At 59.6% G+C, this 47,607-nt stretch carries 48 protein-coding genes and 1 pseudogene (1 of these 49 only partly in view); 25 read left to right on the top strand and 24 right to left on the bottom strand.

The genetic code is table 11. The annotated features are described in order from the left end of the window. Positions 1 to 144: 144 nt before the first annotated feature. A complete protein-coding gene (locus tag PseAD21_RS13565) occupies positions 145 to 513 on the top strand; it encodes an endonuclease domain-containing protein (protein ID WP_102356127.1) in 369 nt (122 codons plus the stop codon). Positions 514 to 900: 387 nt separating this feature from the next. Here the strand turns inward: PseAD21_RS13565 and PseAD21_RS13560 are convergent, their stop codons facing one another. Together PseAD21_RS13560 and PseAD21_RS13555 are read right to left on the bottom strand one after the other, a co-directional pair. After that, positions 901 to 1,308 carry an HPF/RaiA family ribosome-associated protein gene (locus PseAD21_RS13560; protein ID WP_025109399.1) on the bottom strand — a complete coding sequence of 136 codons (408 nt, stop codon included), beginning with the start codon at positions 1,306 to 1,308 and terminating at the stop codon, positions 901 to 903. A 200-nt stretch (positions 1,309 to 1,508) separates the two neighbouring features. Continuing rightward, the gene (locus tag PseAD21_RS13555; protein WP_025109400.1) at positions 1,509 to 2,456 is read right to left on the bottom strand and encodes a LysR substrate-binding domain-containing protein; all 948 of its coding nucleotides are present in this window, start codon (positions 2,454 to 2,456) and stop codon (positions 1,509 to 1,511) included. Positions 2,457 to 2,591: 135 nt separating this feature from the next. Between PseAD21_RS13555 and PseAD21_RS13550 the strand changes: the two genes are divergently transcribed. The 3 genes from PseAD21_RS13550 (at position 2,592) to PseAD21_RS13540 (ending at position 5,971) form a co-directional block, all read left to right on the top strand. Next, positions 2,592 to 3,968, top strand: a complete 1,377-nt coding sequence (locus tag PseAD21_RS13550; protein ID WP_102356126.1) for an L-serine ammonia-lyase — start codon at positions 2,592 to 2,594, stop codon at positions 3,966 to 3,968. 86 nt (positions 3,969 to 4,054) lie between these two features. Next, positions 4,055 to 5,356 carry a serine/threonine transporter gene (locus PseAD21_RS13545; protein ID WP_102356125.1) on the top strand — a complete coding sequence of 434 codons (1,302 nt, stop codon included), beginning with the start codon at positions 4,055 to 4,057 and terminating at the stop codon, positions 5,354 to 5,356. Positions 5,357 to 5,653: 297 nt separating this feature from the next. Further along, complete coding sequence (locus PseAD21_RS13540; protein ID WP_102356124.1) at positions 5,654 to 5,971, top strand: DUF3509 domain-containing protein; 318 nt, start codon at positions 5,654 to 5,656, stop codon at positions 5,969 to 5,971. Here the strand turns inward: PseAD21_RS13540 and PseAD21_RS13535 are convergent. Beyond that, on the bottom strand, positions 5,968 to 6,468 hold the full coding sequence (locus PseAD21_RS13535; RefSeq protein ID WP_003221775.1) for a phosphate-starvation-inducible protein PsiE: 501 nt from the start codon (positions 6,466 to 6,468) through the stop codon (positions 5,968 to 5,970). The genes PseAD21_RS13540 and PseAD21_RS13535 overlap by 4 nt on opposite strands. A 329-nt stretch (positions 6,469 to 6,797) precedes the next feature. Further along, a complete protein-coding gene (locus PseAD21_RS13530) occupies positions 6,798 to 7,517 on the bottom strand; it encodes an autoinducer binding domain-containing protein (RefSeq protein WP_102356123.1) in 720 nt (239 codons plus the stop codon). 155 nt (positions 7,518 to 7,672) lie between these two features. Between PseAD21_RS13530 and PseAD21_RS13525 the strand changes: the two genes are divergently transcribed. The 5 genes and pseudogenes from PseAD21_RS13525 to PseAD21_RS13505 form a co-directional block, all read left to right on the top strand. Further along, positions 7,673 to 8,227: an acyl-homoserine-lactone synthase gene (locus tag PseAD21_RS13525; protein WP_102356122.1), complete on the top strand. Its 555-nt coding sequence runs from the start codon at positions 7,673 to 7,675 to the stop codon at positions 8,225 to 8,227. 140 nt (positions 8,228 to 8,367) lie between these two features. Beyond that, positions 8,368 to 9,612: an AfsA-related hotdog domain-containing protein gene (locus PseAD21_RS13520; RefSeq protein WP_102356121.1), complete on the top strand. Its 1,245-nt coding sequence runs from the start codon at positions 8,368 to 8,370 to the stop codon at positions 9,610 to 9,612. Next, the gene (locus PseAD21_RS13515; RefSeq protein WP_256588144.1) at positions 9,612 to 10,757 is read left to right on the top strand and encodes an NADH:flavin oxidoreductase; all 1,146 of its coding nucleotides are present in this window, start codon (positions 9,612 to 9,614) and stop codon (positions 10,755 to 10,757) included. The genes PseAD21_RS13520 and PseAD21_RS13515 overlap by 1 nt, the downstream gene beginning before the upstream one ends. Before the next feature lie 13 nt (positions 10,758 to 10,770). Further along, on the top strand, positions 10,771 to 11,541 hold the full coding sequence (locus PseAD21_RS13510; RefSeq protein WP_102356119.1) for an SDR family NAD(P)-dependent oxidoreductase: 771 nt from the start codon (positions 10,771 to 10,773) through the stop codon (positions 11,539 to 11,541). Between the two features lie 189 nt (positions 11,542 to 11,730). Next, a pseudogene (locus PseAD21_RS13505) lies at positions 11,731 to 11,985 on the top strand (YebG family protein); the annotation flags it as partial. A 154-nt stretch (positions 11,986 to 12,139) separates the two neighbouring features. Here PseAD21_RS13505 and PseAD21_RS13500 read toward each other — a convergent pair. Continuing rightward, positions 12,140 to 13,159, bottom strand: a complete 1,020-nt coding sequence (locus tag PseAD21_RS13500) for a Glu/Leu/Phe/Val dehydrogenase dimerization domain-containing protein (protein ID WP_025109410.1) — start codon at positions 13,157 to 13,159, stop codon at positions 12,140 to 12,142. 172 nt (positions 13,160 to 13,331) lie between these two features. Between PseAD21_RS13500 and PseAD21_RS13495 the strand changes: the two genes are divergently transcribed. Further along, positions 13,332 to 14,135, top strand: a complete 804-nt coding sequence (locus tag PseAD21_RS13495) for a SirB1 family protein (RefSeq protein WP_102356117.1) — start codon at positions 13,332 to 13,334, stop codon at positions 14,133 to 14,135. 55 nt (positions 14,136 to 14,190) lie between these two features. On the opposite strand, the gene PseAD21_RS13490 is transcribed toward PseAD21_RS13495, so the two are convergent. From PseAD21_RS13490 to hmgA, 4 genes are all read right to left on the bottom strand, one after another. Continuing rightward, positions 14,191 to 15,561, bottom strand: coding sequence for an aromatic acid/H+ symport family MFS transporter (locus tag PseAD21_RS13490; RefSeq protein ID WP_102356116.1), 1,371 nt, complete (start codon positions 15,559 to 15,561; stop codon positions 14,191 to 14,193). Positions 15,562 to 15,717: 156 nt separating this feature from the next. After that, on the bottom strand, positions 15,718 to 16,353 hold the full coding sequence (gene maiA / locus PseAD21_RS13485; RefSeq protein WP_102356115.1) for a maleylacetoacetate isomerase: 636 nt from the start codon (positions 16,351 to 16,353) through the stop codon (positions 15,718 to 15,720). Positions 16,354 to 16,365: 12 nt separating this feature from the next. Next, positions 16,366 to 17,670: a fumarylacetoacetase gene (fahA, locus tag PseAD21_RS13480; RefSeq protein ID WP_102356114.1), complete on the bottom strand. Its 1,305-nt coding sequence runs from the start codon at positions 17,668 to 17,670 to the stop codon at positions 16,366 to 16,368. Positions 17,671 to 17,673: 3 nt separating this feature from the next. Beyond that, positions 17,674 to 18,978 (bottom strand): homogentisate 1,2-dioxygenase, encoded by a 1,305-nt coding sequence (gene hmgA / locus PseAD21_RS13475; RefSeq protein WP_102356113.1) that lies wholly within the window; start codon positions 18,976 to 18,978, stop codon positions 17,674 to 17,676. Positions 18,979 to 19,143: 165 nt separating this feature from the next. On the opposite strand from hmgA, the gene PseAD21_RS13470 reads away from it, so the two are divergent. Further along, positions 19,144 to 19,929, top strand: a complete 786-nt coding sequence (locus PseAD21_RS13470) for an IclR family transcriptional regulator (protein WP_102356112.1) — start codon at positions 19,144 to 19,146, stop codon at positions 19,927 to 19,929. A gap of 5 nt (positions 19,930 to 19,934) precedes the next feature. Here the strand turns inward: PseAD21_RS13470 and PseAD21_RS13465 are convergent, their stop codons facing one another. From PseAD21_RS13465 to PseAD21_RS13440, 6 genes are all read right to left on the bottom strand, one after another. Next, a complete protein-coding gene (locus tag PseAD21_RS13465) occupies positions 19,935 to 23,354 on the bottom strand; it encodes a DUF6543 domain-containing protein (RefSeq protein WP_102356111.1) in 3,420 nt (1,139 codons plus the stop codon). Positions 23,355 to 23,946: 592 nt separating this feature from the next. Continuing rightward, positions 23,947 to 24,858: an SDR family oxidoreductase gene (locus tag PseAD21_RS13460; protein ID WP_102356110.1), complete on the bottom strand. Its 912-nt coding sequence runs from the start codon at positions 24,856 to 24,858 to the stop codon at positions 23,947 to 23,949. A 145-nt stretch (positions 24,859 to 25,003) separates the two neighbouring features. After that, positions 25,004 to 25,906 (bottom strand): alpha/beta fold hydrolase, encoded by a 903-nt coding sequence (locus PseAD21_RS13455; RefSeq protein WP_102356109.1) that lies wholly within the window; start codon positions 25,904 to 25,906, stop codon positions 25,004 to 25,006. Continuing rightward, on the bottom strand, positions 25,906 to 26,688 hold the full coding sequence (locus PseAD21_RS13450) for a class II aldolase/adducin family protein (RefSeq protein WP_102356108.1): 783 nt from the start codon (positions 26,686 to 26,688) through the stop codon (positions 25,906 to 25,908). Before PseAD21_RS13450 ends, PseAD21_RS13455 begins: the two co-directional genes overlap by 1 nt. Before the next feature lie 131 nt (positions 26,689 to 26,819). Next, a complete protein-coding gene (locus PseAD21_RS13445) occupies positions 26,820 to 27,506 on the bottom strand; it encodes an LrgB family protein (protein ID WP_102356107.1) in 687 nt (228 codons plus the stop codon). Beyond that, positions 27,496 to 27,882: a CidA/LrgA family protein gene (locus tag PseAD21_RS13440; RefSeq protein WP_102356106.1), complete on the bottom strand. Its 387-nt coding sequence runs from the start codon at positions 27,880 to 27,882 to the stop codon at positions 27,496 to 27,498. The genes PseAD21_RS13445 and PseAD21_RS13440 overlap by 11 nt, the downstream gene beginning before the upstream one ends. 96 nt (positions 27,883 to 27,978) lie before the next feature. On the opposite strand from PseAD21_RS13440, the gene PseAD21_RS13435 reads away from it, so the two are divergent. Further along, positions 27,979 to 28,866 (top strand): LysR family transcriptional regulator, encoded by an 888-nt coding sequence (locus tag PseAD21_RS13435; RefSeq protein WP_102356105.1) that lies wholly within the window; start codon positions 27,979 to 27,981, stop codon positions 28,864 to 28,866. Here PseAD21_RS13435 and PseAD21_RS13430 read toward each other — a convergent pair. Next, positions 28,856 to 29,311: a flavodoxin gene (locus PseAD21_RS13430; RefSeq protein WP_102356104.1), complete on the bottom strand. Its 456-nt coding sequence runs from the start codon at positions 29,309 to 29,311 to the stop codon at positions 28,856 to 28,858. The two genes, PseAD21_RS13435 and PseAD21_RS13430, sit on opposite strands and share 11 nt — an antisense overlap. Positions 29,312 to 29,464: 153 nt before the next feature. Between PseAD21_RS13430 and PseAD21_RS13425 the strand changes: the two genes are divergently transcribed. Together PseAD21_RS13425 and PseAD21_RS13420 are read left to right on the top strand one after the other, a co-directional pair. Then, positions 29,465 to 29,941, top strand: coding sequence for a PAS domain-containing protein (locus PseAD21_RS13425; protein WP_102356103.1), 477 nt, complete (start codon positions 29,465 to 29,467; stop codon positions 29,939 to 29,941). A gap of 55 nt (positions 29,942 to 29,996) precedes the next feature. Beyond that, positions 29,997 to 30,602, top strand: coding sequence for a hypothetical protein (locus PseAD21_RS13420; RefSeq protein ID WP_102356102.1), 606 nt, complete (start codon positions 29,997 to 29,999; stop codon positions 30,600 to 30,602). A 3-nt stretch (positions 30,603 to 30,605) separates the two neighbouring features. Here the strand turns inward: PseAD21_RS13420 and PseAD21_RS13415 are convergent, their stop codons facing one another. After that, the gene (locus PseAD21_RS13415; protein ID WP_102356101.1) at positions 30,606 to 31,565 is read right to left on the bottom strand and encodes a MerR family transcriptional regulator; all 960 of its coding nucleotides are present in this window, start codon (positions 31,563 to 31,565) and stop codon (positions 30,606 to 30,608) included. Positions 31,566 to 31,777: 212 nt separating this feature from the next. Between PseAD21_RS13415 and PseAD21_RS13410 the strand changes: the two genes are divergently transcribed. The 6 genes from PseAD21_RS13410 to PseAD21_RS13380 all read left to right on the top strand — a co-directional run bounded on the left by PseAD21_RS13410 (position 31,778) and on the right by PseAD21_RS13380 (position 34,915). Continuing rightward, positions 31,778 to 32,347, top strand: a complete 570-nt coding sequence (locus PseAD21_RS13410) for an antibiotic biosynthesis monooxygenase (protein WP_102356100.1) — start codon at positions 31,778 to 31,780, stop codon at positions 32,345 to 32,347. 175 nt (positions 32,348 to 32,522) lie between these two features. Continuing rightward, positions 32,523 to 33,233 carry a dihydromonapterin reductase gene (folM, locus tag PseAD21_RS13400; RefSeq protein WP_102356099.1) on the top strand — a complete coding sequence of 237 codons (711 nt, stop codon included), beginning with the start codon at positions 32,523 to 32,525 and terminating at the stop codon, positions 33,231 to 33,233. Positions 33,234 to 33,254: 21 nt separating this feature from the next. Further along, positions 33,255 to 33,815, top strand: a complete 561-nt coding sequence (folE, locus tag PseAD21_RS13395) for a GTP cyclohydrolase I FolE (RefSeq protein ID WP_102356098.1) — start codon at positions 33,255 to 33,257, stop codon at positions 33,813 to 33,815. Continuing rightward, positions 33,816 to 34,187 carry a dihydroneopterin triphosphate 2'-epimerase gene (gene folX, locus PseAD21_RS13390; RefSeq protein ID WP_047597813.1) on the top strand — a complete coding sequence of 124 codons (372 nt, stop codon included), beginning with the start codon at positions 33,816 to 33,818 and terminating at the stop codon, positions 34,185 to 34,187. It abuts the gene before it with no gap. Between the two features lie 100 nt (positions 34,188 to 34,287). After that, on the top strand, positions 34,288 to 34,584 hold the full coding sequence (locus PseAD21_RS13385) for a DUF1244 domain-containing protein (RefSeq protein ID WP_102356097.1): 297 nt from the start codon (positions 34,288 to 34,290) through the stop codon (positions 34,582 to 34,584). After that, positions 34,577 to 34,915 (top strand): HopJ type III effector protein, encoded by a 339-nt coding sequence (locus PseAD21_RS13380; RefSeq protein ID WP_102356096.1) that lies wholly within the window; start codon positions 34,577 to 34,579, stop codon positions 34,913 to 34,915. The genes PseAD21_RS13385 and PseAD21_RS13380 overlap by 8 nt, the downstream gene beginning before the upstream one ends. 185 nt (positions 34,916 to 35,100) lie before the next feature. Here PseAD21_RS13380 and trxB read toward each other — a convergent pair whose 3' ends face one another. Next, positions 35,101 to 36,063: a thioredoxin-disulfide reductase gene (trxB, locus tag PseAD21_RS13375; RefSeq protein WP_003221727.1), complete on the bottom strand. Its 963-nt coding sequence runs from the start codon at positions 36,061 to 36,063 to the stop codon at positions 35,101 to 35,103. 311 nt (positions 36,064 to 36,374) lie between these two features. On the opposite strand from trxB, the gene cysZ reads away from it, so the two are divergent. Beyond that, positions 36,375 to 37,127: a sulfate transporter CysZ gene (gene cysZ, locus PseAD21_RS13365; RefSeq protein WP_102356095.1), complete on the top strand. Its 753-nt coding sequence runs from the start codon at positions 36,375 to 36,377 to the stop codon at positions 37,125 to 37,127. A gap of 55 nt (positions 37,128 to 37,182) precedes the next feature. Next, on the top strand, positions 37,183 to 38,382 hold the full coding sequence (locus PseAD21_RS13360) for a glycosyltransferase family 1 protein (protein ID WP_102356094.1): 1,200 nt from the start codon (positions 37,183 to 37,185) through the stop codon (positions 38,380 to 38,382). A 108-nt stretch (positions 38,383 to 38,490) separates the two neighbouring features. Here the strand turns inward: PseAD21_RS13360 and PseAD21_RS13355 are convergent, their stop codons facing one another. The 3 genes from PseAD21_RS13355 to PseAD21_RS13345 form a co-directional block, all read right to left on the bottom strand. Further along, a complete protein-coding gene (locus tag PseAD21_RS13355) occupies positions 38,491 to 39,594 on the bottom strand; it encodes an NADH:flavin oxidoreductase (RefSeq protein ID WP_102356093.1) in 1,104 nt (367 codons plus the stop codon). Between the two features lie 157 nt (positions 39,595 to 39,751). Then, positions 39,752 to 40,234: a glutathione peroxidase gene (locus PseAD21_RS13350; protein ID WP_102356092.1), complete on the bottom strand. Its 483-nt coding sequence runs from the start codon at positions 40,232 to 40,234 to the stop codon at positions 39,752 to 39,754. A 123-nt stretch (positions 40,235 to 40,357) separates the two neighbouring features. Then, complete coding sequence (locus PseAD21_RS13345; RefSeq protein ID WP_025109439.1) at positions 40,358 to 40,843, bottom strand: peptidylprolyl isomerase; 486 nt, start codon at positions 40,841 to 40,843, stop codon at positions 40,358 to 40,360. Here PseAD21_RS13345 and PseAD21_RS13340 point away from each other — a divergent pair. The 3 genes from PseAD21_RS13340 to PseAD21_RS13330 all read left to right on the top strand — a co-directional run bounded on the left by PseAD21_RS13340 (position 40,812) and on the right by PseAD21_RS13330 (position 44,205). After that, the gene (locus PseAD21_RS13340; RefSeq protein ID WP_102356130.1) at positions 40,812 to 41,138 is read left to right on the top strand and encodes a DUF3565 domain-containing protein; all 327 of its coding nucleotides are present in this window, start codon (positions 40,812 to 40,814) and stop codon (positions 41,136 to 41,138) included. The two genes, PseAD21_RS13345 and PseAD21_RS13340, sit on opposite strands and share 32 nt — an antisense overlap. A gap of 61 nt (positions 41,139 to 41,199) precedes the next feature. Then, positions 41,200 to 43,299 carry a phosphate acetyltransferase gene (pta, locus tag PseAD21_RS13335; protein WP_102356091.1) on the top strand — a complete coding sequence of 700 codons (2,100 nt, stop codon included), beginning with the start codon at positions 41,200 to 41,202 and terminating at the stop codon, positions 43,297 to 43,299. Next, a complete protein-coding gene (locus PseAD21_RS13330; RefSeq protein ID WP_102356090.1) occupies positions 43,300 to 44,205 on the top strand; it encodes an acyltransferase in 906 nt (301 codons plus the stop codon). 216 nt (positions 44,206 to 44,421) lie between these two features. Here PseAD21_RS13330 and cysN read toward each other — a convergent pair whose 3' ends face one another. The 3 genes from cysN to PseAD21_RS13305 all read right to left on the bottom strand — a co-directional run. After that, positions 44,422 to 46,320 (bottom strand): sulfate adenylyltransferase subunit CysN, encoded by a 1,899-nt coding sequence (cysN, locus tag PseAD21_RS13320; RefSeq protein ID WP_102356088.1) that lies wholly within the window; start codon positions 46,318 to 46,320, stop codon positions 44,422 to 44,424. A 9-nt stretch (positions 46,321 to 46,329) separates the two neighbouring features. Beyond that, positions 46,330 to 47,247, bottom strand: a complete 918-nt coding sequence (gene cysD, locus PseAD21_RS13315) for a sulfate adenylyltransferase subunit CysD (protein WP_008085033.1) — start codon at positions 47,245 to 47,247, stop codon at positions 46,330 to 46,332. Between the two features lie 243 nt (positions 47,248 to 47,490). Beyond that, on the bottom strand, positions 47,491 to 47,607 hold the 3' portion of the coding sequence (locus tag PseAD21_RS13305) for a Nif3-like dinuclear metal center hexameric protein (protein ID WP_102356087.1). The gene runs 642 nt beyond the window's last position; only the last 117 of its 759 coding nucleotides appear in the window; the start codon falls outside the window, past its right edge; the stop codon is at positions 47,491 to 47,493.

The raw sequence follows: 47,607 nt of genomic DNA, 5'->3' as shown, positions 1-47,607 counted from the left end.
TCGATGTACAACGCCAGACACCTCGGTCGGCCCCCTCTCCCTCCGGGAGGGCTGGGGTGAGGGTCAGCGGGTCAGCGGGTCAGCGGGTCAGCGGGTCATGGTCTACAGTAAAACTTCAAACCAACTTCACAAGGATCGTGAAGCATGCAAACCCGCCCCACCCTCGCCCAATTCGCCCGCCAGTTACGCGTCAACCAAACCGACTGCGAACACCTGCTCTGGCAAAAGCTTCGCTCCCGCCAGATCGCCAATCTGAAATTTCGTCGGCAGTTTCCCTGTCCGCCTTACGTGCTGGATTTTTACTGTGCTGAGCTGAAGTTGGCGATTGAACTGGATGGCGGTCAGCACTTTGAAACGCAGGAACTGATTCATGACCAACGCCGGACGCACTATCTGAATCAAAAGGGCATTGAAGTCGCGCGTTTCAGTAATCTCGAGGTGATCCAGCAGATGGACGATGTGCTGGAGCAGATCATAGGAATTGCGGCGAATCGAAAAATGCCCTCACCCTAACCCTCTCCCAGAGGGAGAGGAGACTGACCGGGGGATGCTTGCGAGCTACGCCGACCTGATTCTGCTTTACCGAATCCATAATCGACTCGGTTTTTCAGGTCGACGTACCTCTTCAGACACCTCGGTCGGACCTCTCCCAGAGAGAGGGGGACTGATTGCGGGATGCTTCAGAAATACATCGACCTGAAACCGTTTTGCCGAATCCATAATCACTCGGTCTTTCAGGTCGACGTACCTCTTCAGACACCTCGGTCGGCCCCCTCTCCCGGAGGGAGAGGGCTGGGGTGAGGGGCCGCTTTCTTATGCCCTGCGCAAAAACCGCCACAAACAAAAACGGGCCTGCATTCGCAGGCCCGTTCTCATTGGGTGGCTTATGAAATCAGCGTATCAACTGTTGATCGCTGCCTGTTCATTCTCGTCAAACTCTTCCGCCAACAGCTTGTCGTTGGCCTTACCGGTGAATGGAACCACAGCGGCACGTGGTTTTCCTCGCAGTTTGCCAAACAGGTGCTCAAGCGCGTGTTCCAGTTTTTCGGCTGCACCATCGATCGCCTGTTCCAGCGAATCGGCTTTATGGGTGACGGAAATCGGTTGATGGCCTTTTGGCCGCGCTTCCAGTTGGCAGCGCAAGTCATGGGGACCTGGTTTGTCACCGTTCTCGTCGCTCAGGTGGACTTCGACACGGGTCAGGTCTTCTTCATAACGGTCGAGCGTGCTCTCAATGGTTGTACGTACCCACTCCTCCAGTCGTTTACTGCTTTGAATATGGTTATCGCTATTGACTTGGATTTGCATAGTTCATCCCTTATTTCAGCTAGCTCGCAAGAGGCCTTGAACAGGATTTCGTGACCCCTTGATTACAACAATCGGCCCGACTGACGAACATTTCAACCCCTGAAAAAAGATAAATATTCATACGCAAAAAAAGCCGGACAACCGAGCAAGTCGCTGGTAAGGTCGGGAGTTGGGTCGCCTCGCAACCCTGCAAAAATTGCTCACAATTGCCCGTCGTTCAACGGGTGCAAGCTGCGGAAAATCCCCGCCTCCTCCACCAGCCAGTCATGCACTGCGCGCACGCCCGGATGGCTCAACGCCCCCGGCGCATACAGCAACACGTAACGTTTATGGTTGGGCACCGACAGCCCGAACGGCACAATCAAGGTGCCGCGTTCCAGCTCATCGTTGAGCAACGTACGCCGGGCAATCGCCACGCCCATGCCGGCGATCGCCGCTTCGATGGTCAGGTGATTGCGATTGAAGGTGTGGCCGCGCCGAACGTCGGCGCCTTCGAAGCCGATCGCGTTCAGATAAAACTCCCATTCCGCGTATTCATAGCTGCCGCGCCAGGCGGTGATGTCGTGCAGCAGCGGGAAATGCACCAGATCCGCCGGCCCATGCAGCGGCGGGCGTCCACGCAGCAGACTCGGTGCACACACCGGGAAAATCTGCTCATCGAGCAAGGCTGTGGATAACAGCCCCGGGTAGCTTCCGTCGTTCAGGTCAATCGCCAGATCAAAGTCGCCCTCGTGCAACGGTACGCTGCTGTCCTCGGCGACCAGGCGCAACTGGATGTCCGGAAAACGTTGTTGCAGGCGCGGCAGACGCGGGGTCAGCCACTTGCTGAGGAACGACGGAATCGAGCGCACGCGCAGAATCCCGCTGATCATCCCGGCATCCAGTCGGCGCAATTCGGCATCGATGCTGCCGTAGGCTTCATTGACCGTAATCGCCAGCCGCTGTCCTTCGGCGCTCAACTCCACGCCCCGCGCACGACGGTGAAACAGGCGAAACCCAAGGCGCTCTTCCAGTTGACGGATCTGCTGGCTGACCGCTCCAGGGGTGATGTGCAGCTCTTCGGCGCAGCGGGTGAACGACAGGTGCCGCGCGGCACAGGAAAACACCTGCAGCCAGACGTAGGTCTGGGCATGCAATTGACGACTCATCGTTTAGTCCTGCTAAAGGCTTTCTTAGGAAGTTTCGTTGGTCACGTAAGACCGAGGTAGGCAGTATCGCCGACATTGCGCTTGTCCTACAAAAAATGGCGGCGATTCCTACTCCATTGCTTGTAAGGCTTTAGCATGGCTATCAGTGTTTTCGATTTATTCAAGGTCGGCATCGGTCCGTCCAGTTCCCACACCGTCGGCCCGATGCGCGCCGCCGCGACCTTCGCCCAGGCGCTGATCGACCAACGGTTGCTGAACGACGTGCGTCGGGTGGAAATCCGTTTGTACGGCTCGCTGTCGGCCACCGGTGTCGGCCACGCCACCGACCGTGCCACGGTCATGGGCCTGATGGGCGAGTGGCCGGACAGCATCGATCCGGCGACCATCGACCCACGCATCCAGCAACTGTGCGAAAGCGGTCTTCTGCCCCTCGCCGGTCAGAGAGAAATTGCCTTCAACTGGCAACACGATCTCCTGCTGCTGGATGAAAGCCTGCCCTACCACCCCAACGCCATGTCGCTGACAGCCTTTGGCGAAAGCGCCGAGCTATTCACACAAACGTACTACTCGATCGGCGGCGGTTTCATCATCGAAGCAGCGGAAGCCGAGTCCGGTGTGGCGCCGGCCGGTGACGTGGTGCTGCCGTACGACTTTTCCAGTGCCGCCGAACTGCTGAGCCTGTGCAAGCAGCACGGCCTGCGGGTCTCGGAACTGATGATGGCCAACGAACGGGCCTGGCGCAGCGAGGATGAAATCCGCAAGGGCCTGCTGCACATCTGGTCGGTGATGCGCGAGTGCGTCGAACAGGGCCTGCGCCACGAAGGCATCCTGCCCGGCGGTCTGAATGTGCCGCGCCGGGCGGCGAAACTGCACCGCAGCCTGTTGGAAATCGGCAAACCGAATGTGATCAGTTCAACGCTGTCGGCAATGGAATGGGTCAACCTGTTCGCCCTCGCCGTCAACGAAGAGAACGCCGCTGGCGGGCGCATGGTGACGGCACCGACCAACGGTGCGGCCGGGATCATTCCGGCGGTGCTGCACTACTACATGAAATTCAATCCGGACGCGTCCGACGATGACGTGGTCGCGTTCTTCATGGGCGCCGCCGCCGTCGGCATTTTGTGTAAGAAAAATGCCTCGATCTCCGGCGCCGAAGTCGGCTGCCAGGGCGAAGTCGGTTCAGCCTGCGCCATGGCGGCTGCGGGCCTGGCCGAAGTGCTCGGCGCGACCCCGGAGCAACTGGAAAACGCCGCCGAAATCGGTCTGGAACATAACCTCGGCCTGACCTGCGACCCGGTCGGCGGCCTCGTGCAAGTGCCGTGCATCGAGCGCAATGCCATCGCCGCGGTGAAAGCGATCAACGCCACGCAAATGGCCCTGCGTGGCGACGGCAAACATTTCATTTCCCTCGACCGGGTGATCCGCACCATGCGCGATACCGGCGCCGACATGCACGACAAATACAAAGAGACTTCACGGGGTGGCCTGGCCGTGAGCTGGGTGGAGTGCTGACGCGCATTCCCTGACCGCCCCGGCAGGCCGCAACTTGCGGCCTGCCAACCGTGAGCCCGAGCAAAAATAATAACGAGGCAAAAACGATGACCGATGTACGTACACCTGCTGCCGAAAATCCCGCTGTAGATCTCACTCGCAACACAGAAACGGCCCACAAGGGCTGGAGCAAATCTGACACTACCTGGATGCTCGGCCTTTACGGAACTGCGATTGGCGCCGGTACCTTGTTCCTGCCGATCAATGCCGGTGTCGGCGGTTTCTGGCCGTTGCTGATGCTGGCGCTGCTGGCGTTCCCGATGACCTTCTTCGCTCACCGGGGCCTGACCCGCTTCGTGCTGTCCGGGCATTCGGGCGACATCACCGAAGTCGTCGAAGAACACTTCGGCATCGGTGCCGGCAAGCTGATCACCCTCCTGTATTTCTTCGCGATCTTCCCGATCCTGCTGGTGTACAGCGTCGCGCTGACCAACACCCTGAGCAGTTTCCTCGAACACCAGTTGCACATCGCCCCGCCACCCCGGGCGATTCTGTCGCTGGCGCTGATCCTCGGCCTGATGGTCATCGTGCGTTGCGGCCAGAACGTGATCGTCAAAGCCATGAGCGTGCTGGTCTATCCGTTCGTCGCCGCCCTTTTGCTGCTCGGCCTGAGCCTGATCCCCAACTGGAACGGCGCGTTCTTCGCCAGCGCTCAGGAGGCGATGCCGCTGTCGGTGTTCCTCAAGACCTTGTGGCTGGCTATCCCGGTGATGGTGTTCTCGTTCAACCATTCGCCGATCATCTCCGCGTTCGCGGTTGACCAGAAGCAGCGCTATGGCGCCCAGGCCGAGCGCAAGAGCAGCGGCATCCTCGCCATCGCCCACGGCATGATGGTAGTGACGGTGATGTTCTTCTGCTTCAGTTGCGTGCTGGCGCTGTCGCCGGCGGATCTGGCAGCAGCGAAGGCGCAGAACATTTCGATCCTGTCGTACCTGGCGAACCATTTCCAGACGCCGGTCATCGCTTACGCCGCACCGCTGATTGCGCTGGTGGCGATCACCAAATCCTTCCTCGGCCACTACATCGGCGCGAGCGAAGGTTTTCAAGGCATGATCGTCAAGAGCCTGCGCGGCCGTGGCAAGGTGATGTCGGCGAGCTGGCTGAACCGTGCGACCGCACTGTTCATGATCCTCAGTTGCTGGGCCGTAGCGACCTTCAACCCGAGCATCCTGGGCATGATCGAAAACCTCGGCGGACCGGTGATTGCCTGCCTGTTGTTCCTGATGCCGATGTACGCCATCCGCCGCGTGCCGGCCTTGCGCCAGTACTCGGGTCAGGTGTCCAACGTATTCGTGGTGCTGATCGGCCTGATTGCACTGTCGGCGATCATCTACTCGGTTCTGCCCTGAAACGGGCCACAAATGATAAAGGCGAGCCAGGTGCTCGCCTTTTTTCTGCCGTATCCATTGTGCGAAAACGTTCCCGGCATAGCCCTTGCTACATCCCTGCAAGCACTGCCGCAGGCCGCGATTTCTGGCTCTTGATGACCCGCGTCAACGCACCGAAGAGCAAAAGACCGCAGCCTGCTACAGCACTTACAGAAGCACTTGGCGAAATGGCCACGGAATGGCCGATGGTCCGGTATGGCGAACCAACCTGATCACGGCCGGTCAACAACTGCACGTTCAATCAGGCGGTGACGCATCATGGACAACCCTTTTCAGATCATTACCGATGCCTTCGCGCCGGACTATCAGATCAACCTGAGCATTCAGGGGCTGGACGGCAGCATCATGCTGACCCTGTCCAACAACGGCCGGGTCGTGGCCAAACGCATGATCAGCGCCGAACAGCGCAATGACCCCAAGCGCCTCAGACGCCTGGTGCAAAGCATTCAATTCGGCATTGCCATCGAACAAGGGCACAGCGCGATGGCGATCCTCGAAGCAATGACCAACGGCGACGGGCTGACCCCGCCGCCGCCACGGATCAACGGCCCGTCCCGTCAGGCTGCCGGGATTTAAAGCTCGCCCTTCTCGATCTCGGGGTGTTCACCGGAACCGGCGCCGAGCTTGCGTTGCGGTTTCTCGATCTTCACCGAGGGAAATTGCGACGAGGCGTAACGCACCACCAGGATCGAGAACGCCAGCAGCAGAATCCCGCCGCACAGGTAGATGATGCCCATGTCGGGCGGGTTGTGGTGCGAGACGTTGGAGATCAGCAATCGCGTCAGCGCGGTAATCGCCACGTAGATCAGGAAGCGCACCGGCATGTGGTTGGTCTTGAAGTAAATCCCGACCATCGCCCCCAGTTCGAGATAGATGAACAACAACAGAATGTCATCAATCTTGATGTGGCCTTCCTCGAGCATGCCGAGGAACTCCATCACCGCGGCCCACGCGGTCACCGCACCAATGGCGAACAGCGCCAGATAGTGAAAGGTCTCGACGAACAGGTTGCCCAGTGACTCGGCCAGTTGATGCACGTTTTGCCGCAGTTTCTCGGCCCAGTTTATTTTCACGATGATGTTCCTTAGCCCGATGCGAGCGGATGATGCCGGTTGGACGTGACGGTTTTCTGTATGCGCTTTGTGCCATGCAGAAACAAGGCCACGCATCATGGCGAGCCGGTATAAAACCTGCGCCGTGGCGTTTGGTCGCACCGCAGAACAACTACCGTCAGCAGAATTGATTGTGACGGTATAACTGAAATTTCTTGATGAATTAATTACGTTCGAAAAGGTATTGGCTTATAAGCGAAATATGACTGACCGGCTAAATATGTGAACTTGCTCACATTCACCCCGGTTATTGACCAGGCAGCCAGTCATTCAATAAATTATTGTTGTAATTATTTCCAGAGCAGCCCCATCAAAGAAGCTTTAACCGCAGCAGCAATCTTGTTTTGGCAACCAAGCTTCTTCAGGCAATGATTTATATGGAAGTTCACCGTCCTTTTGCTGATGCCGAGGATCACCGAAACATCGTCCGATGACTTTCCGTCAGCCGTCCATTGGAGGATTTCCTTTTCTCGCTGCGACAACTCGATCGGCACTGGCAGAACAGAATCCGCCCCGCGCATTTGTAATCGGGTGAGGCCCAAATGGGTAATCTGGGCCAGCCAGGACAACTCCGCCTGTTTGGTCTCGAGTTCCAGCGCGGTGATCGTCTCGCCGCCCCGGGCAAATGTCACCAGCCCTTGAGTTTCGCTGTTGAGCAGCGTTTGCCCCCAGCCCTCCGAGAGTCCGTGAGACTGCGCCTCCTGCCAGAACTCGGGCGCCTGAGTCTTGAGTTCGGCGTCCCACAGCACCGGTTTCACACTGCGCATTGCGCGCATGACGTAAGGGTCGATTTCCAGGTAACGATTGGCGGAATAGGCAGCTTGCCAGGCGGGAGAGTAGTTATTGGCGAGAAACAGGCAAGGTTTGGTGATAGGAAAAAGCCTGCGTGAACCATAGGCCACATAATCAAACTCCAACTGCCTGGCAACGGTCTTGATATTGTCGAACAATAATTCGACATCCGTTGCAGACATGGCGTTTTCCAACAGTTCAGCCTGCCAGTACGACATAGAGATTCCTTTCTCACCGTTATTGCTGTCGGCCTCTTGCCAACATGCCTAGCATATTTCCAAATGTTTCCGCTAGCTGTCAAGGGTGACAGGTAGTATGCGATCGCAGTGTGCACTTTAATCGCCGCCTAACCAATCACTAAACGGAATCTGTGATGGATTACTTGTCAGGACGTTATGACCAGTTGACGACAGTAAAGCGTCAACGCTTGGCTCAATATCGCTATCAGGTCTTTGTCGAACGCCTCGGCTGGCAATTATCAACACCGGACGATTTCGAGTTCGACCAGTTCGACCACAGTGGCACCCATTACATCGTCGCTGAAGAGGACGACGGCAACATCAAAGGTTGCGCGCGCCTGCTGCCGACCACCCAACCGTACCTGCTGAGTGAGGTGTTCACCTCGCTGCTCGGCGACACGCCTGCCCCGTGCGGCGACGACATCTGGGAGCTTTCGCGCTTCACCTCTCTGGACCTCGATGCCGAGGGCGGAAAAAACGAACAGGTGATGTCCGACGAAAACACCGTCGGACTGTTCATGGCCACCCTGGAATACGCCAGGACCTGCGGCGTCTCGCACCTGGTGTCGGTTTCACCGGTGGCGATCGGACGCCTGTTGAAGCGCGGTGGCATCGACTACAAATGGCTGGCTCCGCCGCAGGTGCTGGACAACCGCACCCTGGGCGCGTGCTACATCACGGTGCAGTAACCCTTCCCGGCATTCGATAACACATGCGCACATCCAGTGAAGCTGCTGACAGCCGTCGAGCAGCTCACATCGGTGTGGGTCGATTTCACGACATGGATAGCAACCGCAGCACAACCAACGTTCAACACAGAGGGATGATCATGATCGACATGCAAAGGAAAGTTGCCAAAGATATCGTCCACAAGGGCCATGATGACGATGTACTGATTTACGACGCCCACCACTTGCTGCCAGCCTGGCTGCCTGCCGCCATTGTGCAGCAGGCCAACCTTGATCCGACGGATCTGGAAATCATCAATCAGGCCTATCGACTGGACAGCGATCGCCTGGTGCTGCGTTCGCTGCCAACGATCATCGACCTCGACGAGCTCGAACAGGCAGGCCTGTCGGATTGTCTGCCGGAGCTGCTGACCCACTACGAAAAAGCCACCGACCACCTGATTCTCAGTGGTGTCTGGGTGCTGGAAAGCACCGAGGCCAAACTGGCCCAACTGCCTGGCCAGCCCCCTTTGCTCGATCTCGGCCAGCGCCGATGCGTACACGAAATCCTGAAGCAGATCGACGGTTGCCCGCAACAGGGCCTGCTCTACTTCACCCTGTTCAACGACACCGCCAACTACTTCTTCTACCGCAAACACCATGAGCACGTTCCCGGCCTGATGCTGATCGAAGCGGCACGCCAGGCAATGTACGCGCAGTTCTACGAACACAGCGGCTACGCCCGAGGTGAAGTGTCGATTTCCATCGTTGACCTGTTATCGAGCTTCCCGCGTTACACCGAGTCGTCGTTTCAGGTCGACGTACTCGTCGGCGATTACGAAGGCATGGCGCAACCACGGGGGCGCAAGGTCGACAAGCGTGCGCGTTTCTTCCAGCGCGGCGAGTTGGTGGCCGACATCCGCCTGCACGGTGAAGTGATCAAGATGCCGGTGTTCAAACGCATGCGTAACATCAGCATCGACCCGGCCTGCTGGTTCCGTCCGCTCAAGGGCATCCGCCATGAAGTGCTGGTGCGCCTGGATTCCGGTCGCCATCTGTCGGCGCGCCTGGAGTTGTTGTCGATGGCCGGCTTGCAAGTGCAGTGCGACAGCCCGCTCGACGCATCCGAGCGCGGCCACGTCTATCTATATCTGGAAAGCGAAGGAATGCTCAGCCTGCCACTGCAGTCACTGCACGTCAGCGATGCGGGCAAGGCCGGCACGCTCAGGCTGCAATTGGCCGAACTGGATTCATCGCTGCGCTTCAAATGGCGCGAAGTGCTCAAACAGTTCGCCTACTTCTCTCACGAAGAAATCACTCCGGCGCCAGTGGTCGCCCTCGAGCAGACACTGTGGATGACGTTCGACCAGGCCTCGGCAATGCCCGAGCAAAGGAAGGAGGCATGATGTCGCGCTATCCCCACGTGCTTGAACCTCTGCGCCTTGCCGGCGGACTGGAATTGCGCAATCGGCTGTTCTTCGCCTCGATGGGCGTGGATCTGGCCGATCACAGCGGGTGTGTGACGCCCGCCATGATCGAGTTCTATCAGGGCATCATGGAGGGCGGCTGTTCCATGGCGTTTCTGTGCAACGCCACGGTCTCGCCGCAGTCACGCCTGCAAAGTACCGGCCTGGGTCTGTTCGAGGCGCATCAGGGCGAATCACTCAAGGCCATGTTCGCCATGGCCAGTCGCGTCAACACCCCGGTGGGTGTGCAGTTGCAGCATTACGGCGGTCAGGGCACCACCACGCACACCGGAGTTGCCGTGCTGACACCCAGTGGCGTGCCCTGCCCGCGCGTGTCGAAACTCGACCCGGACTATCGGGTGCGGATCATGGACGAAACCGATATCGCCCTGGTGATCGAGCAGTTCGCCCATTCCGCCTGGCTGGCCTGGACCAACGGCGCGCAACTGGTGCAATTGCAAGCGTCCAATGGCTACTTGCTGAGCAGTTTTCTCTCGCCGCACACCAACCATCGCACGGACCGTTACGGCGGTAGCGAAGAGAATCGCGCGCGTCTGTTGCTTGAAGTGGTCAAGGCCATTCGCGAGCGCACCGAGGGCCAGTTGATCGTCACTATCCGGCTCGGCATCGATGATCGCCTGGGTGATGCAGGACTGCAGTATCCCGACATCAAGGAAACCGTTCAGGCCCTCTGCCAGGCAGGTGTCGCCGCGCTGGAATGTTCGATGTGCATGGGCGCGACATTCGGCCAGTTGATCATGCACTCCGAGACCATGGACGAGTACCTGCAAGCCGGCGTCCGGGCGATCAAGGCCGTGTCGACGGTGCCGGTGGGCTATGCCGGCTTCATCGATGGCCTGGACAAGGCCGAACAGTTACTGGCCGATGGCGTGTGCGACTGGGTGGGAATGTCGCGGGCGCTGTTTGCCGACAACGACCTGATCAACAAAACCCTGCAGGGCCGTTCCGCCGACATCCATAAATGCCGATGGGACAGCCAGTGCTTCAGCGACAAAAGCAACCCACGTCTGGACCGAGTGTATTGCTGCGTGAACCCGAAATATTTACGCCCCGCGTTGGCATAAGGAGATGCGACACATGTACGATTTTCTGGGAAAAGTGTGCCTGGTCACCGGCGGCACCGCTGGCATTGGCGAGACCGTCAGCGAGCGTTTGATCAGGGCTGGAGCCGAGGTGATCGTATTCGGCAGAGACGAGGAAAAGGGCGCGGCCCTGGCCGATCGGCTGGGCGAACACTGCCGGTTCATCGCCTGCGATGTCGGTGATCCGGCGCAGGTCGAGCAGGCCTTCGCGACCATTCGCTCGGTCTACGGCAAACTCGATTGCGCGTTCAATAATGCCGGCGTCACCGCACGTTACGGCGCGCTGGCGGACTCGTGCCCGGAAGACTGGATGAAGGTGATGAACATCAACGTCAATGGCACCTACCACTGCATGCGCCATGAGCTGCAACTCATGCTCACTCGCGGCATTGGCGCCATCGTTAACACCTCGTCCTGCGCCGGCGTCGTGCCGATTGGCGGCCAGGTGGCGTACGTCGCCAGCAAACAGGCAATCAACGGCATGACCCAGGTCGCATCGATTGAAAACGCCCGGCTCGAAGAGGGCGGCTGCATTCGCGTCAACGCGGTCGCGCCGGGTCCGATACTCGGCGGGATGAACAGCGAGGCGCGTCTCAAGGCAGCGCCGGAAAACACCCAGCGCAAAATCAACGTGACCTCGATGAAACGCTTCGGTACGGCGGATGAAGTGGCCAACGCTGTACTCTGGCTGCTCAGCGAACAGGCGGCGTACGTCACCGGGGTGATCATGCCCATCGATGGTGGCTACGCCAGCGGCAAGTTCTGACAACAAATAAAACCCGAACGACCCGCCATGCGCGGGTCGTTTTGTTCGGCGCCGGAATCAGAAAAAACGCCAAATCCGGTCTACATTGAAAAGCCACTACCCAAAGCGCAGGGATTCGCTTATCCTTTCGCTGTATATAAATACAGTAGTCGCTAAGACAACTAAATGTGAAGGCATGTGAGGTGGTGAATGGCCGTCGAAGTGGTATACCGCAGCAGCCGAGATCTGGAGCGCTTGTTCATGGATAAAGCCGAAGCTGACCGTCATGACAAAATGCTCGAACTGGCCGAAATGCTGTCCGAAGTGTTGCAAAAAGCCGTTCCGTCGCTGAACGAGCAACAGGTTGAAGAAGTCGGGATCTACATGGCGAAGAACCGCGATGTGTTCGCCAAGGCCTTCAAGAGCCAGCCTGATGCCCTGTCGGAGCTGATCAACGCACCGGCCGAGCCGGTGGCAGAAGAAGTGGCTGAACCGGCAGAGTCTGCCGAAGCACCGGTCAAACCGGCAAAAACTGCGAAAGCTGCCAAATAATCGTTACCTGAATTGAACAGGCCCCGAGTCATATGGCTCGGGGCCTTTTTCATGCTCGCTGAACAGCTCAGCGGTACAACACTTTCTCCGCCAACTCATCTGCCACCCGTGCAGGCGAGCGCTTCTCGGCCTGCGCATGGGCGAACACTTCGGTCAGGCGCGAGCAGATTTTCGACAGGTGCGCGGTAATCGTCCCCAGCTCTTCGCCGCGATGCTTGAGCGAGACGTAGATCAGGCCACCAGCATTGATCACGTAGTCCGGCGCATAGAGGATGCCGCGCCGCTCCAGCTGATCGGCCACGTCCAGATGCGTCAGCTGATTGTTGGCCGAGCCCGCCACCGCCGAGCAACGCAATTGCGTCACCGTGTGGCTGTTGAGCACGCCACCGAGGCCACACGGCGCGAGGATGTCGCAAGGCGTACTGAGCAACGCGTCGTTGGCGATCGGGTGGGCATTGAGCTGCTCCATGGCCAGTTGCACCTTGCCGTGATCGATGTCGCTGACCAGCAATTCAGCCCCCGCCGCGTGCAGCTGCTCGGCCAGTGCGTAACCGACGTTGCCCAAGCCCTGAATCGCCACGCGCAGGCCCTCGAGATTGTCACTGCCCAGCCGCGCCATCGCCGTAGCGCGAATCCCGGTGAACACGCCCATCGCCGCATGCGGTGCCGGATCGCCAGCCGAGGTGGTGCTGGTGACATGCTGGGTCTGCTGGGCGATGCAATCCATGTCCGCCACCGAAGTGCCGCTGTCGATGGCGGTGATGTAGCGACCGTCGAGCTGATTGATGCAGCGACCAAACGCTTCGAACAATGCTGCGCGGTTTTCCACATGCGCCGGGCGCACAATCACCGCTACGCCGCCGCCCTGGGCAAGACCGGCCAGCGCCGCCTTGTAGCTCATGCCTTGCGCCAGGCGAATGGCATCCTCGACTGCGGACTCGTCGTTGGGATAGGCAAGATAACGACAACCGCCCAGGGCGGGCCCGAGGCGACTGTTATGAATGGCAATGACCGCCTTCAACCCGGTGACCGGGTCAACGCTGAGGTGCAGCGATTCCAGGCGAGTGCTTTGCATGAGAGCGAACATCGGCAGGCTCCCGAATCACTTCTGGTAGACGCCAGTATAGGCTTGCGCCCAAAAATTGCTGAAGCGCACCGGAATAAGCACCCGCCTCGACGGTGACTTTGCGGCATAACCTGGTCGGTACTGGACGAATGGCACGGACGGGGCTAAAACGAGGCATTCCCCGGAGATTCCGATGAGCCCGCGCCAACGTTTTTTCGAGAGTCTGCACCGTTCACCGCCCGCGCTGTTCGAAGCTGCGCTGTGGATGGCCGCCGAGCACGAAAAAGGCCTCGATGTCGAAGCATTGCAGCAAGACTTCAAGGAGTTGCAACAGCGCGTCAGCTACGGTTTGCCGATGTTGCCGGTCAGCGAGCTGGCACAGCCGTTGTTGCGGCGGATGAATGATCTGGGGTTTGCCCAGGACGACTTTCTGCCGCTGCGCCCGCAGGCGGCCTTGCTGCATAAAGTGTTGCAGACCCGACGTGGCCAGCCGTTGGCCCTGGCACTGATTGCACTGGAGTTGGCGCGCGGTCTGGAGATCCCCTTGGTCGGGGTGAACTTCCCCGGGCATTTTCTGCTGCGGGTACCCGGTGCCGACCATTTGCTCGACCCCTGCGGCGGGCGGCGTCTGTACCCCAACGATTGCCGCGATTTGCTGCAGCGCCAGTACGGCGCGCACCTCAAGCTCAACGCCGACCATCTCGCCACCGCTACCCCGTTGCAGATGCTCCAGCGCCTGTCACGCAACCTGCGACAGTTGCATCTGGCGCATGAGGACTACATCGCCGCGTTGATCGATGCCGAACGCGTGCTGGAACTGGGCAGTGCCAGCGCAGCCGATTACCTGGCCCGCGCCAGCCTGTACCAACGCCTCGACTGCCCGAACGCCGAGCGCTTCGATCTGGAACATGCGCTGCTGCTCAGTGACGACCCGATCCAGCGCCTGCGCCTGACGGAACGCCTCGGCCACCTGCCCCCGAACTCCGTCGTCCACTAAACGCCTTTTTGTAGGCGTGAGCCTGCTCGCGAAGCAGGCGTCGCCGATTTTCCTGTCAGACCGCGTTATCGTTCTTCGCCAGCAGGCTGGCTCCCACATTGGGCGGGGTGGACTCGGAGGGCGAGCGCACCTGGATGATCAACAGCGCTGCGATGACCGCCGGAATCGCGCAGAAGAAGAAAATCTGCGCCACCGGAATGTGCATCGCCAGCAGCATGCTGCCGAACAGCGGCCCGAGGATCGAACCAAACCGCCCTACTCCCAACGCCCAGCCAGTGCCTGTGGCCCGCACATGGGCCGGGTAGAAGTTACTGGCGAAGGCGTTCAGCGTCAGTTGTCCACCGATGATGCAGAAGCCGGCCGCAAACACGCAGGCCACCAGATAACGCGGGTTGTCGTGGTTCAAACCCAACAGAATGGTGCACACAGCCGCCCCGGCCAATACCGCGCAAAGCAGGCGCACCTTGCGTTTCAAGCGGTCGGCAAACCACGCCATGCACACGGCGCCCAAGGTGCCGGCGAACAGGAACATCGATGTCACCAGATTGGCTTCATTGAGTTTCAGACCGCTTTCGAGCAATAGCGTCGGCAGCCAGCTGATCATGAAATACAGCAGAATCAGGCTGACAAAAAACGTCGCCCAGATCAGCAGGGTCGGCCGTGCGTAGCCGTTTCGGAACAACTCGACCACCGTCAGTTTGCTGCCCTGTTCGCGCTCGTTCTGTTCGGCCGAGGCGACCGGTGGTTGCCAGTCTGGCAGCATCCGCGCGGTGACTTTGCGCAGGCGCGCATAGGGCGGTGCATCGCGTAGCAAACGCGGCAGGGATTCCGGCAGCATCCACCACAAAAACGGAAACAGCAGCAGCGGCGTGACGCCGCCGGCGAGGAACACTGCTTGCCAGCCAAAGCGATCAATGAAACCCGCCGCGACAAACCCGCCCGCCGCACCACCAAAGGAAAACCCACAGGCCGCCAATGTCACCATCAACGTGCGCAGACGCGGCGGTGAGTATTCCGACATCAAGGCCATGGCACTGGGCATCGCCCCGCCCATGCCGATGCCGCAGATGAAGCGCGCGATCATCAAGGTATTCAGCGAATCGGCGAACACCATCAGCACCGTAAGGCTGGCGTAAATCAACACGCACGCGAGCAGGATTCGCCGCACACCGAAGCGGTCGGCCAGTGGTGTCACGGCGAGCGAACCGAGCGTGAGGCCCAGCAGGTTGGCGCTGAAAACAGGCCCGAACGCGGCTTTTTCCAGTCCCCAGTCCTGGGCCAGGGCCGGCACCACGTAACCCAGCACCTGGGCGTCGTAACCGTCGGTGACCAGCAACAAGGCGAGCAGGATCAAGAGCAACCACTGATAGCGGGACACAGGACGGGCGTCGAGTGCCGCCCGGAAGCTGGCAATCTGGTTGTGCATCGCAAGGTACCTGTTTTGTTTTTATGATTTTTTGTGCGGTGCTGATCCCTTGTAGGAGTGAGCCTGCTCGCGATAGCGGTGTGTCCGTCAACATCCCCGTATCTGACACTCCGCTATCGCGAGCAGGCTCACTCCTACATTGGGCAGTGTGGAACTTTATGGGGTATCCGGCTGGTTGGCCGGATGCGCCTTGATGAACGCCGGATGCTCAGCCGCCAGTGCCGCCACCCGACGAATCCGTGGATAAGCCTCCAGCGATACATTGAAACGCTCGGCCGCGTACAACTGCGGGATCAGATAGACATCCGCCACACACGGCCACTCACCGAAACAGAAACCGCTGTCACCGATCAACTGCTCGACGGTCGCCAGCCCTTGGCCGATCCAGTGCGCAATCCACTCCACCACCTGCGGCTCCTCGTGCCCCAACTGACGCAGGCGATTGAGCACGCTGACGTTGTGCAGCGGATGCACGTCGCAACCAATTACCGCCGCCACACCGCGCACATGGGCGCGGGCGGCGAGGTCTTCCGGCAAAAGGGGCTTCTGTGGATAACGTTCCTCCAGATACTCGATGATCGCTGGCGACTGAATCAGCAACTCACCGTCATCGGTGCGCAAGGCCGGCACCCGGCCCTGTGGATTGATCGCCAGATACGCCGCCTGCCGATGCTCGCCCCCGGATGGCGCGATCAGGTTGACTGGCAGCGCGGTGTAGTCGAGCCCCTTCAGCGCCAGGGCAATGCGCACCCGGTATGACGAGGTCGAACGGTAGTAGGTGTAGAGATCCATGGTCCGCTCCTGTCAGCGCGCCGCCAGCACTTTGCCGCGGCACTCGCCGAAACCGATGGAGGCAAAACCGTCACGGGCACAACGTGCGCGCAGGATGATTTCATCACCGTCCTCGAGGAATTTACGCACCTCGCCAGAGGCCAGTTCGATCGGCTTTTTGCCGCCCTCGGTGATTTCCAGCAGACTGCCGAACTGACCGCTTTGCGGGCCAGACAAGGTGCCCGAACCGAACAGGTCACCGGCCTGCAACTGGCAACCGTTGACGCTGTGGTGCGCGACCATTTGCGCGACGGTCCAGTACATGTAGCGAGTGTTGCTCAGAGTCAGACGATGGGCCGGCAGATTCTGCTCGCGCATGGCTTCGGTGAGCAGCAGCACTTCGAGTTCGATGTCGAAAGCACCAGCCTCCTGATCGCGTTTGTCGAACAGGTATGGCAGCGGCTGCGGATCACCTTCAGGACGCGCCGGTTGCGCGGTACGGAACGGCTCCAGCGCTTCAGCCGTCACCACCCAGGGCGAAACACTGGTGATAAAACTCTTGGACAGGAATGGTCCCAGTGGCTGGTATTCCCAGGCCTGAATATCGCGGGCCGACCAGTCGTTGAGCAGGCAGAAACCGGCGATGTGCTCGGCGGCGTCACCGATGGCAATTGAATCGCCCATTTCGTTGCCCTGACCGATCCAGATGCCCAGCTCCAGCTCGTAGTCCAGGCGTGCGCAAGGGCCGAAGGTCGGCTCGCTCGCACCGGCCGGCAACGTCTGGCCTTTCGGACGGCGCACGTCGGTACCGGAGGCGCGCACCGTGGAGGCCCGACCGTGATAACCGATCGGCACGTGCTTGTAGTTCGGCAGCAGTGGATTGTCCGGACGGAACAGTTTGCCGACGTTCTGTGCATGCTCGATGCCCACATAGAAGTCGGTGTAGTCGCTGATGCGCGCCGGCAGGTGCATCTGGCAATCGGCCGCCAGTGGCAGCAGTTTTGCGCCTTGGGCTTCAATGGCGCCGCGATGGCTGCTGCCCTCGCTGAACAATTCCAGCAAGTGGCTGCGCAACGCTGCGCGGGCCTCGCGACCGAGGTCGAAGAAGGCGTTCAACAGGCCACCGTGCATGGCTTCGACTGCGCTGCGGGCCGCGCCGTCGAACAACCCGGCTTCGAGCGCCACCTGCAGATCGAAAATGTGCTCGCCAATCGCCACGCCTGCGCGCGGCGCCGAACCGTTGAGGCTGAACACCCCCAGCGGCAGGTTCTGCAGAGGGAAATCCGCGTGGCCGTTGGCCGAAGCGACCCAGCTGCGGGTGATGGAAGTCTGCGTCATGGGTTATCTCCGGGTCGGGTCGAACGTGGCGGGCAGCGTGGCCCAGCAGGCGTCGTAATTGGATTGCAGTTGCGGGCAGTCGAGGGCGAAACGGCTTGGGCGCAGCACCTGACTGGTCTCGAACATGAAGGCCATGGTGTTATCGATTTTCGCCGGTTTGAGCTCGGCGTTGATCGCTTTGGTGCAGGTTTCGCCGTCCGGGCCGTGGGCGCTCATGCAGCTGTGCAGGGACGCACCGCCGGGCACGAAACCTTCAGCCTTGGCGTCGTACTCGCCCTGGATAAGGCCCATGAATTCGTTCATCAGATTGCGGTGGAACCACGGCGGACGGAAGGTGTTCTCAGCGACCATCCAGCGTGGCGGGAAGATCACGAAGTCGAGGTTGGCCAAGCCATGCACGCTGGTCGGCGAAGTCAGCACGGTGAAGATCGACGGATCCGGATGATCGAAACTCACGGTGCCGATGGTGTTGAAACGACGCAGGTCGTATTTGTACGGCACGTTGTTGCCGTGCCAGGCGACCACGTTCAGCGGCAAGTGATTCAGTTCGGTAACCCACAACTGGCCGAGAAACTTCTGCACCAGCGTCGTTGGCTGCTGGAGGTTTTCGTAGGCCGCGACCGGGGTCAGGAAGTCGCGCGGATTGGCCAGGCCATTGCTGCCGATCGGCCCCAGATCCGGCAGGCGCAGCGGCGCGCCATGGTTCTCGGCAATGTAACCGCGGGCCTGCGCATCGAGCAGTTCGACGCGGAACTTCAAGCCGCGCGGCAACACGGCGATTTCCAGTGGTGCCAGTTCCAGCACACCCAATTCGGTGGCAATACGCAGACGCCCGAGTTGCGGCACCAGCAGCAGCTCGCCGTCGGCGTTGAAGAACACCCGTTCCATCGAACGGTTGGCGACGTAGTTGTAGATGCTGATGCCGGATGGCTTCTCGGCGCTGGCGTTGGCGGCCATGCTCAGCAGTCCGTCGATGAAGTCGGTCGGCTCGGCCGGGATCTCCAGCGGATTCCAGCGCAGACGATTGGGGGTCACTTCACCCAACGGGCCGCCGGCCAGTTGCCGCTCCAGTTTGACGAAGGCCGGGTGATTGGCCGACGGCTGAATCCGATACATCCAGGTACGCCGTGCTTCACTGCGAGTCATGGTGAACGCGGTACCGGAAAACAATTCGGTGTAGAGACCGTACGGCGCTTTTTGCGGCGAGTTCTGGCCAACGGGCAAGGCACCGGGCAACGCTTCACTGCTGAATTCGTTGCCGAAACCGGACTGGTACGCCAGCTCCGACGCGGTTGAATCGAGGTTCATGGAGCCTCCTGAACAGGGAGTCGGCAGTGGCCCATCGCTCTGGCTCAGAGGTTTGCGCACGCCGGGGTTGTTATTATCGTAATTCGATTACGCATAACGTAATTTGCTCGCTATCCAGCGTCAAGCTATAAAGACGCCCATTCGTTTTCGGATCCCGGCCGCACCATGGAAAAAACCAGCGACAGCAACGGCAAACAGAAAGTCCGCTCCGCCGAGGTCGGCACCGACATCCTCAAGGCCTTGGCCGAGTTGTCGCCCTCCACGTCTCTGTCGCGTCTGGCCGAACACGTGCAGATGCCGGCGAGCAAGGTGCACCGTTATCTTCAGGCACTGATTGCCAGCGGTTTTGCCGAACAGAACGCCGCCACCAACCATTACGGTCTTGGCCGTGAAGCGCTGCGTGTAGGCCTGGCCGCCCTCAACAGTATGGACGTGCTCAAAGTCGCCGCCCTGCCCCTGGCCGAGTTGCGCGACGAGTTGAACGAAACCTGCTTTTTGGCGGTGTGGGGTAATCAGGGCGCGACCGTGGTGCACATCGAACCCGCAGTGCGCGCGGTGACGGTGGTCACGCAACTGGGTTCGGTATTACCGTTGCTCAGCTCGTCCACTGGACTGGTGTTCAGCGCCTATCTGCCGCACCGGGAAACCGATGAACTGCGCGAGCAGGAAATCGCCGTTGCCGGCCATCCACTGGCTGATGAAAACACCTACAGCGGTTTGTGCGAACAGATCCGCGAGCGCGGTCTGCATCATGTTCACGGCTTGTTGCTGCCAGGTGTGGATGCGCTGTCGGCCCCAGTGTTCAACGCGGTCGGACAGATCGCCGCCGTGCTGACCATCGTCGGGCCGACTTCGCTGTTCCATGCTGACGAGAACGGCCCGGCGGCGCAGCGGTTACTGGCGGCGTCGCGGGCCGTGAGCTGGCGAATGGGTTACGCAGCGGCGACCTGAATGAATCAGGAGACGGTGGTTTTACTACTGTCGACAGCCTCGGTATCCAGCACTTGTTCAATCAGTTCGCGCAAACGTTCGTGACCGAGCTTTTGGCCGAGAGCCGTTGCCAGTAATCCCACCACGGTGTCGGCATCTCCCGCCAATTCGATCAACGTGCGCTGCAATCGGGTGACACTCTCGGCGCCGAGGCCTGCCTGGCCCAGCGTCGCCAGGCCAAGCAGTGCATCCCTGAAATGGGCAAACGCTTCGCCATTCTCACCGTAGTAATGGGCGTTCGCGCTGTCGTAAATGCTCTTGGCTACTTCCACGGCCGTCAGCGCCAGCCCTACTGGCGCAATGACCAGAGCGATAACCGATGCCGCCAGTTTCACATTGTCGTAGATCAGCCCACCAATGATCTCGGCAAGGCTGGTGGTGCGCTTGTCGATGTCTTCGATCACGCGACTGACATGAGCGTCGTAGGCGGTGCGCAAATCCCGGATCCGCGTATTGGTATAAGGCACGGGTGCGGGTACGTCCTTGACTGTCGCCTGTAGTTCATCGAAATAATCGTTGACCACTTTCTGATCGACGAGCGCGACACGATCGATGTAGTAGTTACGCAACGAACGCGCACGCAAGCGAATCGACCCGACAAAATCGGCAGCCTTGCGAAACGCGATGCGGTCCGGCGCATCCGGCGTGTAGAGAAAATCCGCTAAGCCCTGGCTGGTCATCGTCCTGAACACATAAACACCGTCGACTCTGCGGGTGTTTTTGATCTTGAACTCATAGACGCTTTCGCTTGCGACCACCGGGTCGGAAACCTTGATTGGCTGAGGCGTTTTCAACTCAGTGAGCAGGCGCTGCAAACTATTGAACTGTTCGTTGTTCAGTTGTGCATCGGCGTACTGGGAAACCAGCGCCAACGACATTTCGGCATGCAAGCGGCGCAAATGCACTTCTCGCTTGAATGCGTACAGTGGAGCTTTCGACTGGAACTTCGTCTTGAGCATCTCGATATACTTTTCCCCTGGCCGTAGCGTCTTCGACCAACTGGCAATGTCCTTGATAGTCAGGGCATCCAGTGAGGGTTGGGCAGTGCTCCAGTGAAAACGCGGGTAATCACTCGGGTCCCACTGAGGGCTGCTGGGCGGCTCGAAGGCCCGCTCTTGCACAATCAACTCAGTGAGTACCCAGTTTTCAGTTGCCGAGATCTGTACGAACACCAGGTCCGGATTGACCTCGACATAACGGCCTCGCGAACGAAGTACCTCTTCGATCCTTGTCTTGATCAGATCGCGGGCGAAGTTTTCATACGAGGGAAAACCGGTTTCACGCAACTCGACGGAGTACAAGGCCTTGAGTTCGGTCGTGAGGCGAACATGACGCTGACGCACCTCTTGCGGCACCGCTCGAAAGTTGAGTGGCGCAATACTGGCTGCGGCGCCTGCCGTCCATCCAAAATGCACTGCCACAACACCGGCCAACGGACTATCGGGCCTGCGCTTGAACTCTACCGAAGCCGCACGGATCCTGTTCAAATCAAACGCCAGACCTTTGGCATGTTGCAAATCATTGCCGATGGTTGGCAGATCTTTGGCATGCAGCATTGACGTTGCGTAAGTTGAATCGTTACTCAGCCATTCTTTGAGTTTGCTGGAAAACTCTTCAAAACGATTGAATCGCAAGAACCCGTTCCCCCCCTCGACCAGGCGCATGTAGACCAACTGTGGCCCGAGATCACGTCGCCCGCCCTGAAAAATCAAAATGTCTTTCAATGGTTGTGTCGCGCCAGCGAAATGCACGCCAGCCATCAATACGGACGGATCCCCCCCGAGCGCCTGATTGACCAGATCGAATTCGTTTTTTTCAAGACGCCGGCTGTGGAAGGCAACCAGTAGATCAAACTGGATTTCGCTGATCAGCTTATTGCTCAATGCATCGTGATAATCAGCCGACGGCGTGTCCGAGCGCGTTTCAACGAACTCTTTGCGCAGGTCCGTCTGTTGCAGCCATCGATTGAGCTTGTCCACTGTCAGTCCGGTATTTTCAGCCCCCACCAGAGTCAGCTTCGGTGCAAAACCAACGTCGTGAGCGCCGAACGCAACCAGTTCCGTCAGGCTGCGATTCTCCTCATGGCGAATGGTTTTCCCCCCGAGCTTCATCTCATAAGTGGTGTGAGCCCGAACGGTATTACCGTCCACAGAAACTCCCAGCGTACTTTTTGTCCACTCCGCCAACGTCGTTCGGGCGTAGTCCTTTAACGAAAAAGTGGGTGCGTGAGTACGCTGGAAATCCTCGTGGTACTTGCGCATCGACGTCTCGAGTTGCAGATAGTTGTTCTGCACGGATTCACCGGCTGCCTGCAGCCATGCCGGCCATTCGCCGCGACTGACCGCGGCTCGCAGCAGAGCAAAGTGCGACAGCCAGTGTTGCCGTAATGTGGAGAAACGTTGAATTTTTTCCAACGCAACCAGGCCTCCGGCCTCATCACGTTCCCGCGAGTTCGCCAGGCGTGCCACTTCATCAGCCTGCTGCTTGAGATGCGACTCGACGCAGAACTCGAAGACGCTTTCCTTCAGCCTCGGATAAGTAAGGCCATAACCGGCTACGGACAGGCGGCTGCACAGCGTTGCATGCAGATCATTACTGTTGACGAAAAACTCGTACCCTCGGGCGGGCGTGTAAAGGAAGCATGAGTAATGATCGTCATTGAGTGAAAGTTGCGGGGCACCCAGATTCGCCATGTCCACGATAAATACGGATGCCAATGACGTGGATGGCGCCCCAGCATCATTGATCAGGACTTTGTACAGCGAATAACCTGTCTCTGAAACCAAGGCTTTGGCAAGGTTTTCAGCTTGCCCAGACTCCAGGCGATTCCCCATGACACTCAGGGAAAGTTGCGCCATCAACGCTCTGGAAATGGCCTGCTGCAGAGCGGTCTTATTGCTGAACGCGCCGTGCACTGCGGGTGCCTGCCAGTACTTTTCAAGGCTGGTGCGATGCTCGCGGCTCAGCGCCTGCAGGGCGTTGTCGATCAGCCGCTCAACTTGAATCAGGTCCAGCCCAGACACTTTGAAACGAACGTCGGTGGTGTCAGGGCGATCATATAGACCATCAGCGTCGATGATGTAAGTCGGTGACAGAAAACGTGACAAACACTCTACGTAGACATCAAGTAACGAACCTTGGGGACGGCTATCCAGATTATGATCAACATCAGCCCTGTTGATAAATACCTTGTCCAACTGAACACCCGGATGGTACTCCCGCAGCTTTTCGACCAAGCGTTCACGGGCCATTTGCCTGAATGAAGGGATACCCTCAAGAGTGGCCAACAATTGCTGTCCAACCGAAATGGACTTGGTGATTTCCTCTGAACTCTCAACACGCTTATAAAGGGTATCGAGCATCAGACTGGTATACAGCCTCTTCATTAATAACTTCCTTATCTTCAAGTATTCGGGAAAACATTTAAGAACCCGAGAAAATCGAACTCGAATATAGAAGAAGCAAAACTGTATAAACACCAGACATTTATTGCGGAAAATTTAGCATATCAAAATAACTCAACAAAACCACGAAGAAACTCCCGTTATCAACCCGCCACCCTGCAACAACGACACTTCAGTTATTCTTCAATACAAAACCTTCTTGATCAATCATTTATGGAAACGTCTTTTTTACTGTGCAATAAGGCGCTTGATACCCGATGAAGCACCCACTACTGTTGCGCGCACCGTAACAGTGCATATCCAGAATCGGTATTTTTCCGCCGGCTCCAACCGCCTATTCTGATCGGGCTTTCACGGCATATGCCGCAAAGCACGAAGCCCTGGCTGCTGAGCAATTCGCGCCATGGCCGACCGATTTCAGATGAGTCGAATCTTCGATTTATCGCCCCGGTGTTCACTGACGTTGATTTGTAGCTCCTTGATCCAACGTCTTACCTTGGCCGCTGCGTTTGCAGCGGCCTTTTTTATGGGCGAAGGCTTTCCATGGGTCTTGATTCGCGGGAGATGACCGGACTCAGAGCGCGTACTTCTGCAAATTCGCCATCATTTCCTTCAACGCCTCGATATTGTCCTTCGGATGCGCAGCGCCTTCAAAGTCGCAGATCTGCTGCCAGTGCGCCGCCACATCTTCCGGGGAGAACCCCGCACGAGGATCGAACCCGGCGCCGAGGCTGCGTTCCCAACGCACCTTGCCCATCCAGCCGCCACCGACTTCGAACAAGCCGGACGTTTCCTGGCATTGCTCGCTGGCCAGGTACACCACCAGCGGGCTGACCAGTTCCGGTTTGAGCTGTTCGAACACTTGCGGCGGGATCAGGCCTTCGGTCATGCGCGTGCCGCCAGTGGGCGCAATGGCATTAACCAGGATGTTGTTCTTGCGACCTTCGATGGCCAGGGTACGGGTCAGCCCGTAGAGGCCAAGTTTGGCCATGCCATAGTTGGACTGGCCGAAGTTGCCATAGATGCCCGAAGTCGAAGCCGTGAAGATCACCCGACCGTAGCTTTGCTCGCGCAGATGCGGCCATGCGGCGCGAGTCACTTTGTAGGCGCCTTCGACGTGAACGCGATAGACCAGATCCCAGTCGGCGTCGTCCATTTTGTGGAAGGTCTTGTCGCGCAGGATCCCGGCGTTGTTCACCACCACGTCGACCCGGCCAAAGACATCGAGGGCGTTCTGCACCAGTTTGTCGCCGTCGGTGACCGAGTCGTGGTTGGCCTCGGCGATGCCGCCGGCTTCGCGAATCTGCGCCACTACGCGATCAGCGGCAGAGGCGTTGGCCCCTTCACCCTGAGTCGAGCCGCCGAGGTCGTTGACCAGCACTTTGGCGCCGTGCCGGGCGAACAGTAAAGCGTGCGCCCGACCCAGGCCACCGCCGGCTCCGGTGACGATCACGACTTTATCTTCGAAACGTACGGACTCATTCATCGCAGGAACTCCAGCAGGCCTGAGGGACAATAATCCCGAGTGTCAGGCACGGCGCGATAGGTCACAACGAACACGGCTGGGGCTGAATGGTGGGCGATAAGGCTGGGGGATGATAGCTGCGTGGCGGGAGGAGCCCCCCGCTCCATCAGGAGCAGGCGACTTTGCGTGGCGGCAACTCCAGGCGCTCACGAAACGCCAGATAATGCTTGAGCACCTGCACCGGCGCCTCGATCTGTGGGTAGTGACCGATGCCCGGTAACAAGACGGTGTCGGCATCGTCAATCAACTCGCGATAACGCTTGACCATGTGCGCTCCAGAGATCGGATCGACTTCGCCATCGATCACCCGCAGCGGGATTTCATCGCGCTGCATGGCCGCGACCCAGCGGTCGCGCTGCACCCGACGTTCGGGGATGTAGCCAATCAGTTTGTGCATGATGCGCGGACCGCGATGGGTTTCGATCAAGCTCCAGAAATCATCCAGCTCGCTTTCGGTAGGGCCGGTCTGCGGGCCGAAGATCTGCCGGAAACTTTTCACCAGGCCATCACGGGTGAAGGCCCGCCCAATCATCCAGCCCAACGGGCTGAGCAGCAGCTTTTGCATCAGCACCGGGCGATGGGTTTCCGGGAACAGTCCGCCGTTGAGGAACACGCAACTGCCGACTTCGATCCGGTTTTCGTAATGCCGGGCGAGCAGTTCCTGAGCGACGCTGTCGCCGTAATCGTGGGCCAGAATATGCAGCGGTTGCTCGACCTGCAGATGAGCCAACAGTGCCTGTTGCAGGTCGGCCTGCTCCAGCAGGCTGTAGCTGTGATTCAACGGTTTGGCCGAATCACCGAAACCGAGCATGTCGCAGGCAATTACCCGATAACGCTGGGCCAGTGGCTGCCACAGGTAATGCCAGTCCCAACTGGCCGTCGGGAAACCGTGGATCAGCAGCAGTGGCTCGCCCTGCCCTGCCGTCCAGTAACGGATCGACTGGCCGCGAAAGACAAACGTCCGGCTGCGCTTGCGCCAGACACACAGAGGAATCTCGGCAAGAGGCATCAGAGTTTATATCCGGGGTCTTGTTTATCGAGTTTGCGCAGCAACGCCGGCCAGGCCAGCGTGCCGCCCATGCCTTGAGCGCTTTTGGTCACGCCGGCGATCATCGCTTTGGCGCCCGCCAGAATCTGCGGTTCGATGGCGATCAGTTCTGCACCGCCAGTCTGCGCCATGACCTGAATGTCGCAGGCGCGCTGGAAGGTGAACATCATCAGAAACGTGTCGGCGATGGTGCCGCCACAGGTCAGCAGCCCGTGGTTGTGCAGCATCAGGAAATTGTTCTCGCCCAGATCGGCCTGCAAGCGGGCCTTTTCCTCGTGATTCAGCGCCACGCCTTCATAGGCGTGACAGGCCAGGCTCGACAGCACGAACAGCGACTGCTGACTGATCGGCAGCACCCCCTGTTTTTGCGCCGACACCGCGACACCGGAGGCGGTGTGGGTGTGCAGCACACACACCACATCGTGCCGCACTTCGTGCACGGCGCTGTGGATGGTGTAACCGGCGGGATTGATTTCGTAGGGACTGTCCATGAGTTTGTTGCCGGCCTGATCGACTTTGACCAGGCTCGACGCGGTGATCTCATGGAACATCAACCCGAACGGATTGATCAGAAAATCTTCGGTGCCCGGGACCTTGGCGGAAATATGGGTGAAGATGAGGTCGTCCCAGCCATGCAACGCGACCAGACGATAACAGGCGGCGAGATCGATCCGGGTCTGCCACTCCGCAGCACTGACCTGGTCTTTGACATTAAGGGACGATTGGACGGGGGCTACGCTCACTGTATGCACCTCTGCGTTCTTGTTGTCTGGCACGTGTCAGCAGTCTAGTCAGCTCCCGGGACTCACGTAGTTGCATTGCCAGCCAGCTTGATGACTGAACGAGTCAGCAATGCACACAGCTTGGATCCATGTCAAAGCAGCGACGCCAATAAAGGTGCGGCGAACAGATTGAGCAGACCGGTCAGGACCATCACCAGCCCCGCCACCGAGCCTTCCTCACCGCCCACTTCATGGGCGCGACTGACGCCGGCACCGTGCGCGCCGACACCGAACAATGCTCCCCGCGCCAGGGCACTGCGCAACGGCAACCACTTGAGCAGCACGCCGCCGAGCATCGCACCAAAGACCCCGGTGAACATCACGAACACCGCGGTCAGTTCCGGCACGCCGCCCAGATCCTGCGCCAGCGGCATGGCGAACGGCGTGGTGATCGAACGCGGCACCAGCGACATCGTCACCGAACTGTCCAGCGCCAGCGCCCTGGCCAGGCCGAACGAGGTGGCGATCGACGCAGCGCTGCCAGCGAGCATGCCAAGCAGCAACGCGGACCAATGCTGCATCAGCAAACGCCGTTGCTGCCAGATCGGTACAGCGAAGGCGACCGTGACCGGGCCAAGCACCAGCATCAACCAATGAGTGTTGCGGGCGTATTCGGCATACGCGGTGTGCAGCGGCACGGCGAGAGCCAGCAGCAGCGCCGGTACCAGAATCAGCGGCGACAGCAGATAACGTCCGGTGCGCCGATAGATCCAGCGACTGAACAGGTACGCCAGCAAGGTGAAGGCGAGCCAGAACATGGGCATCAGTTCAAGCTTCATGGGAATGCCTCATCCGCACGGCCAACTCCACCGTGAACGCGGTCACCAGCATCACCATCAGGGTGCTGGCGGCGATCACCAGCAGGATCCGCCAGCCGTCATTGCGCAGCAGCGCGCCGTAATCGAGCAGGCTCATCAACGCCGGAATGAAGAACAGCAGCATCTCGGCCATCAACAGTCCAGCGCCCAATTGCAGTGCCGCCGGTTTGACCCAGCCGAAGGCGAATGCCAGCAGCAACAGGGCCATGCCGATCACCCCACCGGGAATCGGCCAGGCCAGCCACGCGGCGAGTTGGCAGCCGAGCAGGTAGAGGCCGAGCAACACGGCCAGTTCGGCCAGCAGACGGGAGAGATGCTTGAGGGGGGCGGGTTTCATGGTTTTTGCTCCTGACAGGGGCTTATTTTACGAAGCTGACTGCCATCCCTGAAGCGAATTGTTAGACTCGAAGACATTCCAATATGGAATCAGGCAATGGAATTCAAACAGCTGCGCAGTTTTGTCGAAGTCATGCATCAGGGCGGCTTTACCCAGGCGGCAAAAACCCTGCACATCAGCCAGTCGGCGGTCAGCAAGCAAGTCGCGCAACTCGAACAGAGCCTGGGCACACCGCTGCTTGAACGACTGGGTTCGCAATTGCGCCTGACCGCCGCCGGCAGCGTGGTACTGCAACGGGCCGAAGGCATGTTGCGTTTGCGCAATGAGTTGCTCAGGGAGCTGGATGACCTGAGTCATCTGGCACGCGGGGAGTTGCGTCTCGGCTTGCCGTTGCTGGACAGCGACGCGCTGTTCGCCGGGTTGTTTGCCGAGTATCGGCGGCGCTATCCGAACATCAGCATTCAGTTGCTTGAAGGCGGCAGTCGCAACGTTGAGCAGGCGGTGCTGAGTGGCGAACTGGAATTGGGCGGCAGCCTGTTGCCGAAAGACCCGCAGTTCGACTTTCAGCCGTTCTGCGATGAGAAACTCGATGCCTTGCTGCCGGTGGATCATCCGCTGGCGGCACGTGGCGAAATCGGCCTGGAAGAATTGGCCGAGACGCCGTTCCTGCTGTATCAGCGCAGCTTCGTGCTCAACGATCGGTTGCTCCAGGCCTGCCAGCAAATGGGCTTTACGCCAAAAGAAGGTGGGCGCAGCGGGCAGGCGGATTTTCTTGTGGCACTGGTGGCCGCCGGGCAAGGCGTGGTGCTGCTGCCCAGCGTGGTCGCCCGCGCACTGGAACGCCCGGGCGTGGTGCGCCTGACCTTGCGCGCGCCGGATTACTTGCGTTGGGACATCGCGTTCATCTGGCGTCAGGGCGCCTATCTGTCGAAAGCCGCTCAGGCGTGGCTGGCATTGTTGCGCGAACGCGCGATCAGCCCTTGAGGGTGGCGATCAGTTGCGCCAGCCATGGCTCGGCGTCGGTTTCCGGCGTCACGCTTTCGCTGGCGTCCAGTCGCAGCATCTCCTGCACCTCACGCACGCCCAGCTCAGCGAACAATTCGCGCAGCATCTCGCCGCCGCCACAGAAGGTATCGCCGTAACTGGCATCACCCAAACCGATCACCGCACCCGGCAGGCCGCGCCAGGCCATTGGCAACTGATCGCGAATGGCCGAGTACAACGGCTGCAGGTTGTCCGGCAGTTCGCCCATGCCGGTGGTCGACGTCACCGCGAGAAACGCTTCAGGGCCGAACGCCTGAATGTCCGCCAGGCTGGCGCGTGGGTTGTAGAGGGTTTCAAAACCGGCGTCTTTCAGCAGGTTCTGCGCGTGACGGGCGACTTCTTCGGCCGTGCCGTAAACCGAGCCGGAGAGGATGGCGACTTTCATCAATCTGATCCTGAAGCTGAAAAAAATGAGACGGGATAGTAGCAGCCCGACGCAAAAGCCGCGATCCGCGCTCAATTAGCGGTGATGGCCAGTAGACAGCGCCGTTGGAACTTCTAGAATGCCAGCCACCATCAACACTGAAAGGATTCACTGATGATCAACGCCAGTCTGCTGCAAATGGTGATCAACGCGTCGAACGACGGGATCGTGGTCGCAGAAAAGGAAGGGGAACAGGACAACATCCTGATTTACGTAAACCCGGCCTTTGAGCGCCTGACCGGTTACACCAGCGAAGAGATTCTCTATCAGGACTGCCGCTTTCTGCAGTCCGGAGACCGCGATCAGGCCAACCTGACGCTGATTCGCGACACCCTGCACAACGGTGGGTCTTGCCGGGAAATCCTGCGCAACTATCGCAAGGACGGCACGCCGTTCTGGAATGAACTGTCGCTTTCGACGGTGAAAAATGCCGACGACGGCCAGACTTATTTCGTCGGTGTGCAGAAAGACGTCACGGTCCAGGTCAAGGCCCAGCAACGCGTCGCGCAACTGGAAGCCCAGGTCGCCGCATTGCAAGCCGAACTCGCCGCTCTGAAAGCGACGAACGGCGCAAACAAAACTGCGAACTAAGTGTCAGTAACTACAATCACCAATGACTTTGTAACTATTTCTTTCGAGCCTGGCCATGCAACGTGACGCCCTCCTGACCCAGGATGAGCTGGATTTCATCCAGACCATGCAGCACAACCCGCAGCTCAATGTGCGGGATGCGACGTCGAGCCTGCTGGTCAATGGTGGTTCGCAGATCCGTGACCTGCTCACGCGCCTGGCCGCTCACGAACAGGTGACCATCCAGGCCAACTTCGAAAATCAGCAAATGACCTTCCCGCTGCATCTGGTGGAAGACGAATTCCACGCCTTGCACCTGCGCCTGGGCGTGCCGAGCATTTTTGAAGACGGGCCGATGATTCGCCCCTGGCGACTGACCCTTGAAGAGCCCGTGGCGCTGGAAAACGCCAAGGGCCAACCGGGCATGATGTGGGTGCATGAGGTTTCGCACAAAGGCGTGCTGCTGGAGATGCGCAACAAGACCAAGGCACCCAAGCATTTCGCCTTGTGGTTCAGCCCATCAGGTTATGAGCGGATTTCGCTGCGCGGCAATTTCGAGCGGGAGACCGAGCACGGTTTCTATGCCTACGAACTGAGCCAGACCGATGCCGATGAAACCGAGCGCCTGCGCCAGTTCATCCTGCAACAACACCGTTTGACCCACCCAGCCCTGCACACCTGAGTTTCAGGTATCGAGCTTGCCCGCGAGAAACTGCGTCATACGCTGCAGCATCGTCGCCCCTTCGTTGCCCAGGCAACCGATCGACGAGCCGGCCAGAGCGTCTTGCGCCAGATCTGCCGCATCCCCGGCCAACAGCAACTGACAATCGAGACTCAGCGCTAGCCGATTCAGGCGTCGCGGCAGCTCCGCCGTCGGTGCATGGTTGGAAAACAGCACCAGCGCCTGGGGTTTGATCTTTTCGCAGACCAGGGTCAATTCGTCGAATGGCTGCCCCGTCGTCAGCACACGCACACCGGTTTCTCCGCCACTGAGAAACAGCGCAGCCACCAACAACTCGAGTTCACGGCACTCCCCGGACAGCGCACTGACAATGATCCTGCGCGGCTGCGACTTGCGTAACACCATGATCCGCCCCAGCACCCGGGTACGCAGGAAGCCATCGAGAAACAGCCATTCGCTGGTTTGCCCGAACGCTTCACGATGCTGGAGCAGGCGTCGCCACAGCGGCATCAGGATGTCCTGGAACACCACCGGCAACGGGTACGAAGCAAAGATCTGCGAGTAGACACGATCCAGTTCCAGATCATCGAAAGCACTGACCACTCGCTGCAGCTGGTCCTGCCACTGTTGATAGTCCGCCGTCACCTGGTCATCGGAAATGATGTGCGATAGCGCTTTCAGTGGCTCGGTCTTGGCCAGAATCTTACTGACTTTGCTGACCGCCACCCCACGGTCAATCCACTCGACAACGCTGCGCACACGCTCAATATCGGTCATGGAATACAGTCGATGCCCGCTTTCGGTGCGTACCGGCTCAATCAAACCGTAGCGGCGCTCCCATGCTCGCAGCGTGACCGGATTCACTCCGGTCAGCCGTGACACTTCACGAATGGGGAACAGCTCTTCACGCTCGAGCGCGACAGTTGCCTGCGAGGAAGGATTAACGTCCGTGATAACAGCCATTGTGCAGGTGAGTCCACTCGGTGAGTTTGGATCCCATTCTACATCCTATGCCCTTTATCGGATCAACCCATGAACTGAGACGAAAGTCTCTGATACTGTCATCAAAATCGGGAATAATCCTTGCTTGTTGAAAAGCGCAGGCACCTACCCCCCGCCTGCGCATTGCGAAACTCCTACCCGGAGCGACGCACTCGGAAATACGGAGATACACAATGTCTACTTCCCCCGTCACGCTGATGGTTGCGCGTCGCGTCGCCGACGGCCGCTATCAGGACCTGATTGCCTGGCTGCGCGAAGGCGAACAACTGGCCACTGACTTTCCCGGTTACCTGGGTTCCGGCGTGCTCGCTCCGCCGCCCGGTGACAACGAATTCCAGATCATTTTCCGCTTCGTCAACGAGCAGACCCTGCACGCTTGGGAGCACTCGGCCTCACGTACCGCCTGGCTGTCGCGGGGCAGCGATCTGTTCGCACATCCCAAAGAGCATCGGGTCAGTGGCATCGAAGGCTGGTTCGGCGCGGCAGGCCAGCGACCACCGCGCTGGAAACAAGCCGTGGCGATCTGGCTGGCGTTCTTCCCGGTGTCGCTGCTGTTCAACTTTGTCCTCGGGCCCTTGCTCGCCGAGATGAGCCTGTTGCCAAGGATATTGGTCAGCACGGCGTGTCTGACGCCGCTGATGGTCTACTTCTTTATTCCACTGTCGACACGGTTGCTGGCCAATTGGCTGAACAGCACGCCGGCACGACCATTACCTGCGACGTCTTCTGCACAGAATCGATGATCTCTGTGTGGGAGCGAGCCTGCTCGCGAATACGGACTGACATTCAACATTGATGTCGACTGAGACACCGCTTTCGCGAGCAGGCTCGCTCCCACAGGTATTGGTAACGCCGACGATAGGTGCATGGCTCATGTCGCTGTTATAGTTTTTACTCCAACCGCGACGCGAGCCGTACATGACCAATTCCTCCGCCCCGATCCTCATCACCGGTGCCGGCCAGCGTGTCGGTTTGCACTGTGCGCGGCGTCTGCTCGAAGACGGCCATCACGTGATCTTCACTTACCGCAGCGAACGTCCGGGCGTGCAAGCCCTGCGTGATCTGGGCGCTGTCGGCGTGCTCGCGGACTTTTCCAGCGAAGCCGCCATTCTTGCCTTCATCGAAGAACTGAAAACCCATACCGACAGCCTGCGCGCCATTGTCCACAACGCCTCCGAATGGCTGGCGGAAACTCCGGACAACGAAGCCGACGCCTTTGTGCGCATGGTCAACGTGCACATGCTCGCGCCGTACCTGATCAATCTGCACTGCGCCGACCTGCTCAAGCGCTCGACGCTTGCGGACATCGTCCACATCAGCGACGACGTCACCCGCAAGGGCAGTAGCAAACACATCGGGTATTGCGCCAGCAAGGCCGGGCTCGACAGCCTGACCCTGTCGTTCGCCGCGCGTTATGCACCGGCGATCAAGGTCAACGGCATTGCGCCGGCCCTGCTATTGTTCAATCCCGACGACGACGCGGCGTACCGTGCCAGGGCCCTGGCCAAATCCGCGCTGGGCATCGAGCCCGGCAGCGAAGTGATCTACCAGAGCCTGCGCTATCTGCTCGACAACCCCTATGTCACCGGCACGACCCTGACCGTCAACGGCGGACGGCACGTCAAATAAGCTGCTGCGCGAGGATCTTCCATGAGCCGTTCCCTGCCCGAGAATTACCGCGAGATCCTCATCGGCCTCGGTGAAGACCCCGACCGCGAAGGTCTGCTCGATACGCCGGTGCGCGCGGCCAAAGCCATGCAATACCTGTGTCATGGCTACGAACAGAGCGTGGATGAGATCGTCAACGGCGCGCTGTTCGCCTCCGACAGCGACGAGATGATCATCGTCGCCGACATCGAGTTGTACTCGTTGTGCGAACATCACCTGCTGCCCTTCATCGGCAAGGCCCATGTGGCTTATATTCCAACGGGCAAGGTGCTGGGGTTGTCGAAGATCGCGCGGCTGGTCGACATGTTCGCCCGGCGCCTGCAGATTCAGGAAAACCTCACCCGGCAGATCGCCGATGCGGTGCAGCAAGTCACCGATGCCGCCGGCGTCGCGGTGGTCATCGAGGCCCGGCACATGTGCATGATGATGCGCGGTGTCGAGAAACAGAATTCGACCATGAACACCTCGGTCATGCTCGGCGCTTTCCGCGACTCGAGCAACACCCGCCAGGAGTTCCTGCAATTGATTGGACGGAGCAAGTAAATGTCACAACTTCAACCGGGAATGGCGCGCATCCGGGTCAAGGATCTGCGCTTGCGCACCTTTATCGGGATCAACGAGGACGAAATCCTCAACAAGCAGGACGTGCTGATCAACCTGACCATCCTGTACGCCGCGCAGGAAGCGGTGCGCGACAACGACATCGATCACGCGCTGAACTATCGCACCATCACCAAGGCGATCATCGCCCACGTCGAGGGCAATCGCTTTGCGCTGCTCGAACGTCTGACCCAGGAACTGCTGGATCTGGTGATGAGCAATACCGCCGTGCTGTACGCCGAAGTCGAAGTCGACAAGCCGCATGCACTGCGGTTTGCCGAGTCGGTGTCGATCACCCTGGCGGCAAGCCGCTGAGCTTCAAGCCTGGAGCTGCAAGCGGTAAGCTACAGGCACCCCACCCTCGAAATCTTGCAGCTCGCAGCTCGCCGCTCGAAGCTGTCTCGCAGAGACTTTTATGACTGAGCAACAACGCCTCGAACTCGAAGCCGCCGCCTTCCGCCGGCTGGTCGCCCATCTGGACAGCCGCAAGGACGTGCAGAACATCGACCTGATGAACCTTGCCGGGTTCTGCCGCAACTGCCTGTCCAAGTGGTACAAGGCCGCCGCTGATGACCGTCAGATCGAGGTCAGCCTCGACGACGCCCGTGAAGTGGTTTACGGCATGCCGTACGCCGAGTGGAAAGCCCAATACCAGCAAGAAGCCAGCACCGAACAACAGGCGGCGTTCGCCAAAGGAAAACCCAATGAGTGATTTGAACACCCTGCGCGCCAGCCTCAAGAGTGGTGAACACCTTTTCGCCGACACACTGGCCTTCATCGCTGCCGGTTACGACTACCAGCCTCAGGCCTTCAACAACGGCAGCGTGGAAAACGCCGCCGGGCAGAACGAAGGCTCGTGCAAGACTTTGGGTCTGGCGCTGCTGGAAGGCCTGAGCAATGAAGAAGCGCTTCTGGCATTCGGCGAGCATTACCGTTCGGTGGTGGCGACGCCTGAGGGCAGCGATCACGGCAATATCCGTGCGTTGATCAAACACGGTCTGACCGGCGTGAAATTCACCGCCCAGCCCCTGACCCGCCGCTAACGCCAGTTGCAAACCCAATCCCTGTGGGAGCGAGCCTGCTCGCGAATACGGACTGACATTCAACATTGATGTCGACTGAAACACCGCTTTCGCGAGCAGGCTCGCTCCCACATTGGATGTGTGGTGGCTGTGAATAACGGGCACAAAAAAACCGGCCACTGGCCGGTTTTTTTATGCCTGCGATCTTAGAACGAAGCGTTCTGCAGACCGTCCAGGTAACGCTCGGTGTCCAGTGCCGCCATGCAGCCGGCGCCGGCCGAGGTGATCGCCTGGCGGTAAACGTGGTCAGCCACGTCACCGGCGGCGAAGATGCCTTCGACGCTGGTGGCTGTGGCGTTGCCGTCACGGCCGCCCTGCACCACCAGGTAACCGTCTTTCAGGGTCAACTGGCCTTCGAACAGCGAGGTGTTCGGAGTGTGGCCGATGGCGATGAACACGCCGTCGACCTTGATTTCGTCGAAGCTGCCGTCGTTGTTCTTCAGGCGTGCACCGGTCACACCCATGTTGTCGCCCAAAACTTCGTCAAGGTTGGCGTTCAACTTGAGGATGATCTTGCCTTCGGCCACACGGGCGTTGAGCTTATCGATCAGGATCTTCTCGGCGCGGAAGGTTTCGCGGCGGTGGATCAGGGTCACGGTGCTGGCGATGTTGGCCAGGTACAGCGCTTCCTCAACAGCGGTGTTGCCGCCGCCCACCACAGCCACTGGCTTGTTGCGATAGAAGAAACCGTCGCAGGTCGCGCAAGCGGAAACGCCTTTGCCCATGAACGCTTCTTCCGACGGCAGACCCAGGTAGCGAGCGCTGGCACCGGTGGCGATGATCAGCGCGTCGCAGGTGTAGGTCGCGCTGTCGCCGGTCAGGGTGTATGGCTTGGCAGCGAAATCCACAGCGTTGATGTGATCGAAAACGATCTCGGTTTCAAAACGCTCGGCGTGCTCGCGCATCCGCTCCATCAGTGCCGGGCCGGTCAGGCCGTGCACGTCGCCTGGCCAGTTGTCGACTTCGGTGGTGGTGGTCAGTTGACCGCCAGCCTGCATGCCGGTGATCAGCAGTGGCTTGAGGTTGGCACGGGCGGCGTAGACCGCAGCGCTGTAACCGGCAGGGCCGGAACCGAGAATAATCACTCGCGAATGACGGACTTCAGACATGACCTGCTCCTGTTGACCGGGCCGAAAGACTGGCGCGGAACGCCGGACTGCCGGCGGGAATAAAAAAGGACTGTGGATAACCTTGGGGAAAGCATGAGCTCGACAGTCCTGTAAAAAGTTGGGTGCAGCGTATCGAGGGGGGCAAGATTAAGGAAATACGGTTTAACAATCCAGCTCATAGGTGGTCTCTATGCGCAGACACTGACGAGATGGACGTCTTTGTTACAGTGAATGTCGATCGCTCTGCCGCGCTTTCGCACGTGGTGCAAAGTCGGTAAGGTCGGCGCGTTTTCCCTTGCTCGGAGCACCTTATGCCCGCCCCTGTCCTGTCCGGCCCGCAATACCTGCGCGAAGGCCTCAAACTGGTCCTCAGCCCCGGCCTGCGCCTGTTCGTGTTGCTGCCTCTGGCGATCAACCTGGTGCTGTTCGTCGGATTGATCTATCTGGCCGGCCATCAGTTCAGCCTGTGGGTCGACAGCCTGATGCCGTCGCTGCCCGACTGGCTGAGCTTCCTCAGCTACATCCTCTGGCCCCTGTTCGTGGTGCTGGTGGCGCTGATGGTGTTTTTCACCTTCACCATGCTGGCCAACGTGATCGCCGCGCCGTTCAACGGCTTTCTCGCGGAAAAGGTCGAAGTGGTGGTGCGCGGCACCGACGATTTCCCGGCGTTCAGCTGGGGCGAGCTGATCGCGATGATCCCGCGCACCCTCGCCCGGGAGATGCGCAAGCTCGGCTACTTCCTGCCCCGGGCCACCGGCCTGTTCATCCTCTCGTTCATCCCGGTGGTGAACATCGTCGCCGCGCCGCTGTGGCTGCTGTTCGGCGTGTGGATGATGGCGATCCAGTACATCGACTACCCCGCGGATAACCACAAACTGGGCTGGAACGAGATGCTCGCCTGGCTGCGCCAGAAACGCTGGCAGAGCATGAGCTTTGGCGGCATCGTCTATCTGGTGCTGCTGATCCCGGTGGTCAACATCCTGATGATGCCAGCCGCTGTAGCGGGGGCGACGCTGTTCTGGGTGCGTGAACGCGGTGCGGAGAACCTTGTCACCCAGCGCTGAACCGGTCACGGACAGCCCGGTCACAAATCCATCATCCGAACGTCACAGGCACGACATGGCCTCAGCCGACACTGAGGTCATGACGACAGCTCTACATATCACCCTGATCAGCGAAACCTTCCCACCGGAAATCAACGGGGTGGCCAATACCCTTGGCCGCTTATGCGATGGATTGCGCGCGCGCGGGCATCAGGTGGAACTGGTACGGCCGCGTCAGGCCGGCGATCCGCAGCGCACCGAGGATGATGCGCTGTTGCTGTGCCGGGGCTGGCCGCTCCCCGGGTATCCGGGGCTGCAATGGGGCCAGTCGTCGATGCACAAGCTGTTGCGACGCTGGAAGCGTCATCGTCCGGACGTGCTGTACATCGCCACCGAAGGCCCACTCGGCTTGTCGGCCTTGCGTGCGGCACGGCGCCTGGGGATCTCGGTGGTCAGCGGCTTTCACACCAACTTCCAGCAGTACACCAACCAGTACGGGCTGGGCCTGCTGACGCGCTTGCTCACGCACTATCTGCGCTGGTTCCACAACCGCTCGGCGATGACCCTGGTACCGAGTGTCAGTCAACGTCTGGAACTGGAGCGCCGGCATTTCGACCGCCTCGCCTTGCTCTCCCGAGGCGTGGACAGCCAGTTATTTCACCCGGCCAAGCGGCTGAACGGATTGCGTGAGCAATGGGGCCTGAGCGAGCAGGACATTGCAGTGATTCACGTAGGACGTCTGGCCCCGGAGAAGAACCTGGGCCTGCTCAAGCGCTGCTTCGAAAAACTCCGCAGCACTTATCCACAGCGCAACCTGAAGCTGATTGTGGTCGGCGACGGACCGCAACGGCTTGCGCTGGAAAAGGACCTGCCGCAAGCGATTTTCTGCGGTTCACAGCGCGGCGAAGCGTTGGCGGCGCACTATGCCTCGGGGGATATTTTTCTGTTTCCGAGCATGACCGAAACCTTCGGCAATGTGGTGCTTGAGGCATTGGCTTCAGGTCTGGGTGTAGTGGCTTACGATCAGGCCGCAGCAGCGCAGCACATTCGCCATGGCTACAACGGCGTGTTGGCGATGCCCGGTGATGAAGAGGCGTTCTGCGATGCGGCGGCGTGGCTGCTGGAAGAGGATGAAACGTTGCGTTGCGTGCGCTTGAATGCGCGCCAGCATGCCAGTCGCCAGGGCTGGGCGGCGATCATCGAGCAGTTTGAAAAGCATTTGCGCGGGGCATGTGTCGGGGAGCAGGTTGTGCCGAATGCGCAGACATTGCCCTGAATCTTGCTGACTTTGAAACAGCTATCGCGAGCAGGCTCACTCCTACAACTGGAATGCATTCCCCTGCAGGAGTGAACCTGCTCGCGATAGCGTCAGTCAGTGCAACGCTTAAACCAGCGTCATCAACGCCTCACGGCTGAACGGCAGGATGTCCTGCTCACGCCCGTCACGCACTTTCAGCGCCCAGTCCGGGTCCACCAGCAGCGCACGGCCTACTGCCACCAGATCGAACTCGTCGTTGTTCAGTCGCTCCAGCAGTTTCTCCAGACTGGCCGGTTGTGCGACCTTGTCGGTGTTGACCATGAATTGCAGAAACTCGCCGTCCAGGCCGACGCTGCCGACGGTGATGGTCGGCTTGCCGGTCAGCTTGCGCGTCCAGCCGGCCAGGTTCAGCTCGGAACCGTCGAACTCAGGCTCCCAGAAGCGCCGCGTCGAACAGTGGAAAATATCCACACCGGCCTCGGCCAGTGGCTTGAGGAATTCACCCAACGCCTCCGGGGTTTGCACCAGACGCGCGGTGTAATCCTGCTGCTTCCACTGCGAGAAACGGAAGATGATCGGGAAGCCTTCACCGACCGCCGCGCGCACCGCTTGAATCAATTCGATGGCAAAACGCGAACGGTTGGCCAGGCTGCCGCCGTACTCGTCGGTGCGCTGGTTGCTGCCTTCCCAGAAGAACTGGTCGATCAGATAACCGTGGGCGCCATGGATTTCCACGCCATCCATGCCGATGCTTTGCGCATCCTTGGCCGCCTGGGCGAATGCAGCGATGACGTCCTGGATGTCCTGCCTGGTCATGCCGTGCACCACGACCTGACCGTCCTTGAGCTTTTCCGACGGACCGTAACCCGGCACGCTGGCGTCCGGCTCGGTGCCGATGCGGCGCACGCTGCCGACATGCCACAGTTGTGGAACAATCTTGCCGCCTTCGGCATGCACCGCGTCGACGACTTTTTTCCAGCCGGCTAACGGCGCTTCGCCAAAGAACTGCGGCACGTTCGGATAGCCGTTGGAGGCGACGTGGCCGACGGTGGTGCCTTCGGTGATGATCAGGCCGACGCCGGCGGCTGCGCGACGACGGTAGTACTCGATGACTTTTGAGTTCGGTACGCCACCCGGGGAAAACGAGCGGGTCATCGGCGCCATGACCACACGGGTCGGCAGTTCGAGGGCACCGAGATGGAACGGTTTGAACAAGGCTTGAACGGACATCGGGAAGCTCCACGAAAACGTTATCGACAGGCATGAACCTATATGACGGCGATAATATGCAGGACTGCACCCGGGCGATAGCACTATTGATCAGAATGATTAAGGCTCAAAAGGCAGGCGAAAAAAATCGCAGCCCGAGGGCTGCGATTCTGGTGTTTCAGCTCAGCGCTTTTTCAATCGCATGAACGATGGTCGGATCATCCGGTGCCGTGCGCGGCGAGAACCGCGCCAACACCCGGCCGTCCTTGCCGAGCAGGAACTTCTCGAAATTCCAGGTGATGTCACCGGGAAACTCCGCGCCCTCGCCCGCCAGCAGACGATAGAGCTGATGGCGCTCGTGACCGTTGACTTCGAGCTTGCTCGACAACGGAAATGTCACACCGTAGTTGAGGCTGCAGAACGCTTGAATTTCCTGTTCGGAGCCTGGTTCCTGACCGGCAAACTGGTTGCACGGCAGGCCCAACACACTGAAACCTTTGCCTTTGAACTGCTGATAGAGGTTTTCCAGCGCCGCGTACTGTGGGGTCAAGCCGCATTTGGAGGCGACGTTGACCACCAGCACGACTTGGCCCTTGAAAGGCGCCAGCGGTAGCTCCTGACCATCCAGGGCTGTCAACTTAAGGTCGTGAAAAGCACTCATGACGTACTCCAGGATTCCCGTGTTCTACTCGAAACAGCCACTTGGCGAGACCACCAAGGACAGCCGCGGACTAAAAAGGCGCCCGCAGGCGCCTCTCCAGTACTCGAAGCTTAGCGCAGAAAATCAGTGGTGATGGCCACCTTCGCCATGGACGTGACCATGAGCGATTTCTTCCTGGCTGGCATCACGGATATCAACGACCTTCACTTTGAAGTTCAGGCGCTGACCGGCCAGTGGGTGGTTGCCGTCGACGGTAACGTCGTCGCCGTCCAGATCACGAATGGTCACGATCTGCATCTGGCCGTCCGGCGCCGAAGCGTGGAACTGCATGCCGACTTCCAGCTCGTCAACGCCTTCGAACATGCTGCGGCTCAGGGTGCTGACCAGTTCGGCAGCGTATTCGCCGTAAGCGTCTTCCGGTTCAACGGAGACTTCCAGTTCATCACCAACAGCTTTGCCTTCCAGGGCTTTTTCCAGGCCCGGGATGATGTTGCCTGCGCCTTGCAGGTAGACCAGCGGAGCGCCGCCGGCGGAGCTGTCGATGACCTCACCAGCGTCGTTGGTCAGGGTATAGTCGATGGAGACAGCCTTATTGGCGGCGATCAGCATGGGGCGAGACCTTTTGCATAAGAATATAGAAAGGCCAAGTTTAGCGAAGCAATCGCGCGAAAGCGAACACAACCCGGACAAACGGGATTCGACCATCGAAGGCTTCCATCAGGACGAGGACGGACACTGGGTGGCCGAACTTTCCTGTGGCCACACCCAGCACCTGCGCCACCAGCCGCCATGGCAATCACGCGCCTGGGTCCTTGACCCGGCGCAACGTATTGAAAAAATAGGCCAACCCTTTGCCTGCGGTTGGTGCGCACAAGGCTCGGTTAGCGATAACCTTGGCGACTGAATTTCGGTAGATGGCCAGCCATAGGGCCCTCACCATTGCCATGCACCCTTAGAGAATCCGCATGCAAACTTTTTTTATCGCACCCACCGATTTTGGCGTGGGTCTGACCTCCATCAGCCTCGGGCTGGTGCGTACCCTGGAGCGAGCCGGACTGAAAGTCGGCTTCTTCAAACCGATTGCCCAGCCACATCCGGGCGACACCGGCCCTGAACGCTCCACCGAACTGGTGGCACGCACTCACGGCCTGAAACCGCCACAGCCGCTGGGCCTGGCGCATGTCGAGCGGATGCTCGGCGACGGCCAGCTCGATGAATTGCTCGAAGAAATCATCGCTCTTTATCAGGAAGCCGCCATCGGCAAAGACGTGCTGGTGGTCGAAGGCATGGTGCCGACCCGCAGCGCCAGTTATGCCGCGCGGGTCAATCTGCACTTGGCCAAGAGCCTGGATGCCGAGGTGATTCTGGTCTCGGCGCCGGAAAACGAAGTGCTCGCCGAGCTTTCTGGCCGCGTGGAATTGCAGGCGCAATTGTTCGGTGGCCCGAAAGATCCGAAAGTCCTCGGCGTGATCCTCAACAAGGTCAAGACCGACGAGAGCATGGACGCCTTCGCCGCGCGCCTGAAAGAACATTCACCATTGTTGCGCAGCGGTGATTTCCGCCTGCTCGGCTGCATTCCGTTCCAGCCGGAACTCAACGCACCGCGCACCCGTGACGTCGCCGACCTGATGGGCGCGCAGGTGCTCAACGCCGGTGACTATGAAACCCGGCGCATGACCAAAATCATTATCTGCGCGCGGACCATGCGCAACACCGTGGAGCTGCTCAAGCCCGGCGTGCTGGTGGTGACCCCGGGCGACCGCGACGACATCATCCTCGCGGTCAGCCTTGCGGCGCTCAACGGCGTACCGCTCGCCGGTCTGTTGCTGACCAGCGACACCCTGCCCGATCCGCGCATCATGGACTTGTGCCGTGGCGCGTTGCAGGCCGGTTTGCCAGTGTTGTCGGTGAGCACCGGCTCCTACGACACCGCCAACCTGCTTAACGGCCTGAACAAGGAAATACCCATCGATGACCGCGAGCGCGCGGAGATCATTACCGATTTTGTCGCCAGCCATCTCGACGCCAAGTGGCTGCACCAGCGCTGCGGCACACCGCGAGAAATGCGCCTGTCGCCCGCCGTCTTCCGCTATCAACTGATCCAACGCGCGCAGTCGGCGAACAAGCGTATCGTCCTGCCCGAAGGCAGCGAGCCGCTTACCGTACAAGCGGCAGCGATCTGCCAGGAACGCGGGATCGCCCGTTGCGTGTTGCTGGCCAAACCCGAGGACGTCGAGGCCGTGGCCCGCGCTCAGGGCATCGAATTGCCGCCGGGGCTGGAGATTCTCGATCCGGACCTGATCCGCGAACGCTATATCGAACCGATGGTGGCCCTGCGCAAGAGCAAAAGCCTCAACGCGCCGATGGCCGAGCAGCAACTGGAAGACACCGTGGTGATCGGCACCATGATGCTCGCCCTCGACGAGGTCGACGGGCTGGTCTCCGGTGTGATCAACACCACTGCCAACACCATCCGCCCGGCCTTGCAACTGATCAAGACCGCGCCGGGCTGCACGCTGGTGTCGTCGGTGTTCTTCATGCTGTTCCCCGAAGAAGTGCTGGTCTACGGTGACTGCGTGATGAACCCACACCCAAGTGCCACGGAACTGGCCGAGATCGCCCTGCAAAGCGCCGACTCGGCAGCGGCCTTCGGCATCACCCCGCGCGTGGCGATGATCAGCTATTCCAGTGGCGAATCCGCCACTGGCGAAGAAGTCGAGAAAGTCCGCGAAGCCACCCTGCTCGCCCACGAGCAACAGCATTCGCTGCTGATCGACGGCCCGCTGCAATACGATGCCGCTGCCAACTCAGAAGTCGCCCGGCAACTGGCGCCGAACAGCCAGGTAGCCGGTCGTGCCACGGTATTCGTGTTCCCCGACCTGAACACCGGCAACACCACCCACAAAGCCGTGCAACGCAGCGCCGACTGCGTCAGCCTCGGTCCGATGCTGCAAGGCCTGCGCAAACCGGTGAACGATTTGCCGCGCGGCGCGCAGGTCGACGACATCGTCTACACCATCGCCCTGACGGCGATTCAAGCCGCCAACCGACCTATGGATGTGTAAATGCTGGACTTTCTCCCTGCACCCGTGCGCGGCGTGATCGCCTCGCTGTTGTTGGCGCTCAATACGATTCTGCTGTGCTCGTTCCTGTTCTGTGTGGCGCTGATCAAAGTGCTGCCGTTCGACCTCGCCCGACGCGCCTCACTGTGGCTGATGCGCCACACTCACGAGGCATGGATCAGCAACAACAAGGGCTGGATGAACCTGGTGCGCCGCACGCGCTGGCACATCAGCGGCCTGCAAGGCCTGGACTACCAACACTCGTACCTGATCACCAGCAATCACCAGAGCTGGGTCGACATTCTGGTGCTGCAATACGTGCTCAACCGACGGATTCAGCCGCTGAAATTCTTCCTCAAGCAGGAGCTGATCTGGGTTCCGGTGATCGGTCTGGCATGGTGGGCGCTGGGTTTTCCGTTCATGAAGCGCTACTCCAAGGCCTATCTGGAAAAGCACCCGGAGAAGAAAGGCAAAGACCTGGAAACCACCCGCAAGACCTGCGCGAAGTTTCGCGACAACCCGGTGGGGATTTTCAACTTCGTCGAGGGCACGCGCTTTACTGAAGGCAAGCATGCACAGCAGCAATCGCCATTCAAATACCTGCTCAAGCCCAAGGCCGGTGGGATTGCCTTTGTACTGGACGCGATGGGCGAACAACTGGAGTCGATCGTCAACGTGACCATCCACTATCCAGGCGGGCGTCCGGGCTTCTGGGACCTGTTGTGCGGCAATGTGCGCGACGTGGTGGTGCACTTTGAAGAACTGAACATTCCGCAGCAATTCATCGGCAAGAACTACGATCAGGACGGCGAATACCGCCTGCAGTTTCAGGGCTGGATCAATCAGCTGTGGCAGGACAAGGATGCGCACCTGGAACAGATGCACCGCGAATACCCGGAGCGCCGCTGACTCGGGATGATCTGTGCTGAACACCATTGTGTATTCAATAGAGCCCCCATGTGGGAGCGGGCTTGCTCGCGAAAACGGTGGATCAGCCGGCAACGATGCTGAATGACACACCGCCTTCGCGGGCAAGCCCGCTCCCACAGTTTTGACCGAGTTGGCCCGAAACAAAAAGCCCGCCGATGATTGCTCATCGGCGGGCTTTTTGTTTTCAGCTAACGCTTAGATCGCGCCACGCTTGCGCAGCAGATCCAGCACTTGCTTGACGCTTTCTTCCAGCGACAGCGACTGGGTGTCGATCACCAGATCGGCGTTCAGCGGCACGTCATACGGGAAGGATTCGCCCGGAATGTTATCGCCACCGGCAGCATACAGCCCTTGCGGATCACGCTCGGCACACACGGCCGGCGAGGCCTGTACATAGACGGTCAGCAGACGCTCCTTGCCGATCAGGTCCTTGGCCTGTTCACGACCTTCAGCGCTTGGCGCGACGAACGCCGCCAGGGTCAGCAGACCGGCTTCGTTGAACTGACGCGCCACGTGCGCGGCACGACGCCAATTCTCGGTGCGACCGGCACGATCCTGTGGCAGACCTTTGTTGAGGTCGTGACGCAGGTTCTGCCCATCGAGCACGAACACCGCACGGCCCATGTCGAACAGCTTGCGCTCGACGGCGTAGGCCTGCGTGCTCTTGCCCGCGCCCGACAGGCCGCTGAACAGCACGGTCGCCGGTTGCTGGCCAAAGCGCTGGGCACGTTCTTCAGTGGCAACGTGCGCCAGTTTGCCGTGATGCGTGGCGGTGCCATGCGTCACTGGCTGCGCGACGATCATGCCGGCGCCGACAGTGCCGTTGGTCAAACGGTCGATGATGATGAACGCGCCAGTGGTGCGGTTGCTCTCGTAACCGTCGAGGGCAATCGGCGCGTCAAGCGCGATCTTCACCTTGCCGATTTCGTTGAGCTGCAGTGCGCTCGCCGGGCCCTCTTCAAGGGTGTTCACGTCGACCTTGTTGACGATGCTGACGATCGAGCCCGGCACGTAACTGGTGGCGCGTTTGATGTCGTATTTCTTGCCCGGCAGCATCGGCTCTTCAGCCATCCACACCAGCATCGCTTCGAAGCTGTCGGTGACCGGCGGCACGTTGTCGGCATGCACCAGCAGGTCGCCACGGGAGATGTCGATTTCGTCTTCCATGGTCAGCGTCACCGCTTGACCAGGACCTGCATGCTCCAGCTCACCTTCAAAAGTGACGATGGATTTTACCCGGCTGCTCTTGCCCGACGGCAGAACGACCACTTCATCGCCCTTCTTGACGATGCCGCTGGCGAGGGTGCCGGCGAAACCACGGAAGTTCAGGTTCGGACGGTTGACGTACTGCACCGGGAAACGCAGATCGGTGAAGTTGCGACCCCCCGCCACTTCTACGGTCTCGAGGATTTCCATCAGCGACTGGCCTTTGTACCAAGGCGAGCGCTCGGACTTGTTCACCACGTTGTCGCCCTTGAGGGCGGACATCGGCACGAAGTGCATGCTGGTCGGCTTCATCTTCAAGCCTTCGGCGAACTTCAGGTAGTCGGCCTTGATCGACTCGAACACGCCTTCGTCGAAGTCCTTCAAGTCCATCTTGTTGATGGCGACGACGATGTGCTTGATCCCCAACAAGGACGCGATGAAGCTGTGGCGGCGGGTCTGGGTCTGCACGCCGTAACGGGCGTCGACCAGGATGATCGCCAGGTCACAGGTGGACGCACCGGTGGCCATGTTGCGGGTGTACTGCTCATGGCCCGGGGTGTCGGCGATGATGAATTTGCGCTTGGCGGTGGAGAAATAGCGGTAGGCGACATCGATGGTGATGCCCTGCTCACGCTCGGCCTGCAGGCCGTCGACCAACAACGCCAGGTCGATGTCGTCACCGGTGGTGCCGACTTTCTTCGAATCACGGGTGATGGCTTCCAGATGGTCTTCGTAGATCATCTTCGAGTCGTGCAGCAGGCGCCCGATCAGGGTGCTCTTGCCGTCATCGACGTTACCGCAGGTCAAAAAGCGCAGCAGCTCTTTACGTTCGTGCTGGCCCAGATAGGCGAGGATGTCCTCGCTGATCAAATCAGATTGGTGCGACATGACAACCCCTTAGAAATAACCCTGACGTTTCTTGTCTTCCATCGAGCCTGCGCCATCGTGGTCGATGACCCGGCCCTGGCGCTCGGAAGTTCGCGTCAGGAGCATTTCCTGAATGATGTCCGTCAGCGTCTCGGCTTCGGACTCCACCGCGCCCGTCAACGGGTAGCAGCCAAGGGTACGGAAACGCACTTTCTTTTTGACGATGCGCGCTTTGTCTTCGTCAGACAGATGCTCGAGGATGCGCTCGTCGTCAATCATGATCAGCGTGCCGTTTTTCTCGATCACTTCACGCTCGGCGGCGAAGTACAGCGGCACAATCGGGATGCCTTCGAGGTAGATGTACTGCCAGATATCCAGTTCGGTCCAGTTCGACAACGGGAACACACGAATGGATTCGCCCTTGTTGACCTTGCCGTTGTAGACGTTCCACAGCTCCGGACGCTGGTTCTTCGGGTCCCAGCGGTGCTTGCTGTCGCGGAACGAGTACACGCGTTCTTTCGCGCGGGATTTCTCTTCATCGCGACGGGCGCCGCCGAAAGCTGCGTCGAAACCATGCTTGTCGAGTGCCTGTTTCAGGCCTTCGGTTTTCATGATGTCGGTGTGCTTGGCGCTGCCGTGGGTGAACGGGTTGATGTTCTGTGCCACGCCATCGGGGTTGATGTGGGTGATCAGGTCCAGGCCCAGTTCCTCGACCATCTTGTCGCGGAACTTGTACATCTCCTGGAATTTCCAGCGGGTGTCGACGTGCATCACCGGAAACGGCAGTTTGCCCGGGAAGAACGCCTTGCGTGCCAGGTGCAGCATCACGGCGGAGTCTTTACCGATGGAGTACAGCATCACCGGGTTGTCGAACTCGGCGGCCACCTCGCGGATGATGTGGATGCTTTCCGCCTCCAGCTGTTTCAGATGCGTCAGTTTGTCGACCATGGCTACTCACGAAAGCTTTCTTATGAACGGCCAGCGGGCCGTGTTCGAGCGGGGAATCCTAGCACAGCGCCCTGCTTCTAATCAGGGCGCCAGCTAGAACGAAAGGGCATATGAATATGCCCACCAGTTCGGCCGTGAAGCGCCTTTCCTTTGGGAGCGGGATTGCTCGCGAAAGCGCAGGATCAGTCGAAATCATTGTTGAATGACACACCGCTTTCGGGAGCAAGCCCCCTCCCACATTAGTCAGATCGGATTCGGGCAATCGATGAAGATGTGTTCGAGGGCGAAACGCTTTGCCAGATAGTCGCCCAGCGCCTGCACACCATAGCGCTCGGTGGCGTGGTGGCCGGCGGCGATGAA

Source organism: Pseudomonas sp. AD21 (genome assembly GCF_002878485.1).
In the GTDB taxonomy this organism is placed as follows: domain Bacteria; phylum Pseudomonadota; class Gammaproteobacteria; order Pseudomonadales; family Pseudomonadaceae; genus Aquipseudomonas.
This window is presented reverse-complemented; position numbering and strand designations above follow the sequence as displayed.

Excerpts from the sequence above, each read along its gene's own strand:
- PseAD21_RS13465 (WP_102356111.1), bottom strand. The coding sequence starts at position 23,354 with ATGAAGAGGCTGTATACCAGTCTGATGCTCGATACCCTTTATAAGCGT.
- PseAD21_RS13560 (WP_025109399.1), bottom strand. The coding sequence starts at position 1,308 with ATGCAAATCCAAGTCAATAGCGATAACCATATTCAAAGCAGTAAACGA.
- PseAD21_RS13445 (WP_102356107.1), bottom strand. The coding sequence starts at position 27,506 with ATGAAGCTTGAACTGATGCCCATGTTCTGGCTCGCCTTCACCTTGCTG.
- PseAD21_RS13385 (WP_102356097.1), top strand. The coding sequence starts at position 34,288 with ATGACTGAGCAACAACGCCTCGAACTCGAAGCCGCCGCCTTCCGCCGG.
- PseAD21_RS13545 (WP_102356125.1), top strand. The coding sequence starts at position 4,055 with ATGACCGATGTACGTACACCTGCTGCCGAAAATCCCGCTGTAGATCTC.
- hmgA (WP_102356113.1), bottom strand. The coding sequence starts at position 18,978 with ATGAACCTCGATTCAACCGCGTCGGAGCTGGCGTACCAGTCCGGTTTC.
- PseAD21_RS13415 (WP_102356101.1), bottom strand. The coding sequence starts at position 31,565 with ATGGCTGTTATCACGGACGTTAATCCTTCCTCGCAGGCAACTGTCGCG.
- PseAD21_RS13500 (WP_025109410.1), bottom strand. The coding sequence starts at position 13,159 with ATGTTCGCTCTCATGCAAAGCACTCGCCTGGAATCGCTGCACCTCAGC.
- PseAD21_RS13565 (WP_102356127.1), top strand. The coding sequence starts at position 145 with ATGCAAACCCGCCCCACCCTCGCCCAATTCGCCCGCCAGTTACGCGTC.
- fahA (WP_102356114.1), bottom strand. The coding sequence starts at position 17,670 with ATGACGCAGACTTCCATCACCCGCAGCTGGGTCGCTTCGGCCAACGGC.
- PseAD21_RS13495 (WP_102356117.1), top strand. The coding sequence starts at position 13,332 with ATGAGCCCGCGCCAACGTTTTTTCGAGAGTCTGCACCGTTCACCGCCC.
- PseAD21_RS13470 (WP_102356112.1), top strand. The coding sequence starts at position 19,144 with ATGGAAAAAACCAGCGACAGCAACGGCAAACAGAAAGTCCGCTCCGCC.
- PseAD21_RS13420 (WP_102356102.1), top strand. The coding sequence starts at position 29,997 with ATGCAACGTGACGCCCTCCTGACCCAGGATGAGCTGGATTTCATCCAG.
- PseAD21_RS13380 (WP_102356096.1), top strand. The coding sequence starts at position 34,577 with ATGAGTGATTTGAACACCCTGCGCGCCAGCCTCAAGAGTGGTGAACAC.
- folM (WP_102356099.1), top strand. The coding sequence starts at position 32,523 with ATGACCAATTCCTCCGCCCCGATCCTCATCACCGGTGCCGGCCAGCGT.
- pta (WP_102356091.1), top strand. The coding sequence starts at position 41,200 with ATGCAAACTTTTTTTATCGCACCCACCGATTTTGGCGTGGGTCTGACC.
- PseAD21_RS13350 (WP_102356092.1), bottom strand. The coding sequence starts at position 40,234 with ATGAGTGCTTTTCACGACCTTAAGTTGACAGCCCTGGATGGTCAGGAG.
- PseAD21_RS13515 (WP_256588144.1), top strand. The coding sequence starts at position 9,612 with ATGTCGCGCTATCCCCACGTGCTTGAACCTCTGCGCCTTGCCGGCGGA.
- PseAD21_RS13510 (WP_102356119.1), top strand. The coding sequence starts at position 10,771 with ATGTACGATTTTCTGGGAAAAGTGTGCCTGGTCACCGGCGGCACCGCT.
- PseAD21_RS13340 (WP_102356130.1), top strand. The coding sequence starts at position 40,812 with ATGGAGACAGCCTTATTGGCGGCGATCAGCATGGGGCGAGACCTTTTG.
- PseAD21_RS13520 (WP_102356121.1), top strand. The coding sequence starts at position 8,368 with ATGATCGACATGCAAAGGAAAGTTGCCAAAGATATCGTCCACAAGGGC.
- folE (WP_102356098.1), top strand. The coding sequence starts at position 33,255 with ATGAGCCGTTCCCTGCCCGAGAATTACCGCGAGATCCTCATCGGCCTC.
- PseAD21_RS13540 (WP_102356124.1), top strand. The coding sequence starts at position 5,654 with ATGGACAACCCTTTTCAGATCATTACCGATGCCTTCGCGCCGGACTAT.
- PseAD21_RS13555 (WP_025109400.1), bottom strand. The coding sequence starts at position 2,456 with ATGAGTCGTCAATTGCATGCCCAGACCTACGTCTGGCTGCAGGTGTTT.
- PseAD21_RS13550 (WP_102356126.1), top strand. The coding sequence starts at position 2,592 with ATGGCTATCAGTGTTTTCGATTTATTCAAGGTCGGCATCGGTCCGTCC.
- cysZ (WP_102356095.1), top strand. The coding sequence starts at position 36,375 with ATGCCCGCCCCTGTCCTGTCCGGCCCGCAATACCTGCGCGAAGGCCTC.
- PseAD21_RS13330 (WP_102356090.1), top strand. The coding sequence starts at position 43,300 with ATGCTGGACTTTCTCCCTGCACCCGTGCGCGGCGTGATCGCCTCGCTG.
- PseAD21_RS13530 (WP_102356123.1), bottom strand. The coding sequence starts at position 7,517 with ATGTCGTACTGGCAGGCTGAACTGTTGGAAAACGCCATGTCTGCAACG.
- PseAD21_RS13425 (WP_102356103.1), top strand. The coding sequence starts at position 29,465 with ATGATCAACGCCAGTCTGCTGCAAATGGTGATCAACGCGTCGAACGAC.
- trxB (WP_003221727.1), bottom strand. The coding sequence starts at position 36,063 with ATGTCTGAAGTCCGTCATTCGCGAGTGATTATTCTCGGTTCCGGCCCT.
- PseAD21_RS13355 (WP_102356093.1), bottom strand. The coding sequence starts at position 39,594 with ATGTCCGTTCAAGCCTTGTTCAAACCGTTCCATCTCGGTGCCCTCGAA.
- PseAD21_RS13435 (WP_102356105.1), top strand. The coding sequence starts at position 27,979 with ATGGAATTCAAACAGCTGCGCAGTTTTGTCGAAGTCATGCATCAGGGC.
- PseAD21_RS13490 (WP_102356116.1), bottom strand. The coding sequence starts at position 15,561 with ATGCACAACCAGATTGCCAGCTTCCGGGCGGCACTCGACGCCCGTCCT.
- PseAD21_RS13460 (WP_102356110.1), bottom strand. The coding sequence starts at position 24,858 with ATGAATGAGTCCGTACGTTTCGAAGATAAAGTCGTGATCGTCACCGGA.
- PseAD21_RS13360 (WP_102356094.1), top strand. The coding sequence starts at position 37,183 with ATGGCCTCAGCCGACACTGAGGTCATGACGACAGCTCTACATATCACC.
- PseAD21_RS13525 (WP_102356122.1), top strand. The coding sequence starts at position 7,673 with ATGGATTACTTGTCAGGACGTTATGACCAGTTGACGACAGTAAAGCGT.
- PseAD21_RS13455 (WP_102356109.1), bottom strand. The coding sequence starts at position 25,906 with ATGCCTCTTGCCGAGATTCCTCTGTGTGTCTGGCGCAAGCGCAGCCGG.
- folX (WP_047597813.1), top strand. The coding sequence starts at position 33,816 with ATGTCACAACTTCAACCGGGAATGGCGCGCATCCGGGTCAAGGATCTG.
- maiA (WP_102356115.1), bottom strand. The coding sequence starts at position 16,353 with ATGGATCTCTACACCTACTACCGTTCGACCTCGTCATACCGGGTGCGC.
- PseAD21_RS13410 (WP_102356100.1), top strand. The coding sequence starts at position 31,778 with ATGTCTACTTCCCCCGTCACGCTGATGGTTGCGCGTCGCGTCGCCGAC.
- cysN (WP_102356088.1), bottom strand. The coding sequence starts at position 46,320 with ATGTCGCACCAATCTGATTTGATCAGCGAGGACATCCTCGCCTATCTG.
- PseAD21_RS13440 (WP_102356106.1), bottom strand. The coding sequence starts at position 27,882 with ATGAAACCCGCCCCCCTCAAGCATCTCTCCCGTCTGCTGGCCGAACTG.
- PseAD21_RS13430 (WP_102356104.1), bottom strand. The coding sequence starts at position 29,311 with ATGAAAGTCGCCATCCTCTCCGGCTCGGTTTACGGCACGGCCGAAGAA.
- cysD (WP_008085033.1), bottom strand. The coding sequence starts at position 47,247 with ATGGTCGACAAACTGACGCATCTGAAACAGCTGGAGGCGGAAAGCATC.
- PseAD21_RS13345 (WP_025109439.1), bottom strand. The coding sequence starts at position 40,843 with ATGCTGATCGCCGCCAATAAGGCTGTCTCCATCGACTATACCCTGACC.